Origin of the sequence: Glaciimonas immobilis (assembly GCF_011947285.1) — a bacterium.
Lineage (GTDB): Bacteria > Pseudomonadota > Gammaproteobacteria > Burkholderiales > Burkholderiaceae_D > Glaciimonas > Glaciimonas immobilis.
Genome location: NZ_JAAOZT010000012.1, coordinates 288,357 through 346,027 on the forward strand (window position 1 = coordinate 288,357; position 57,671 = coordinate 346,027).

The following is a 57,671-nucleotide window of genomic DNA, read 5'->3' on the forward strand; positions in this document are numbered from 1 at the left end:
TTTTTCTTCGCGCCACCGAAAGCCAAATTTGTGCAGCGTTCCGGCAAATGAATATGCGCGATGGGTTTTCCCTGCGGATTGAATACCATCACGCCGTCAAGATCAGCAGGATTAACGCCAAGCCTGCCATCGCTGCCCCAGCCAACCCACAAATTGCCATCCATATCGACCTTGAAGCCGTCAATACTGCCGGGGCCGTTAGCATCAATGACGAGCGTGCGCGCTCCCAACTTCTGACCGCCATCCATCACCTGATAAGCCCAGATCTTACGGCTCGGTGTTGCGCGTGATTCAACGATATAAAGTAACTTTTCATCTGGAGAAAAAGCCAGTCCATTGGGACCTGCCAATGTGTCATTGATCAACGTAAGCTTGTTGGATGGTCCATCGATACGATAGACAGAATGCGGTAATTCAGCGGTTGCCTTATCACCCTCCCATTCGGTGCCGATCCCAAACGGTGGATCGGTGAACCACACCGAACCGTCCGATTTGCAGACGATATCGTTGGGCGAATTGAAACGCTTGCCGTTATATCCGTCCGCCAGCACTGTGATACGGCCATCGTACTCGGTACGGGTCACGCGCCGCGTCAAGTGTTCGCAAGTGAGCAAACGGCCTTGGCGATCACGTGCCATGCCGTTAGAAAAATTGGAAGGATTACGGAATACGGACGTGGCGCCGGTTACCTCGTCCCAGCGCATGATACGGTTATTGGGAATATCGCTAAACAGTAGAAAACGACCATCACCGAACCATACCGGGCCTTCCATCCATCGGAAACCGGTAGCGAGCTGCTCTACAGTCGAACTGTATAAACGATACTTCAAGAAGCTGGGATCGAGCACCTGTACACTAGAGTCTGGATAACGCGAATTGATTTTAAAGTCAACGCTTTGCGCCCCGGCTGTCAGCGCGGTGGTCGCAGCGGCAAGGCCGCTAAGAAGTGCTACACGACGGCCGGCGTCAACACAATTATTCTTCTTATCATTCTTCATTATGTTCTCTGATATGGATAAATCTTAAGGGTTAAGTATGATTGGTTGCGGTTGCGGTTTCGGCTGGGGGACCGCAGACAAGAACTATCAGCATTTCGATTAGCGCAAGCTGCAATGCGCGCTAAACCGCGCTTTGAGATTGCGCAGAAATTACTGCCGGGTCCCGCGTTTTCTTGAATTCAAAGCGCTTGATATCGCCCACCATAAACAGGTAAGACAGAATCGCTACTGCGGCGTTGGCACCGACAAACACCAGCGCTCCGGCGAACGAGCCGGTCGCTTGCAAAATGATGCCGATCACGATGGGCGTGGTAATACCTGCGACGTTGCCGAAAGTGTTGAACAACGCACCACTCAGGCCGCCGGCTTCTTTTGGCGCGGTGTCGGACACCACGGCCCAGCCCAGCGCGCCGATGCCTTTGCCAAAAAAGGCCAGCGCCATGATGGCGACCACGAGCCAGTCGGCGTCCACATAATTACAAAATATCATGCTCATGGCGAGCAACATGCCGCCAACAATCGGTGTCTTGCGCGCTACCGATAGGGAATAGCCGGATCGGATCAGGCGGTCGGAAATAAAACCACCCAGGATTCCCCCAAGGAAACCAGCGATTGCCGGCAACGCGGCAACAAAGCCAACTTTGAGGATGGTCATATGACGTTCGGTCACCAAATACACAGGAAACCAGGTCAGGAAGAAATAAGTCAACGTGTTGATGCAATACTGGCCGATGTAGGTGCCCAGTAGCATGCGATTGCCTAGCATTTCTTTGATAGAAGCGAAGGTATTAATCTTGGTAACCGGTTTACCTTGAGTCGCACTTTCAATGTCAACGAGCGCACCGCCCGCTTCAATATAAGCGAGTTCTGCCGCATTAATGCGCGGGTGGTCCTTCGGTCCATAGATGGTCTTGCGCCACACGAAAGCCATCACGATACCGAGAGCGCCCATGACATAAAACACGCTCTGCCAGCCGTAGGTATGCACCAGCCATCCCATCAACGGCGCGAATAACACGGTGGCAAAATATTGCGCCGAGTTAAAGATGGCGGCAGCGGTACCGCGCTCATTTGTCGGAAACCAGGCCGAAGTGATACGACTGTTACCGGGAAAAGACGGTGCTTCGGCTGCGCCAATCAGCAGGCGCAAAATAAATAAAACAGCAATTGCGGTACCGCCGGTAAAAAAGCCGACCCAGCCCATCATCATGGTGAACACGGACCAGAGAAAAATGCTAAAGAAATAGGTGATCTTGGACCCAAAACGATCCAGCAGCCAACCGCCCGGCAATTGCGCCAGCACGTAGGACCAGGCGAAGGCGGAAAAAACGAAGCCCATTTCGACTGGCGATAAACCCAGCAATCTTTTCAATTCAGGTCCGGCGATCGCTATCGTTGCGCGGTCCGCAAAATTGATGGTCGTGACAATGAACAGCACCGCAAGGATGCTCCAGCGAACACGGCTGGCCTTGGCACTGACTGCCACGGACGGAATGACTTGCGGAATATGCATTTTGTCTCCTGAAGCATTATGAGGGGCACCGCATGAATGGGGGCAGTCTTGGACGGCCTGCGTTCATTCCTATTTTCAATACACCAACTTGTTATTGTTATCGGTTATCAGACAACTGACGTTGGAGTATAATCAGGTCACCCAAAAATAGCAATCAAGTTTTCTCCCCAATAATTTAATCGGATCAATGTCATGAACTTCCCCGCTACGCCCTCGGCACCGCCTAAAAAACATCGTAATTTGGCGCAAGGCGTGGTTGCTTATATCGCCGATGGCATCCGCGAGGGCCATATCAGCCCGGGGGATAAACTACCCACGGAGTCAGAAATCATGCGCATCCGTGGCGTCAGCCGAACTGTGGTGCGAGAGGCAATTTCGCACCTGCAGGCATCCGGTATGGTCGAAACACGGCACGGCATTGGCACCTTCGCATTAGCACCCGCTCCTGCCGCCCATTTGGGAATTGACCCAAATACCATCATCACCATGCGCGATGTGTTGGCCATCCTTGAACTGCGCATCAGCCTTGAGACGGAGTCCGCCGGATTAGCCGCCAGCCGCCGCACTGAGGGCCAGCTTCAACAACTGCGTAGTGCGCTCGACAAATTCCAAATCAGTTCCATGGGCGATGGCGAAACGGTCACGGCGGACCTGCAATTTCACCTGACCATCGCACTGGCTTCGGGTAACCGCTATTTTCATGACATCCTTACCCACCTCGGCACCAATATCATTCCGCGCGCACGGCTCAACTCCGCCAAGCTGGCACAGGACGATCCTGCTATCTATATGGAGCGCGTTAATCGTGAACACGAAGACATCTTCAACGCCATCGCGCGTCAGGACCCGGAGTCAGCCCGCGCCGCCATGCGTACGCATTTAAGCAACAGTCGTGAACGCCTGCGTCGTGCGCAGGAACTGATCGAAGCATCCTGAGTTGCCATCACTTTTCTTTTAATCCCGCGGCACCTGCTGCCGGAGAGCACGCCAACTAATTTTGTTTATTTGAAAGGGTGACCACGAGCGCTTGCATTTGGATGCCTCATGTTGTACGATGACTGATAACAAGTGGGACGTTTGATATCGACGTCATCGCTTCCCATTCATCATTAATCGGTGCCTCCATGTTTACTCCTCAAGACCTGAAACAAATTCTTTCGTCCGGCCTGCTGTCATTTCCGATCACCGACTTCGATGCGCACGGCGACTTCGTCCCAGGCACTTATGCCGACCGTTTGGAATGGCTGGCACCCTACGGCGCGACCGCGTTATTCGTCGCAGGCGGCACGGGTGAATTCTTTTCGCTGACGCCAGAAGATTACACACAGGTAGTTAAGGTCGCGGTGGAAACATGTCGGGGCAAAGTACCCATTCTGGCTGGCGCTGGCGGCCCTACCCGTACTGCCATCGCCTACGCTCAGGAAGCAGAACGCCTTGGTGCACACGGTGTTCTGCTGATGCCGCACTATTTGACCGAAGCCAGCCAGGACGGTTTGGTCGCGCACATCGCAGCGGTCTGTAAGTCGGTCAAGTTTGGCGTCGTCATCTACAACCGTAATGTCTGCAAACTGAGCGCGGAATCACTCATGCAACTGGCTGACTTGTGCCCGAACCTGATTGGCTTCAAGGATGGCGTCGGCGAAATCGAAACCATGGTCACTATTCGCCGCAAGTTGGGCGATCGCTTTACTTATTTGGGTGGCTTGCCAACTGCTGAAGTGTATGCGGCAGCCTACAAAGCGCTGGGCGTGCCGGTGTACTCGTCGGCGGTATTCAACTTCATCCCAAAAACGGCGATCGAATTTTACGAAGCGATCAGGACCGATGACTTCGCTACTACCAATCGCCTGATTGACGATTTCTTCCTGCCATATCTGGACATCCGTAACAAGAAAGCCGGTTATGCAGTCAGTATTGTAAAAGCCGGCGCGACATTGGTTGGACACGGCGCTGGCCCGGTACGCACGCCGCTGATCGATCTGAATCCGCAGGAATGTGAACAACTGGGTGCTTTGATCGCATCACTCGGCCCGCAATAGTTCTTTCTGGCCCGCCTGATCCGCAATATATCAAGACCGGGTAACGACTATTTTTTACGGCGTGCTGTGACCTTTTTTGGCTGCGCGCCGATGTGTCTCTAATTAATTCGCATCTGCTCCAAGGAGAATATTTTGACGACTCTTATAAACGGCGACATGCTGATTGGCCAAACGGCCGTGCACGGTACCGCAACCCCATTTCACGCCATCAATCCAGCTTCCGGCGCGACAATCGAGCCCTCTTTCGGCACAGGTACACTAGCTGATGTACAACAAGCCTGCGCGTTGGCGGAGCAAGCTTTCGACGTTTACCGTGACACTTCACTTGAAGAACGGGCTGCTTTTCTAGAGCAAATTGCCCAGAATATTGTTGACATCGGTCCTGCTTTGATCGAACGCGCTATGCAAGAATCCGGCTTACCACAAGCGCGGCTGGAAGGTGAGCGCGGTCGCACGGTCGGACAATTGCGCCTGTTCGCCAAAGTAATACGCGATGGCAACTGGTTGGCGACCGCACTTGACTCGGCATTGCCTGATCGCGCGCCACCGCGTCCTGATCTGCGTCTGCGCAAGATCGCCCTCGGGCCGGTCGTGGTCTTCGGTGCCAGCAACTTCCCGTTGGCGTTTTCAGTAGCTGGCGGCGATACCGCTTCCGCATTAGCAGCAGGTTGTCCTGTCATCGTCAAAGCGCACGGCGCGCATCCCGGCACATCCGAACTGGTCGCCAAAGCAGTGCAAGCGGCAGTCGCCAGTTGCAAATTGCCAGAAGGTGTATTTTCGATGTTGCATGGCGACGGCCGCACCATCGGTCAGGCACTGGTCACGCATCCTGCTATCAAGGCAGTCGGTTTTACCGGTTCCCGCCAAGGTGGTCTGGCGCTGGTACGGAGCGCCGCGCAACGTGACGAACCGATTCCGGTGTATGCGGAAATGAGCAGTATCAACCCAATGTTTCTGCTGCCGGATGCAATGGCGCAAGGTGCCGCCAAGATCGGAAGCGGGTTCATCGACTCGCTCACCATGGGCGCCGGTCAGTTTTGCACCAATCCGGGCCTGGTGATTGCGATTGACGGCACTGATCTCGACACCTTTTGCGATGCAGCGGTTACCGCCCTGCAAGGAAAAGCCGCCAGTACCATGCTGACGCCAGGTATTCACGCAGCATTTAACGATGGTGTCAGTCGGTTGGCTGGCGCTTCGGGCGTCGCGCTATTGGCACGAGGTCAAACCGGTGCGAGCGCAAGCGCTGGTCAAGCTGGACTATTCGTGACGGATGCGGCGACATTTTTAGAGAATCCCGCATTGGAGGAAGAAATTTTCGGCGCCAGTTCGCTCGTGATCAAATGCCGCGATATCGCCCAGTTCAAAGAAATCGCTGAGTATCTGGACGGACAACTGACCGCCACCTTATTTCTGACCGAAAATGACAAGACCGCAGCGCAGGCCCTGCTACCGACGCTGGAACGTAAAGTTGGCCGTATTCTGGTCAACAACTACCCAACCGGCGTGGAAGTATCGCATGCGATGGTGCATGGTGGCCCCTTCCCCGCTACCTCCGACAGTCGCGGCACTTCGGTCGGCGCTAGTGCAATTGAGCGCTTCCTGCGTCCGGTCAGCTATCAGGACTTACCGGCATGGCTATTACCGACAGCACTGCAAGATAATAATCCGCTCAATTTGTGGCGGTTGCGTGACGGTGCATTGATGCAGGCTTAATGCCGAACAAACGCATTTTCATGGCAATATAAAACGCCCTTTTTTACTGCGTTACATAACGCGGTAAAAAAGGGAGATGCTTCGTTGTACGCCTTGCGACGCTCTCGTTTACGGGAAGATTTTTTATTCCTTCACAGACTGTCCACGCTTTTCCTCCTTAATTTCCTCGCTGATTTCTTACCTGCCGGACCACGCCTTCAGGTCTCTGCTTAATAACGCCTGCGTATCTTATTGGCGGTTCTCCTGATTCGCCGCTTTGCAACCTTTAGGCGTTTCAACGCTCAGGAAGTTATAATTTCCTTACGCGACACTGAGATCGTTAACCACGTGATGAATACCAGCAATTAACTATTGGTTTGTGAAAGAAGAAAGACGGATGGCGATCATCGAATTACCTTTTCGGGCAACAACGGCGCAGGCCTGCCACTGGCTGGCGCAACACACCGGCACGCCGTGGACCTTGGCGCGCTTGATAGAGAGCGGCTTGACTCCCTACGTATGGCTAGACTATGACGCTGATTATGCAGCACTCTTTGGCGATGCCAACGGTGGTTATGCGGCGCCGATATTTTTTGAAGGCGACACCCAGCGGCTCGCTGCCGGTAGCGAAGATGTGCTCATCACGATGACTAAAGACGTCTATCGCATCGTGACCCAACTCAAGCCGCCCGGCTTTCGCAGGGCGTTGGATGAACTACGTTTTTTGAAGAAGGATCTGGAGCGCCACGCCAGCAAACTCAAACGGGAAGCCGAAGCGGAAGTTCAAGCTGAAATTCAGGCCCGGCAAGAACCAGCCGACGTTGAAGGTGCAAAAGAATCGCAGACGGGGATTAATAAAGAACAGGTATTGATAGCGTTCGCGCGCCTCGTCAAAATTGATCTGGCGCAGGCCCTTGATGCTGGCGGCGGAATATTTGGTGATGAGGGGTCGAGGGTTAAAGGCAGTACAAAAAAAGCAAAAAATAAAATCGTCTGGAATCCCGTTACGTTAGCATTGGGCTTAAATGACGTTTATCGGGTGCCATTGCCACATCTGAAACGCGCCTTTAGTTCGCATGAATTTTTGGATGCATGGGCCGCGGAATGGCACAAGACGATGGCACTGCTAGGTAAATAAGACTAATGCGTAAGATTAATGCGTAAGATTACTGCAAGATGCATTAAGCCAAAAGGTCAAGGGCATGAGGCCTTTACCGATAGGCCCACCTGTGATTGCTGCGCCCGCTTACTGGTTGTGTGTTTCCGAGCCTGGCGGTGGTAACGGTGCTGGTGTGATCAATTCTAACTTTGGCGTGGTGTCTTCTGGCAGCATTACGCGCTGTAAAATACCGCCTTTGGATAGCAGAACAAAGTTAGGATGCACTTCCTTGATAACGATCCCGGGCAGCAGTTCTTTGCCCTGCATGACCGCTTGTGCTGGCTTGCCGTCGGCGCTAAGAATGGCGACACTTTCTCCCACTTTTTTTGAAACCACTACGCCTGTCAATTGGTAATTGCTGACGACCGTTACTGCGCCCTGCGCGCCAAACAGGCCGACTGCCTGACTAATATCTACCGGTGCCACGTCAACTGGTGGAGGCGCGGCGATTGTACGTACCGGTGGTTTGAGCAGCTGCATCGTCCAGTACGCGCCGCATGCGCATAGCAGCATAAATAAGACCAGACTAACTAAACCGGGCAAACGCGTGGGATGGCGGCGTAACGCGTTGCCGACGCTGCCGTTAAAATATTTTGCCATGTGGCGATCCTTAATTGAACTAACGTAATAATTGAACTAGCGTACTAACTGGTTGATTTCAATAATCGGCATCAGCACAGCTAACACGATCAACAAAACGACGACGCCCATCGCCAGAATCAAAGCGGGCTCAAGCAGTCCAGCAATCGTCATTGCCCGTCGCTCCAGATCTTGCTCCTGCGCGCTGGCCGCACGATCGAGCATTGCTGGCAGTTCACCAGTGGCCTCCCCGGCGCGAATCATGTGAATCAGCATCGGCGGAAAATGCTTGTGGCGTGCCAGTGCCTGCGCAAGCCCAACGCCCTCGCTCACGCTGGCTGCGGCGGTGTCGACTTGCTGGCGCATGGCGACGTTGGATAACGTATCGCGACTGGTTTGCAGCGCCTTTAAAATCGGTACGCCGGAACCTGTCGTAATCGCCAGCGTGCTGGCAAAGCGCGATGTATTCAGACTGCGCTCGAATTTGCCGTACAACGGCGCGCGGAGTAGCCAGGTGTGCCAACGCATTTTAGTCGCCGGATTTTTGAGTGCTGCGCGCCAGCCGTAGAATAATGCGATGACGGCTACCAGTACCATCCAGCCGTAATGCCGCACGAAGTCGGAGGTCGCCAGCATCAGCACTGTCAGCAGCGGTAACTTTTGTTTGGTATTGGCAAAGACTGCAACAATCTGCGGCACTACATACGTCAGCAAAAAAATCACTATCACAAACGCGACCACGGTAACAATGGCCGGATAAGTAAATGCCAGCTTGACCTTTTGCACCAGCGCATTGCGGCGCTCGATGTAATCCGCCAGCCGCGACAAGACCCGCGATAGTTGCCCGATTTGCTCACCCGAGGCGACCAATGCGCGATAGATGTCGGCGAAGTCGCGGGGATGCGCAGCCAGCGCCGCCGACAGCGATGCGCCGCCAGTGACGTCGGAACGTATTGAGGCGATCAGATCGCGTTGATAGGTGCGCTCGGCCTGCTCCAGCAATGCAGTTAAGGCTTGCTCCAGGGGTAGTCCCGCCTCTAACAGACTGGCGAGCTGGCGCGTAAACAAGGCGATCTCTGTTGTGGAAAGATGTTCGGCAAACCCGCGCCGCTGAAGGTTGCCAGCGGCATCGGTTTGCTGCGCAATCGCTTCTACCAGAAGTGGTAACAAACCCTGTGCGCGCAAATCCACGCGTGCCGCCTTGGCGCTATCGGCGTTGAGCACGCCTTTGGTTGTACTGCCAACCGCATCGACTGCTTCATAACGAAATGCTGGCACGCTACCTACTCCTTGGTTACACGCAACAATTCGGCTTGTGTGGTGGTACCGTCAAGCAGCCAGCGATCACCGTCGGCGCGCATGGTATGCATGCCATCGCGCTGCGCAATTTGCTGGATCTCTGCCTCCGATGCACGATTATGAATCAACGCCTGAATCTCATCCGTGGCGAGCAGCAACTCATAGACGCCAACACGCCCCTGATAACCGGTGTGACCGCATTGCTCGCAACCAACCGCCTGCCATTGCTGACCGTCGTGATGGCGACAATGGGTACAGAGTTTGCGCACCAGTCTTTGCGCGACGACACCGAGCAAAGAGGAAGATAACAAAAACGGCTCGATCCCCATATCCAGCAGGCGCGTCACGGCGGCGGCTGAGTCGTTGGTATGCAATGTGGCCAGCACCAGATGTCCGGTTAATGATGCCTGCACTGCTATCTGAGCAGTTTCCAGATCGCGGATTTCACCGATCATGATAACGTCCGGATCTTGCCGCAGAATTGCACGCAGTGCTTTGGCAAAGCTCATGTCGATGCGTGCATTCACTTGGGTCTGACCGACGCCCGCTAACTCATACTCAATCGGATCTTCGACCGTGAGGATGTTGACGCTACTGGTATTGAGCTGTGTCAGTGCGGCATACAACGTGGTGGTTTTGCCCGAGCCGGTCGGCCCGGTCACTAATACAATGCCATGGGGTTGCGAGATCAAACGACCGAACTCTTGCTGCATTGCATGGTTCATACCGAGATGTTCAAGGTCGAGTCGACCCGCTTCCTTATCCAGCAAACGCAGTACTGCGCGCTCGCCATGGCCGGTGGGAAGCGTCGATACGCGCACATCGACTGGCTTGCCGCCAACCCGCAACGTAATTCGACCATCTTGCGGCAAACGCTTTTCTGCAATATCCAGTTGCGCCATGATCTTGATACGCGAAATCAAGGCGGCGTGGATCGCTTTTTTGGGCCGCACTACGTCGCGCAGATTGCCATCGATGCGAAAGCGTACGACTGAAATTTGTTCGAACGGCTCGATATGAATATCCGATGCGCCTTCACGCAAGGCCTGTGTCAACAAAGCGTTGATCATGCGGATCACAGGCGCGTCATCAGCCGCTTCCAGCAAGTCTTTGATCGCTGGCATATCCTGCATCAGTTTGGCGAGGTCAAGATCGGATTCAAACTCATCCACGACCTGTGCCGCATCGCCGCCAGAGCCTGCGTACGCTTTGGCAATTGCGGCTTCCAGCTGATCAAACGGCATGGTGCGTAATCGGATCGGACCAAACAAACGCCCTACTTCTGCAATCGCACTCGCCTGCGTTTTGTCGGAGACCGACAGCTCAAGCGCGCCAGCCATCCCGTCCGGGCGATGCGCTAGCAAGGAAAACTTGCGGGCAAAAGCGTAGGGCAACAGGCGCGCGTCGGAGGTGACTAGCTCGCTCATGGCGTACGGTCCATGACTGGTTCCGGGGAAGTGACAACTGGCGCAGGCTGAGGTGACTGTGGTGACTGTGGTGGAAGAGTTAAGGTCGGCACGCCTTGCGCAGAAAGACGCATGAACGGCCCGCCCTGATCCTGCGCTGGCACGACTGCTGATCCAAAATCCATCAACAGACTTTTTTCTGGCTCTGCTTCGATCTGCGCCTGTCGGATGTAATCGTAACGGTTCGCCACGACGGTACCGCTTTGTTCTTTATTGCGAACGACCGTTGGTCGCAGGAAAATCATCAGATTGGTCTTGGCTCTGGCACCGCTTTGATATTTAAAAAAATTGCCAATAAACGGTAGATCGCCCAGCAACGGCACCTTCTGCACAGAGCTCGACTTGTTGTCTCCAATCAGTCCGCCCAGCACAATGATCTCGCCATCGTCCATTACTACATTGGTGTCGAGTGAACGCTTGTTAGTCGTCAGTCCGGCAGAATTGTTCAGGCTGGCGGGATCAACGCTGGATACTTCTTGCGATATCTCCATACGCACGGTGCCACCTTCCGAAATGTGCGGTCTCACGCGCAATGCAACACCGACATCTTTACGTTCAATGGTCTGAAATGGATTCTGGGCTGCGCCGCCAGAATTTGGCACGTACGAACCCGTGATGAAAGGAACGTTTTGACCGACGATGATCTTTGCTTCTTCGTTGTCCAGGGTCAATAAGTTGGGCATCGACAGCACGCTGCTACCATCTTTTCCGTCGAGCGCATGGGCCAGCGCACCTAACCCAATTTTGCCTGCAATCTGGCGAAAGATGCCGATGGTCAAGCCGTTACCTGGTGTCTGCACGGACCCACCGGTCCTTAGTCCCAGTGCCTGATTGATGATGTTGTCACCGCCAGAACTGAAGCTGGTACCGCCGGCAACGCGATATGCGCTGGTACTGTTGCCGCTTAACCCTAGCCATTGCACGCCCAATTGCGCGCTCAGCTTGTCCGTAACTTCAACGATCAATGCTTCCACGTAGACCTGCGCACGACGGGTATCTAACTGATCGATGACGCCGCGTAAATTGCGGTACACCGGTTCGCTGGCGGTAATGATCAGCGTATTGGTTGTTTCGTCCGCCTGTATGAACCCGGCGGAGTGCCCATCCGATGACTGTGAGGATGTACCGACGCTGCCGGAATTCCCGGATGCAGACGTGGCAGCGGTACCGCCCGTTGACGTCTGTAGCATCCCGCCCGGCGGTGTCGCTGCCGTGGAAGCCGTGGCATTGGGCGCCGCTGTCGTATCCTGCGACACCATATTGCGCAGCGTCCGGGCCAGTTTTGCGGCGTCTGCATTACGCAAATAGACAACGTGCACGTTACCTACCTGCGCAGTCGGTTGGTCGAGTTTAGCGATCAGGGATTTGGCCAAATTGGCGCGCCCGTTTGACGGTGCACGCAGAATGACCGAATTAGTTCTTGAGTCAGCGAGAATAACAATCCGACCATTGTCGCTGCCGCCAGCGCTCGAGCCGCTGTCCAGCAGCTTGCTGGCCATCACGGCAATATCGCTGGCAACCGCGTAACGGATCGGGATCACGTCCAGATCGCTTACCGCAGGCACGTCCATTGCAGCGATCATTTTACCGAGACGCTGTAGATTCTCGGCATAGTCGGTAACGATCAATGTGTTGTTGCCGGGATTCGCATTGATCGTATTATTTGGTGAAATCAGCGGTCGCAGCACTGGCAAAATATTGATCGCCGATTCATAGTTCAACGTAAAAATACGGGTTGCCATCTGGTCGCCACGAATGGGACCGTTGGTGCCGGTAACGCCATTGGTGCCAGCCGCAAGTTGCAACTTGGCATCCGCCTCTGGTACCACTTTGGCAAAACCATCACCGCGCACTACCACATAACCTTGCAGGCGCAGCGTTGACGCGAGTAAATCAAACGCGTCCGATTTGGTCAACGGTTTCTCTGAAACTAGATTGACCGTTCCCTTTACGCGCGGATCAATGATGAACGTAGTGTTGGTGTATTGGCCGACAGCCTTGATCACCGATACGATGTCGGCGCCAACAAAATTCATCGCAGCTTGCTCACTATTGCCGCCCACGGCTTTGCTTGCACCCTTACTTATAGCGGTTTCGCGCGTACTACCGCTGCCGCTACCACCGGCCATCCCGGGCGCGGCCATCGCAGGTTGTGTTGTGGTAATCGCGACACAGGTCATTAGCGCAATGACCGCAGCAGTGCGCCGGCTCGGGATATCGAAGGTGGAACGTATTGCAGGACCCATTGTGTGCATTGTATTTTTCATGATGTAAATTCTAGTCCGATAACATTTTTACCATTCACCCGACGCGACTGACCCAGTAAGCTCAGTAAGCCAGCTAACCTATCCTCTTGCCCTGCCGCGGCCTCTGCTGTTCCAGAAAACTGGAAATGACCCTGACCCACAGTGCCACCACCATTTAATACAAGCGATCCACTCAAGGTCTGTAACGTCAATCCCGCCCGCTCACCTCGCCAGTCCAGTTGCATCCGATAACTTCCCAATGGATTAAGTGGCGTCAGGCGGGTTTCTATTCCCCGCATATCCAGCGTCATCGCACCAAAACAATTGATACCAGTGGTCCCATCAGTGCGGCGCTCTAACCGCATCAACACCCAGCTCAACAGCAGCTTTCCTGTCGGCTGCAAGGTATTTAACGGCGCACCCAATGCCACCAGTCGCTCGGCTGGCAATAGCAAACTACCGGGGCTGATCGTCCAGCTATACCAGTTACCGAGAACGCTGACGGGCTGCGCCAACACCTGCGTGTTTTCTATCGTTGCCTTCGTGCGTCCCAACAATATCAGTGGAGAAAGGTGCCAGCTAAAGCGTCCGGGTAATAGAGACATCACAGCGTCTTTGCCGCTCGGTGCTGCACCCAAGAATGCAGAGCCGTTCCATAATGAGCCTTGTGCATCGCCCAGAGTAATGCGGCCCCCAGTGCTACGTTCTACCAGCGGTGCCAACCACGCGGCTGGCAAAAAAGCCGATACGGTTAACAGCACGCTTAGCACCGCAGCGCTCACCCATATGCATCCAGTAGTAAATGGCCGCATTACGCTCCCATCGACTGGATTTTAGCGGCAGTGGCAATGATAGCCACTGCATGCATAAAATTGATGGCTCGCAAACTATTGCTCATGGTGTTGCTGCAACAAAGTGATCGTGGCATTTACGCTGTCCGATTGTACGTCCCGACCGCTTGACGCGTTGACGTTAGCTTCACTTACCTGCCAATGGGCGTTCTTTTGTGCATCGTTAAGCCAGTCAAATAAAGCCGCGAATGCTACGCCTGAGAACTGTACCTTGGCGGTCTCGCCATTGACGATCACACTCTGCGGATTTAGCCCTTTGCTTTTGATCGATGCTTCAAGAGTATCCTTACTTAATGGCAATATATTTGCCGAAGCCTGACGCGCAGGCAGTGCAGCGGCCTTTGCTATCAGCGCCTGTAGTTCGGCAGATTGCTGGTGCAAAGTCGGTAACTCTTTTTGTAAGCGCGTTCGTCCTTGCCGGGCGGGATCTACAAATGTCAGATAAACGAGGGCGACAACAATGAACACTATTAGAGAGGTGAGCAAGCGACGCTCACTCCGATTCCGCTGGGCCCAAAACGAACCTAGCGACGCCTGCAATTTTCCGATTGTCGGATGTTTTGAACTGGAGGTCGACATTAATTGCTACTCCCAATTTGCAATGCGTTGCCGGTTGGCTTTGACAGCGTTAATTTCCTGGCTTCAAGCATTTTTCTGAGACCTTTTTCAGCAGCGTCCGTATCGGCGGCAGTTTTAAAACGCACTAATAATTGATGGTCACCATATTCAAGAGCGGCGATTGCGCCGTGGTCGGCGCGCTGCGGTAGCGCGGATAGAATATCACCGACAGTGGTTGTCAACGCAATGAAATCGCCGGGTGCCATTTGTCCGCTATCCCGTGCCGCAGCCGTCACTTTTTGCTTCATCTGCGCAATCGGATCGATGATCACGGTTTCCTTCGGATAAGCGATGCGATAGCTTTGGATCATGCCAATACGTAAATCGGACGCCTCGTGACGCAAGCCCCACCAATCGACATTCAGGCTGATAATATTTACCAAAACTAACGCCGTCGCCAAGCCCAGCGGCCAGCGCCAGCGATACCAATTAAAGCTGGTTCCGGCGGCCTGCGTGGTGAGTCCTTGCATCAAATCAATACTGGATGCGCGAATCAATTCCTGCGCGCCAGCAATCCAGAGCGGCCAGTTATCGGCGTACACCTCGGCGCCACCGTTACCCTCTACGTTGATTTGTACGGTAGCGCGTTCCTGATAGGTCGCAACGCTGGCATCTGGCACATAAAGCGTTACAGTGCGCTGCGGCAAAATTGCCGTTAGCCCGTCCAGTACTTCCTGCGCTACCGAACGACCAGAGACCTCGGGTGACAGCCAGCCAATACCCTCTTCCATGCCGGTCCGCAAGGCGATCTCGCAGTCGCCGCCATGATCGGTAACGACAGCCACCGCAGCGTCGGTATCACCTGCGGGCAAACATAGTTGTCCGGGGAGCGCGAGCAAATTCCGGCCGCCGAGCGTTTGCACAGCGGTGACTAATAGCGCCAACCAGTCGCGTTGAACCACACCAATAAGCCGTTTATTATCAGAATCGGCGGCTTTGTCGGTGATGCCCTTGCGCTTCAGGGCAGCCACGATAACGCAGTCGAGTGGATCGACCAACAAATGCTCCTCGACCAGATTGGGCAATGCCATCTTGAGTTTGGCATCCGATAAAGGCGGCACGGGCAAGCGCAACAAATTGACGTCTACCGCGGCAAGTATCAACACTACTCTATCGGCTACGGCAAACTGTTCGGATAGCTCAGATAACTGTTTATTGCCGTGTTGCGTAATCAGGCCCTGCCTTGATTCCAGCGCATACCGGCAATCGGGCATAGGTAATGCCGCAACACCCTTATGCGTAGTTTGCACATTTAACATTGCCCTGGCTGGCACGCGGATAAATAAAATACTCACTGTATTTTGTCCATTTAATATTCTCTGACCCAGACAATGCTAGTGCCAGTCCGGTTATTGGTACGCTGTATCAAGGAAGTGGTGTTAAGTGTAGCGCGACCCATGCGCACTTTGCCAGTGACGAGAAAGTAATTACTGGAGAGGCCGATATTAGTCGTGTCCGAAAAATCCTTACCAAATAACTGTTTCATTTGGGTCGATAAATTCGGCATGTCCATAAATGGAGCGCTACGCCGAACGGCGACTAAAGTAGTTGCCTGCGCCATTGATAGTGTGGGGAAACGCGCTGCAATCAACTCCGCCGCGGCAGTATTGACATTAACTGGCGTGCCTTCTGGCAACAACACGACGTAATCAGTTAATTGATGTACGGTCTGTGGGCTAAACCCCGGTAAAGCTAACAAATCATCGATCTGCATCATTGGTAAAGTGCCATTAGCGGAAGGGGCCGACGTCCCCGCAGGTGATGATGTTGAATCGGAAGGTACCGTTGCTTGTCCGTTGGCGATGCCTTGAGCGACGACCATCGCTAAATTCGGTGGCAACCGCAAATTGATGAGCAGGCGACCAAAAATTGCCAACTCAACAGGGTTGATAACACCGTTCAGACTTAAATTATTCAGGTTATAGCGCGACTGGGCGTCGATGATACCACCCGAGAGGACCGCATCGCCGACGTTATCGCCGGTCTGACCGTCCTCAACATATTGATCAAGCCGGGTCTCGGCCAGCGGCGTTGCCCACGGCTGACCCAAGTCGTCTACTGTTGATTGCCGTCCACCTGCGCGCAAAATCATGCTGGCCCAATCCAGCGCACCGCGCAGGATCCAGCCCTTCTGCAGTTGCAAGCGTTGATTTTCAATCGACCGTACTTGTACCTGTTGCTGCCAGAACAAACTGGCAACAATCGTGACGGCGAGGGTTGCCAGCAGCAATGCAGTGACGACCGCAACGCCACATTGTTTGGAAAGACTGACGGGTAACGCTCTCATACACCACCCAGCAAGAACGTTTTCACCATATTGCCGCTGTGCCCTTGCAACTGCAGTGCAACTTCAAGCCCGGTCCAGCGATTCCCGCCAGCGCTATTACTTTGGCTACCGGTCGCGGTTGCGTCGGCCGGGCGCCAGACTAGTGCGTCGCTATCCCATACCTGCATCTGCAGGGAGGCAATATGGGATTGCAGTTGCACAGCTTGCGTAGCGCCGTTTCCAGCATCGTTCAGCGCAGATTGCCACATTGCATCAAGCGCGTTCAGATCGCGGGTTGGTGTAGATTCTTCGCGTTGAAGTTCGCCATTTATCAGTCGATAATCAACTATTTGCACGCGTGCAGGCTGTTGTTCAGCAAATACCATCCGGACCATTAGCAGACGATTTTGCAGCGCTAACACGGTGGGACGTGCCAGCAACAGACTCGCTGGGGCCAATTGTGCAGCATCACTTTGCAGTTGCGCAAAGGTCAGCTGCAGGGCGCGGGTGGCCTCCATCTCGGATGTTAAGGTCACGCGCGCGCGCACAATACCGTCCAGCCCGCGCCAGCCCAATACCGCCACCAGCGCTAATATGGCAATGGCAATTGTTAACTCGACCAAAGTAAAGCCGCGTGCGTTTATCTTTCGGCTGGCAGCTTTGATTTGAAGTGTTGCGGTAGCGTGATCCCTAATGTGCATTAGGAATCACCTGGGTGAGTTTTACGATGCGCGATTGCTGACTGTTGGCGTCAAATACCGAGACTTCTACGCGCCGAAAATAGGGATTTGGCGTGCCGAGAACATGCTCCTCACAGATAAGTTGCAGTTCGCCTTGAGCACAATTGAACGAGCGATTGCCGATGGGGGGCCACTCTTGGCCGAGGCGAATTTGCGTCAGTCGATTTTCAGCCGACCAGCTGGCCATCATTACCACACGCAGTCCACTGCTATTTTGCATCAGGCTACCCACCGCACGCAGACTGGCCCCCAGTGCGGTGCAAACAATGACCAGCGCTACCAGGACTTCCAATAGGGTAAAACCTGCCGGACAAGCACGATGGCGATGGGAAGTTACACATGACATTGCCATCTATTCCACCGAGAAATGGCCGATACCATCCGCACGAATTTTCACACTACTGTCACCATTAGACAGCGATAGCGTAAAAGGCTTGTCCACGGGCTCACGGCCAAAAATAATGCGGAGCGAATTTTGTCCGGTCGTAGCGGCGTCAGCGGCAGACTGTGGGCTCATCAATAATTGCATAGGCGAACGTTTAAATTCCCGTTGCCGCAACATGTCATCCTGCGCCAGCAATTGCCAACCGGTGTCTGCCCGGACCAAAAATCGGTAACCGGTCGAATCGGCTTCAAAAGCGGTGGGACGATTGCGCAAGATTGCCTCTTCGCGCGTCAATTGCAATAACAAAGCGATACGTTGCGCATCGTTTTGAATTAACTGGCGATCACTGCGGAATGCAGTGATGGATACGATACCCAATGTAATACCGGCGATTACTACGACTACCAGCAGTTCCAGAAGAGTAAATCCGCGCACCTTAGCTGAGTGCGCCAAATGCGTTATTTGCGCTTGTACTGATAGTGGTCGTCTGCGCCGATGCGTCCCATCATTGCGACGGCATGCGTGCACCCCGACCCAAACCATCATAATTGCCAGGAGCCGATGTCAGCATCGTTACCTTCGCCACCGGGCAAGCCGTCGGCCCCAAGTGAGAGGACGTCGATTTCACCTTTAATTCCTGGTGACAAATATTGGTAGGGATTACCCCAAGGATCTTTCGGGAGTTTGTCGATGTAACCACCGGTTTTCCAGCCGTTTGCTGCCGGCCCAGCTGCAGGTTTGGTAACCAGGGCCTGCAAACCTTGCTCTGTGGTTGGATAACGCTGGTTATCCAGTTTGTATAATTTCAACGACGACATAATGGTGGAAATATCTGCGCGTGCCGCCATCACCCGCGCATCATCGGTGCGCCCCATCAATTTGGGTACAACCAATGCCGCCAGAATTCCCATGATGACAACTACCACCATGATCTCGATCAGTGTGAAACCACGATGGTAAAAAAGGCGACGCGTTTCATTAAGGACCGGCTTACTGGCTAGCTTACTCATTTCCACCCTTTTTTGTGCTGCTGCATAACTCTTTTATAAAAATAGGACTACCGCAAAATTGTCCCAGCAACGGGTTTGCCAATCCTGCAAACGAAGGGGAAGTATATTCGTTCCGGCACGGTGGCCGGGCCAGAATGGTCGAGCTGGCTAGCAGGCTAGCAGAGCATAATGCGCTGGAGTGGTTTTGCCTAAGGCTTTATTCAGCTATTTCTAGAAAGTAACAATCAGGCCGGTACTAACGATCCCGTAACGATTGTTAAATTTGCTTGCCGTCAGCGTATTATAAGCAAATGGAATCTCTCCGGTAAATTGATTCGTCATGTATTGTCCACGCACAAAAATAGAAGTGTTGGCGAACAATTTATAGATGACATCAGCCATCAGTATGTGGTTACTTTGGTAGATTTTACCGCCGCGACTTTTTACGACATCATCGACATAATCGCGATTGATATACTGGTATTGATAACCGGCGCGTAACTGCCAATTATCACTATGCCATTTCACATTCGCACCTGCATGATAAAAGGTCGCATTGTATTGGGTCTCTTTATTGACGTAGTAGCCAGTTGCAGCGTTGGATAGGGCAAAACGGTCAATCACGATGCTGGCGTTACACATTTGCGCCAATGTGCCCACCGTTTCTGTCTCTCCGAACGCAATGTTGTAATTGCATCCAGCGAAATTAGCGGTGCCATTCACCGAATTTATTGTCACGCGACTGGCACCAACACCACCGAACAAAGTTAATTCAGTGTGTTCAAACACTTTGGAGGTACCGATCAAATCCAGCTGGTACTGAACATCCTTAGGCTTGGAAACCGTCAGAGAACTCAACGTCGCACCACTTAACGTAGTAGGCGACGTTTTGGTCAATTGATCCGCATAGTTGCCCCATGCACCCGCTCTTAGCGCAATGCTTGGTTCATAGCCGATACCATCGAATACTTTATACTGTCCCGCCAACTGCCAGGTATTGATCTTCTGGATATCGCCACTGTACTGAATATTCCGCCTCCAGAACGCGCCATCAATCCATAGTCGCGGGGTGATCGCAACACCTGCACGCAAATGTCCACCGTGGTAGTCGCCGACATTGGTGCCGCTGTAGCCCGAACTGCTATTCCTGAAGTTAAATACGTCGATCGTGCTATTTACTAAATCGTAAGCAGCCTCGACCTGCACTTCACCAGGCGTACTGCTCTGATTTGCGGACAAAAACGCATCCATCGGGGCAGCAACCGTCGGTGCCGCTATCTGCACGCCGCCAACTAACAATGCGAGAGAGTAAAACAATTTTTTCATGGGAAATATCTCATAAAGACGCTACCAGATCATGCAGAAATAACTAGCCTTACTTACGGAAAAACACAAGGCGCACGTATGTCGCCCTGTGTTTTTTATAGCACTAGATATCAGTTTTTAACGCACAGTACATGCGAAACACGCGCTTACTGGATCGTTACTACGCCCTGAAAGCCTTCACCGCTTACGGCAGGCATACCGGCACCGTTAACCAGTACTGACAATCCTGCGGCAAGCCCTTTGCTTGTGCGTATGTCTAAGGTCGACATAACAAACTTAACATTTAACGTACCCTTCAAGTATTGCAAGTTAGCCAATACTGGATTTTGGTTGTCAGTAGCAATTTTGTTGAACAACTGGCCCATATTGAAGGTAATAGCATTATTTGCACCCACTGCTATCAAGTTAGGGGACAAATTGGTCAGTGTCAGATTCGCAGTTGTACCACTGCTTGTCGCGCCGTAAACATACACCTTAGCGCTGGCAGGTACCGCAACTGAGAGCAGCCCGTTAGCGTCATTGGATAGCGTCACGCCGTCAATCACCACTTGCAGCGACCGCTTGCTAGCAACTGTATCCGACAACTCTAAGCCAAACTTAACCGTGGTTGTATTGACACCGCCGGTCGGTGGAATTGGCGTTCCGACTACCAGCGCCGAAAATGAGAAGATATCAAGGGAGGCATTTTTAGCAGTCGTTACAACCGCGCCCTGAGAGAACTGGTCAAGCGTGTAAGTACTACCGTTGATTGCGATCTGATCGTTAACTACGCCCAAATAGTTGGTTGGGGCAATAAATTTGCTCGAATCGATAGTCGCACCGGCGTTGCTAGCTTGCGTATTTAAAGCATTGGCGGCTGCAGTTTTTGATGCCGCGGTGCTTCCTGACGTGTTCGCAGCGACCAGACTAGTTAACGCAGTACCCACGCCAGAAACATCAACTGTGCTAGTAGTTACTAACAACGAGGAAAGCGCATTTAACGCATTCGCAATGGTCACATCCGATTGCGCCGCAGTGGTCACTGAAAGCAAGTTGCTTGTTGTTGATGTTGCCAATGTTTGCGCTTGCGAAACGATCGCCGCCGACGCAACGGTAGCAACTCTTGCTGGACTAAGTGTGGCGATAACGCTCTTGCTTGCCGCAAGCGCAGGATTAGCAGTTGTCGCAACATTGGTAACCGATTGCTGTACCACGCTGCTTACCAGCACGGGACTTATGTTACCGCTGCTATCGATCAGAATCGCAGTTGGATTAACGACCAGTGTCGATGCCACACTCTTGACGACCTCTAGATAAATACCTTGTAGTGTAGCGCCGCTTGAGTTTTTTCCTAAAGCCGCGAGGGTATTGGTAGTTGACTGGATGATCTGTTGCAATGCCAAGGTCCTTTTCAGCACATCCGGGGTGGACGCAACTGGATCAAGCTTGGTAACGTCGGTTCCTGCCGGCAAACCAAGGAATACCACGACTTGTGCGGTAGTTAAACCGGCATCCACCGTCAAAGTGGTCAAAGGCGTCGCTACAGTACTGCCCGCGGATGCCTTCAAAGTACCAGTGAATGGCAGTCCTGTATCAATGTTCGTTCCACCCGTTACCACGATGTTGCCTGTGCATGCTGGCGAAAATACAAAGTTACCCTGAGAATCAGTTAAAACAGACACTTCCCCAGTATCCGCCGCACCATTTTTATTGGTATCGCACAATACTGTGGCACTGCTCAAGTAACCGTCAACGGCCTTGCCTGAGCCGGTTGATGCGACCGGTGTTGGGGTCGGCGTGGTCGACGAACCCCCGCCACCGCACGCGGTTAATGCCAAAGCAACAGCAATGGACAATAGGGTAACTTTTTTATCGAGCATTTGAGACTCCAGGTAAACTTATTTTTATTAAAAGGGAAGCGAAGCACATCGAAAACACTAATTTATTTGCAGATAGTAACATTGCATGAAAGTATATCTGAGTATTTATGCAACCTTCATTGGGAGTTGCATTTACGCACAATAAGTTAACATAAAACAACAGGAAATAATGATAATTTATTAATTTAACGTTGTTCTATCGATTCCGTACAACTCCAAATTCTTTCTGCTTTCATTGCCTATTTATCAATAGACGAAGGGGCTGACCAACTTTATAATTACCGGATGGATATCTGATACTTTAAGTTTATCAACGCTCGAGTCTTCACACACTTTACGAACTTTGCGGAATAATAGGCGACGATCGATATCGTATTCGTAGAAAATGACGTGTGTATGAAATCGGGCTTATCTTCTCGCTCCAGCCTTAAACGATTGTTAATTTGCGCAGAATTTTATTAATAAAGTGAGTATTAATCTTCCTGACGTCCCCGCGCAGAAATTGCGACCCCAACAGCAAAAGGTACAGGCAGATGCGCGCCGTTTATCGATTAATATATTTACTACATGCCTTGATCTGTTTATACGCAGTTACTAATCCCACTGATGCAGTTGCTAATTCCACTTTATTAACAGGTCCCTCCGCATCTGCCAAATCCGCAGACCCAACCAAAGTGATCCATGTCGCCTTTGAAGCGGCTGACGATGGGTTTGATATGGTCCGCACCAATAACAGCCTTTATTCCTCTTGGGTGGGAGAGGCAATCTTTGAAACATTGCTGACTTATGACTACCTGGCGCGACCCGCAAAACTGGTCCCTAAGACAATTGAGGCGATGCCTGAGGTCAGCAAGGACGGACTTACTTATGTATTCCACATAAAGAAAGGGATTTTCTTTACGCCAGACCCGGTCTTCAAAGACATCCGCCGTGAACTGACCGCGCAGGATTATATCTATTCTATTGAGCGCGTCCTCGATCCCAAAAATCGTTCGCCGCAAGCCAGTTCGTTCGAAGGCAAAATTGTCGGGCTGGACGCGGCAGTGGCGGAAGCAAAAAAAACCGGTCGTTTCCGGTATGAGGCGGCAATTGCGGGCCTTAGTGCGCCGGACCGCTACACATTGCGGATCCAGTTAAACGCACTCGATCAGACCTTTCTATACCTACTGGCCAATCCGACGACCGGCGCAGTCGCGCGCGAAGTGATCGAGGCGTACGGCGCTGATTCTGGACGGCATCCGATCGGTACTGGTGCGTATTTTTTAAAAGAATATGTCCCGCGCAGCAAAATTGTGCTCGAAGCAAATCCAGATTATCGGGGCTATATCTGGGATTTCAAATCCTCCGGCGAGGCTTGGGACAATCAGTTAATCAAGGATATGCAAGGTAAGCGCATGCCGCAGATCGGGCGGGTTGAAATCAGCATTATCGAGGAAGAACAACCGCGCTGGTTAGCATTTGAGAGCGGTCAACTCGACCTAGGCGAATTGACAGGTAGTTCCGTCGCAAAAGCTTTGGACAAAAACGTCTTGCAACGGCAATATATTGCGCAGGGCGTGAAACTGTACCGTTTTGTCGGCGCGGAAATTACGCACACCATCTTTAATTTCAAGGACCCTGTTATCGGCGGCTATACCAACGAAAAAATCGCGCTGCGCCGTGCGATTGCCATGGCCTATAACCTGGATGCTGAAATCACGCTGGTGCGTTTTGGTCAGGCCACTAAAGCACAGTCGGAAGTCCCGCCCGGCGTGGCAGGTTACGATCCAAAGTATCGCAGCAGTATTACCTACGACCCCGCTCTGGCGAATAAACTACTCGACTTTTTCAAATACCGCAAAGGCGGAGACGGCTATCGCACCATGTCGGATGGCAAGCCCCTCACTCTCAAAATATTTTCTTCCGCATCGTCCGCCGATCAGGCACGAATGGAAATATGGAAACGATCGCTCAATGCGATCGGCCTCCGCGCAGAATTTCCGGTAAGTAATTTTGCCGACAACCTGAAAGCTGCATCGGAATGCAAACTCATGATGTGGGGTTTGGGTGGCACTGCTGGCATCCCGGACGGCTCTGATTTTATGGAGAGCTTTTATGGGCCGAACGCGGGACAAGGCAATCTCGGTTGCTATGCCTCTGCTGCGTTTGACGACGCCTATCGGAAAGCACGCGTGCTGCCAGATGGCCCGGCGCGGCAAGTTTTCTATACCTTAATGGAGCGCCAACTCGAAGCCGACACCGCACAAGTATTGCATCTTTCGCGGTTTCGTAACTGGGTTATACGACCTTGGGTGAAAGGTTTTAAGAAGCACCCTATTTTGCACGCGGACTGGGAATATCTGGATATTCAAAAGCATTAATGTGGCGATGCTTTGATGTAAGCAAGGCCACGCTACATCGGCGACTTTATGCAATTGGGAGACTTCAGGATAATGCGTTCATCATGGTTACATCGGACTTCTACTCAACTCAGCGTCAGTCTAGTCTGCCTGTGTGCGGCTTTGCTGTCTGGGTTGCCTATGCAGTCAGCGGGCGCCGCCCCGATCTCTCCGGCGGATCCTGACAAGGTACTACGCGCTGTCATCGTTGCGCCCGAAACCGGATTTGACCCAGCGATCACGCGCGATTTATATTCAACTTTCATCACGCAATCTATTTTCGAACCGCTGTTTACCTATGATTATCTGGCCAGACCTGCCAAGCTGGTGCCGCTGACTGCAGAGGCTTTGCCAGACGTATCAGTCGATGGCAAGACCTATACCATCCACCTGAAAAAAGGCATTTATTTTGCCGTCGATCCAGCCTTCAAAGGCAAGAAGCGCGAGTTGACCATGGCGGACTATGTGTATTCCTTTAAGCGCCTGCTTGATCCCGCATTGAGTTCTCCACAAGCCTGGTTGCTGGAAGGTAAAGTGGTGGGACTGGATGATCTGGCGGCCAAGGCCCGGCGCTCAAAACATTTTGATTACGATGCAGACATCCCCGGCTTTGAGCTGATTGATCGCTACACATTACGGATTCATCTGAATCAGCCGGATTTTGATCTCGGGATGATTCTGGCGCATCAACCGACCGGGGCAGTAGCGCGCGAAGTTGTTGAAAAATATCACGATCCGCAAGGTCAGATAATGGCCAATCCGGTGGGCACCGGGCCTTACATATTGACCGAATGGGTGCGTGGCTCCCGTATTGTTTTGACGGCGAACCCTGATTATCGCGGCTATATCTGGGATTTTAAAGCGGGCCGCGACCCGGGCGACCAGCGCATAGTCGCGCAAATGAAAGGCAAACACATGCCGCAAATCGGACGGATCGAAATCAGCGTGATGGTCGAGGATCAATCGCGCTGGCTCGCCTTTCAGAATGATGAAATCGATCTGTTCCAGCTAGAAGGCCCACTCGCACCGCAAGCACTGGTGAACGGCAAACTAAAACCAGAACTGGTAAAAAAAGGGATACAGTTATCCCGCATCGTCGATCCCGAAGTTAGCTATTTTTACTGGAATATGCGCGACCCCATTTTAGGTGGCATGCGCAAAGAAAAAATCGCACTACGCCGGGCAATCGCGATGGCCCATAACGTCCGTGAAGAAATCAAGGTGGTCTGGAACGATGAGGCAGTAGCGCTGGAATATCCGATCCCGCCCGGCGTCGTCGGCTATGATCCGACCTACAAAAGCAGTATTCAGTTTGAGCCGGAAGTTGCCAATGCGCTGCTCGACACCTTCGGCTACAAAATAGGCAAGGACGGCTGGCGCACGCTGCCCGATGGCAAATATTTACAGATTCGTTACACCGCCCGCGCCGACTCCAACGGACAACAACAGTTAGAGATGTGGAAAAAAACCTACGATCTGATTCACATCCATATGGTGGGCGATAGAAAGCCGTTCCCGGATATCTTAAAGGCAGAAAAACAGTGCCAGCTGCAAACCCGCACCGCGCCTTGGATAGCGGACTATCCGGATGGCGACAATTTCATGCAGTTGTATTACGGTCCAAATATCTTCCAGAACAATAACGGTTGCAATCAAATTCCAGAGTACGACAAGCTATATGCCGCATCGCAAAAAATGCCAGCGGGCCCGGAGCGCGACCTGCTCTATCACAAGATGGCGCGGATTCTGGAAGTGTATGCGCCGATCCGGGTCGGTTACGCCCGCTATCGCAACATGCTGGCCCAACCCCGCGTGATCGGCTACAAAAAGCATCCTATATTGCCGGTCGAATGGATGTATTTTGATATCGAGAAGCGACAATAGGTTTGCGTAACTGCCCTTTTTGCGAAAGAACCCATGAAATTGTCATCCATTTTTACATTGACTTTGCGGCCGCTTTCCATCGCAATATTTTTCCTGACGATGCATCCTGCGCTAGCGTTCCCGTCTGACAATACGCGACCATTGATTCCATTGCTGAAGGCGGAACAAGTCGCGCCTCTTTGTACCCGCACGCTGGTAACGCTACGTCAGCAAGTCTCCGCCATCGCACGCCATCCGGTGGCCCACGCAAATGATACCAAGAGCGTCATGGCAGACTGGAACGCTTTGCAAATCGCCATCGAAAATTTACAGGGACCGGCCGATATCCTCAGCAATGTATCACCTGACAAACAGATCCGCAGTGCCACCGAGGCATGTTTAACCGAACTGAACAAATTCTCTACAGAGTTGCTGCAAAACGAAAAGTTATATGCGCGCTTTAAAGCGATACGTCCGCAAGCATCAAAAGAAAAAAAACTTCGTCAGGATATCCTCGATAGCTTTGAAGATGCAGGCGTCTCATTAGCACCAGATAAACGCTCGCGCCTGAAAGATATTCTCGACAAACTGCAAACGCTGGGTCAGGGATATGCCCGCAACATCCGCGACAACACCCAAAAAGTAACCTTTACACCGGCCGAGATGCAGGGCTTGCCAGCCGCATATTTGGCCCGCATCAAACCGGATATCGACGGTAATTATCATCTGGGTTTTGACTATCCTGATTACAAGCCATTCATGGAATCTGCCGATAATAGCGAGGCCCGCCGCCGTTATCAGATGGCGCTTCAGAACCATGGCACGCCAGCCAATGTAAACGTGCTGAAGGAAGCCATCGATTTGCGGCACGAAATGGCCGGCCTGTTCGACTTGCCCAGCTACGCAAATGTGGTGCTACGCCATCGCATGGCGAAATCGCCAGAAGCGGTGTATGCCTTTCTGGATCAGGTTCAGGGTGCAGTCACCGACCTCGAAATCAAGGAGCTTGCAGAATTGCGCGCTTACAAGGCAGAAATCCAAAAAAGTACCCTAACAGAGACCACGCTGGCGCGCTGGGATTTGGACTACTGGCAGCAAAAACTCAAAATGGCACGCTATAACCTTGATCAGGAGGTGTTACGTCAATACTTTCCCACTGACGCTGCCGTGCCCTGGATATTGCAGGTGTCCGGCACATTGTATGGCGTCGAATTCAAGCGCGTTACGGTGCCCGTATGGGATCCCGAAGTCCAGTATTACGATGTCATTGATAGCAAAACGCACACGCGCATCGCTGGCATCTATCTGGACTTGTTTCCGCGCGAAGGAAAGTACGGGCATGCTGCTGCGTGGGGCACGCGCGGGACCAGCACCCTGGCCCATCGCACGCCGATTTCGGTACTGGTGACCAACCTTGATCGTCGCGGCCTGAACGGCGACGAGCTGGAGACCTTGGTGCACGAGTTCGGCCACGTGCTGCATGGCGTGCTGTCGCACACCACATACGTTAGTCAGGCGGGGACGAGCGTTGAACTGGATTTTGTGGAAGCGCCATCGCAAATGTACGAAGAATGGGCGCGCCGGAAAGAGTCGTTGATATTGCTGTCCGGCTTTTGCAAAACGCCCTGTCCGGTGGTGGATGATGCGATGGTTCAGCGGATGACAGCGGCACATAATTACGGACGCGGCATACGCTACGCACGCCAACTTCTTTACGCTAGTTATGACATGCGCCTGCACGACGCTCAGGCGGCAACCGTCGACCCGTTAGCACTTTGGCAGAAGATGGAAGGCACGACCCCGCTGGGGTACGTTCCGGGAACCGAGTTTCCTGGTCAGTTTGGGCACTTAATGGGCGGTTATGCGGCCGGTTATTACGGCTATATGTGGTCTGAGGTACTAGCGCTGGATATGCTGTCGCGCTATCACGGCAAGCTCATGAACTCGCAGGTTGGTCATTTTTATCGTCAGACGGTTTTGTCGCGCGGTAGTGAAACATCTGCGACGGAGATGGTGCACACCTTCCTTGGCCGCGACCCTGATAGCAAAGCATTCTTTGCTGAAATTTCTGGCAATCGCCTGCAATAAGGACTTCCATGACCGCTTATATCTTGCGCCGCTTGTGGCAAATGGTACCAACGATGCTAGGCGTCATCATGCTGGTATTCTTCTTATTTAATTGGGTCGGAGGCGATCCAGCCTATATTCTGGCGGGCAAGATGTCGAACCCGGCACAGATCGCCAATATTCGCACCCAACTCGGCATCGATCAGTCTTATGTCGTGCAACTATGGATCTTCATCAAACAGATTATGACATTTGACTTCGGTGCCAGCTGGAGCACCGGAGAACCGGTTTCGCACGTTATCATGACCCGCCTCGGCCCTTCATTGACGGTGTTGGTTCCCCTCACGATTCTGGAAACCCTGATCGCCATCGGACTGGCGCTGGCGATAGCGTTTATACGCGGCTCGTTCACCGATCGCATGGTAATGATCGCCTGCACGGTCGGCATGTCGGTCAGCATTCTGGTGTACATCATTTTGTTTCAATATTGGTTCGCTTACAAACTGGGCCTGTTCCCGGTACAGGGTTGGGGCAACAGTTTTAGCGAGAACCTGTTGCGCTATTCGACCCTGCCGATCCTGATCGGGCTGGCGGTCAGCATCGCGCCAAGTTTGCGCTTGTATCGCACCTTCGTTCTGGATGAAATCAATCAGGATTACGTACGCACCGCGCGTGCAAAAGGTCTTAGCGAGACGCGCATCATGTGGGTGCATGTCTTGCGCAACGCGGCAATTCCGATCATCACCAACGTCATGTCCAATTTGCCCGCCCTGCTCATTGGCGCATTCTTGATCGAACGGTTTTTTTCGATTCCGGGTATTGGGCGCGAGGTGATTCTGGCGGTAGAGCGCAGCGACTTCCCTGTAATCAAGGCAATCACGGTGTATGTTGCCGCTGCCACGATGGTGTTTAATCTGCTAACCGATCTGATGTATCAGGCGGTTGATCCACGCGTTCAGCTGCAATAGAAAGCACACACGTCATGTCCGTTCCTATCGATTTCAAAAAGCGAAAAAATCCTGTCGTGAACGTCACAGGCGCGCACGTTGCTACGCTACATGAAGCGGCGATATTGCGTGCTTCGGAACAGTCACCGGGCTTATGGGCCCTGGCATGGCGGCGCTTGCGCGCCGATTGGGTCGCTATGATTTCCCTTATTGTCATGGGATTTTATGTCGTAGTCCTGATACTTTCCGGCACGGGACTGATTACCAGCGACTGGGGTAAAGAGGTAGCGGTGAACTACGCGCCGCCAACTTTTATGGGCGCACAAAACGCCACCGCCAGCCTGAGCGGCAGCGCAGTGACAGAGCCGCCACCAGAGAATCCTCTTGATCCACTGGCAGATATTATTCGGACCTTACGCGCCAGCAAAACCGTCGCGCTCTCTACGCCGTTGATTGCCAATGATTACGGCATCGCTGACCCGCTGCAAGCAGAACTGGTCGCGATCCGGGGGCGGCTTGCGCAGGAAGGAACCAAAATGACCGCTGCCCGCAAACTGACGCTCCCGTTCGGTGCCGATAAATGGGGTCGCGACATCATCAAAAAAACGATTAAGGGAGCGGAAACTTCCATCGTGGTCGGCCTGGTTGCCGCGCTACTGGCAACGGTGTTGGGTACCGTCTTTGGGGCCATATCCGGTTATTTTGGCGGATGGATTGATGATGTTTTCAACTGGTTTTACAGCATATTTACTTCTGTACCGTATTTGCTGTTGATTCTGGCGGTGGCTGCCGTGCTCCAGCAAAAAGGCGTCCTCACGATTGTGCTGATTTTGGGGTTAACCGGTTGGACCGGCACGTTTCGGCTGATCCGCGCTGAGTATCTCAAGCATAAGACGCGCGAGTATGTGATGGCCGCGGATGCGATTGGTGCGTCACACTGGCGCAGGATGTTTTCACATATTTTCCCCAACGTGAGCCATGTGGCTTTGGTGCAATTATCGATTCTGGTCGTCGGATTTATTAAGTCCGAGGTCATCCTTAGCTTCCTTGGCTTCGGCGTGCCGGTCGGGGTCGTGTCTTGGGGCAGTATGCTCAATGAAGCTCAAAACGAGTTAATTCTTGGCAAATGGTGGCAATTGGCCGCAGCCAGTATCGCGATGGCAATACTGGTGACCGCATTTTCGCTGTTCACCGATGCGTTACGTGACGCACTTGATCCCAAGTTGAAATAGGAACCGCCATGAAATTAGCTAGCCCTGCTGTGCCAGATGTGCCGCTTGCCAATTTTGTTTCAGCGGCACCCTTGCTGCAAATACGCGATCTGCGCATCAGTTTTCGTACCGATAAAAAACAATCCGTTGATGCCGTAAAAGGTATTTCCTTTGACATTGAACGTAACACCACCGTTGCATTGGTGGGCGAATCGGGTAGTGGAAAATCGGTCAGTTCGCTGGCAGTTATGGGCTTGCTGTCGCGCGATAGCGCCATCATCAGCTCTGGCAGCAGTATTTTGTTTGAGGGCCGGGATTTGCTGACGCTTTCGATCAGCGAACGGCGTCGGTTGTGCGGCAAAGATATCTCGATGATTTTTCAGGAGCCGATGACGTCCCTGAATCCGGTGTTTTCGGTGGGTTTTCAAATTGGTGAAGTATTGCAACAGCACATGGGCATGAACGCCAACGCCGCCCGCAAGCGCGCTATCGCATTATTAACCGAGGTCGGCATACCGGACCCGGAAAGTCGGATTGATGCATTTCCTAATCAATTATCGGGCGGACAACAGCAGCGCGTAATGATCGCGATGGCTATCGCTTGCGAGCCAAAACTGTTAATCGCGGATGAACCCACCACCGCGCTAGATGTGACCATACAAAAACAGATTATCGATTTAATAGAAACGCTGCGCAACCGTCACAAAATGTCAGTCCTGTTCATTACCCACGATCTGGCGCTGGTGGGCGAAATTGCGGATCGCGTAGTGGTGATGCGCAATGGCGAAGTGCGCGAACAAGGCGCTACCCGACAAATTTTCGAAGCACCGCAAGATGCTTATACCAAGGCGCTGTTACGATGCCGACCATCATTGGATAGTCGCCCGTGGCGCTTGCCCGTGATCAGTGATTATTTGGATGACGATTCCGACGCAGCGCGGCCTGAGCCGAGCGACCGGCAACGCAGCCGCGGCCTCACGGGTACCAAAGAAATTCTGCTCGATGTCCGTAATTTAAGCAAAAGTTTTTACTCACGCGACGGTCTGTTTGGACGTAAAGAATTCAAAGCTGTGGATGACGTTTCGTTTACGCTGACCCGCGGTAAAACCCTGGGCGTAGTAGGAGAATCGGGGTCCGGCAAAACTACCGTGGGTCTCACCTTGCTACGCCTGCATCAGGCTACCAGTGGACAGGCGCTGTTTCAGGGAAAGGATATTTTAGCCATGTCAAACAAAGATTTTATGTCTTACAAGCGGCGTATTCAGATCATTTTTCAGAACCCCTACGCATCGCTCAATCCGCGCTTTACGGTCGGCCAGATTTTACTGGAACCGATGCGCATCCATCGCATTGGCCACGACGATAATGAGCGCGCAGCGGTGGCCCTGCAATTACTAAAAAAAGTGGGTATGCCCGCCGCCACTTTTCACCGCTATCCGCATGAGTTTTCCGGCGGTCAGCGCCAGCGTATCGCCATCGCGCGTTGCCTCACGCTGAAGCCGGAAATATTGGTGTGCGACGAATCGGTGTCTGCACTGGACGTCTCGGTGCAGGCTCAGGTGTTGAATCTATTACAAGATCTGCAAGAAGAATTCGGCATGAGTTATATCTTCATTTCGCACGATTTGGCAGTCGTCAAATACATCGCCGATCAGGTCATGGTGATGCATCAGGGATCGGTAGTCGAGCTGGCAAACTCGGACGAGTTATACCGCAACCCAACCCACGCCTACACGCGGTCGCTACTGAGCGCGATTCCACGGGGGTTGCAAAACTGACTGGTAAGGTAGGGAACGCACAACGCTGCCAGTGTATCGTTAGGTGAGTCCCACAAACAAAAAAAACCCCGCGGGCTTGGTAGCCGCGGGGTAAATCCAAACCTTTAGGAGGTGTTGGAGGAGACAAATGAACTATATCGCAGCGCAGCATGACTGTCTGCTTTTTTAATTGCATAGCAGATATACATAAAACATATACCAATCAACGTTGTGACCCCAGCGCTAGCCCAGGCGCTTCGTTGGGTTCTTGTTCATAATTGGCAAGCCACCGCAGTAGAGCGCCATCTGGCCTTTATCAGCAGCCTTGAACTCCCCCAGTTCAGTTCAAGCGCAACTAAACGTTTTAAGGTGGTTGTAGAATAGCAAATCGAGAAAAATTACTATATAGAAACTTTTCAGGATTGCGGTAAAGCGCGCTCACAGTTCGTTTCGTTTATTTCGATTAAAATTGTCCCAGCAGTGGCACGATCCCACTTCAAACACAGTACCTGGAGATAGCCATGACCACCGCCACCCTTGATCGCACAGTGCTTCCAGATGAAAAGGGAATTATCGCCGCTGTAGAATCAAGTCGCCAACTGGCAGCATTTCTTTCGACAAAGTGTGAGACCCAGCGCGTAGAACTAGTTAACGAGTCCGAACAGCGAGAAGTCATAGAAATGCCTACGTTTGCCCTGCGTCTACTTGGCGAAATTCTCAGCGAACTTGCTTTGGGCAATACCGTTAAAGTGGTTCCCATTCACGCTGAATTGACCAGCCAGGAAGGTGCTGACCTGCTCAACGTTTCACGGCCTCATCTGGTGAAGCTGTTAGATGAAGGTGCATTACCTTTCACCAAAACAGGCAAGCATCGTAGAATCAAGTTTGCTGATTTGATTGCTTACAAAAAACAGCGTGAGCAAGCGAGTTATTCCGCCATGGATGCGCTGGCTGCGCAAGCCCAGGAGTTTGGAATGGGGTATGAATGAGGCATTCCTCGTTCACAGCTTTCTATGACGCAAATGTGCTATATCCCGCGCCGCTTCGTGATTTTTTGATGCACCTTGCGCTGACTGGCGCGTACCGAGCGCGCTGGTCAGCTCTTGTCCATGACGAATGGAAGCGCAATCTTCTCGCAAATCGCTCCGATCTCACACAAGCACAATTGGATCGGACGTCTGCATTAATGGACAAAGCTGTGCCTGACGCCCTCGTGACTGGCTATGAAAGCCTTATTGAGGGGCTCCAGCTACCAGACGTGGACGATCGGCACGTGCTTGCGGTTGCAATCATACTCACGGAGTTCGATTTGTCCCTGATCCGCAGCGTCGCTGCGACGCCAACCGCATCGGCTTCGCCGGTTCGTTGTGCCTGCTACGCTATCGAGGCTACGCGCTGTTGAGCGACATGCCGGTACCGTCAAAAAAAAACCCGCTTACTTTTACAAGTAGCGGGATAAATCCAAACCTTTAGGAGGTGTTGTAGGAGACAAATGAACTATAACGCAGCGCAGCATAACTGTCCGCTTTTTTAATTGCATAGCAGATATACATAAAACATATACTGGTCTGCAGGTCCAATGTGATGCCTATCGCCTTCGGCCCGAACCTTCTCAGCCCTCCGTAATAAACTCGTATGAAATCAAGGCGTTACAACCTACGGCTTGTAACGCTTTTTGTGTGGCCGCCCTCCCAACGCAATGTCACCGAAGTGTAACTCGCGGGAGGAAATGGATTTTTGGCTATTCGTATGCCCGCTCTTTACTGCATTAGCATTTAAACAAAGTTTGCGCTTCCTCACAATCTCCGCTATCGTTTGTTTGTCCCTGAGAAAAAGGGGAACAGGTTTAGTCGCCTGACAACACCAGAGCGCACAAACGGCGTAATGCCGTTTTTTGTGCGTCTGCCTTCGTGCGCCCTCAATGGGCGGCGGTGGCGGGGAAGCCTTCGGGCTTGCTGGATTCTGTGTGTGCCAGTCGACTAACCCTGCTATTTGCCGCCCACCCCGTTTAGTCGCGGGGAGCGGTTTAACCGCACACAGAGAAAACACAATGCCTAACGTTTCGCTTTCCCCGCCCCGTTTACAAATAATCCAACATCTCCCGATTCCATCCAATGCCGTGACAGCAGTGGTGTCCATGGTTGATGCGCGTACTGTCGATCGTCAGAAGAATGTCCGGGTTGTTTGCCATGAACTTGCAACGGATGTTTCCATCGACCTGTTTATATTAATCGGCGGTGCAGCATGACCAAGCGGCGGTGCAGCTTGACCAAACCCACGCCTCTACAGCATGGGCCAGTTATACCAAAAGCTAATCCCCATTTTCGCAGCGTAGAACGCGCACCGTATGAGATGGGCTTTCTACTCAAAGCTATTGCTAACGATGTTTCATCCTTTGCGCTAATCACCGATGATCAGGCACTGGAAGCAGAAGCCATCGCCAGGCACGCAGACAACGCGCAGGAGGTTATATCCCGCGGACTGGAAGCGATTGGCGAGGTCCTGTCTATTGCGGCGTGCAATGCAGAATCAACGGTGAACGGCAGCACCGTTTCCGCGATAGGAGAAATTATCCGACACCTGACGGTCGAAGCCCAACTAATGCGCGACATGGGCGGTTTGATGACAGACACGGTAGCGGCCCACCAAAAAAGGCGCGCGCAATAACTGTGATCAACGCAGCAGCAACTGTCTAATTCACGGTTGCGCTGCTCAAGCAAAAAAGTAACTGGCTTTCGGGCCACTTCCGACCAGCATCCACGGAGCACTAACCGGGTCAGTAACCAAACAGTCAAACCAATTCAGCAATACCTGATAAGAAATTTAATTCATACTTCAAATATCAGCGCGCGCTAATTAAAAATCAAATTAAATCCAACAGAAACTACATTATTACGTAACCCCCCTCGCCCGAACTGGCCATCAAAGTTGGCAAACGTACTCCACTGGCGATTGATCGCCGTTGAAATACCAGCACCGCTCCATCCCGAATTACGCGACAGGCCGATTCCCTGTACCGAGAAAGTACTGCCCGGCGCGCCGGTAAAGGCGGCGGTAAAATCCAGATTTCCGTTAGAAAATGCATGCTGCCATGCCGCATAAGCCTGCAGGCTACTTCTACCGCCAAACCAATCGAGATTAGCCTGAGCGCGTACGCCTAATGCGGACGCGATTTGATGATAAGCCTGACTGTTCGCCATTAATCCAAAACTTCCTCCGGACTCAATAAAGCCGCCACGCTTTAAACGATCATAAGAAACCCCTGCAAATGGTAAGAGCGTTACTGCATGCGACACCGCTACTGCAAAACCTGACTCGACATAGGCTGAAATCATCGTATCGTCATGATTTGCGTTTAGATTCTCGACCTCCGTTCCGGCATAAGCGGTACGCGTAACTTTGCTTGTTATCAGCGCAAAGCCGGTTCGCGCGGATACATAACTACCGCCAGCATCGTCGTCAGAATGTGCGCCCCGATCACTTAGTGCGTAGCGTCCATATAGGGAAACTCCCACACTGTTACTTTTAGCGTTGCCGCCGGAATGATCGAAACTCGCCTGGCTATCCGCGTACGATAATGCAGCACCAACAATGGCCTGATCATTAAGGGGCGTATCCACGCCAAACTGACCGCCTGCCATGGAGGTTGTGGCACCTGCAAAATCGGGATCAGTGAGCTTGCCCGACGCGCCTGTAACGTTGGCCCATAAACCCGCCGTTATCCGCTTATCCTGACTGCCCAATTGCGATAGACGATTTGAAAGATTCCGATTGACAGCTTGCGATTGCTGAAAAGTCAACGCTTGAGCGGACGCATGAATTTGGCCCGACAAACTATCCAGCGATACCGCTAATGCCGCAGCGGTAGGTATCCACTGCACCGCAGCGGCACTAGCCATCATCGCCGCGCCGGTGCCGCCAGTTTGCCCCTTGGTCACCATCGCATCCATTGCTGTCATCGCCTGTTCTACATTGGCGGCGCTGTTGAGGGTGCTTTGGCGGGCGGAAGCCGATTGTACCGCTGCCGTCATAGAACCCCGGCTCAAAGTAAGATCCACCTCTTTAGGTAAATATGTGACCTGAGCATTAATCAGTGGCGGGAAAGCCCCGCCAACAGTTTGAAATCCAACGTCACTAAAAGTATTTACTACAGCTATGCCCGCAGTGATGATCTTTTGAGGCACGCCTTTAGCATGCGCGGTGACGTAAACCGCCGCATCCGGATTACCTGCCGGTACCGTTGCGACTAAATGCGATCCCCCTAAGTTCACGGTACCGCCCACGGTCATAATTGCATTAATGTCGTTAGCAAATACCGCATTGGCAAATGCAGTGTAACTACCGGAGATGGTGAGGCCGCTGCCGATGTTACTCAACCGTCCGTTGCTGGTCACATTATTGGCGATCAATCCCCCGCTTCCCGCCAGGTTGCCGCCCACATCAATCTGCACCGGCGAAGTGATCGATCCTGTGATGTTCAGGGTTCCGTTCGCTATCTTATTAGTGCCGGTGTATGTGTTGACACCAGATAAGGTCAGCGCACCCGTGCCGTCTTTGACCAAGCCCGCATCGCCACCTATCGCGTTGCTAAAGGTTGAGGAGACTGTATCGAAATTGACGATTACATTTGGGCCAAGGGCTAGGCTTTGGGTGAATAATGCAGGTCCGTTAGCGGCCTTGCTGGCGTTGAGCAACCCCCATCCGTACGTAGCCGTATCATTCATGTCAGTCGCCGTAGATAGGATAGTCTGACGCAACAGATCAGCATTCATCCATGGATAGGCTTGCTGCACCATGGCTATCGCGCCGGTCACCATTGGCGTGGAAAACGAAGTGCCATACACCCGCCCTCCCGCACTCAAAGAGACAAAATCACCCGGCGCAGCTAAACACCAATTGGCCGCAACACCGCACTTATTCGCGTAACTGGCACTCGTGCCGGGCACGGTATCGGCACTTGAATAAGCTTGAGTGCCGCCAACCGTATTTACCGCTGTGACCGCTAGCCAGCCCTTTTGCAAATCCGGATACAGCGAGGGCAAACCCGCCGTCAATGTCGGTTGTGCGTTTGAACCATTACCTGTTGCCCAAACCACTAACCCATTTTTTGCAACGACCGGTTGGTAGAGATTGTAGTAGGTGGCGCTATCGGCCGGGACGGAGATAGAACCGACGCCATTAGACTGATTGAATATCCTCACACCTTTGTTAAAAAGATAGGTGTAAATATCAGGATTCAATGCGAGTTCCCCCGTTCTGGTACCGGCAGCAACACCTTGAATTTGTACGCCAGGGGCAATGCCGACATTGGTGCCTGCCAACGCTTCAGCTACCGCTGTACCGTGTTGATCACCATTGCCGCTGGCACCGATAAAACCGCCGCTGCTGTTGGTGCCAGGAGCGGTATATACCGACTTGGTTATGCGACCGCCAAGCTCAGGATCGGAGACATTAAAGTCCGTATCCACCACACCCACCGTCACGCCGGCTCCTGTAATGCCTTGCGCCCGTGCCGGTCCCACATTGCTGGGATCGCTCGTATTGTAAGGAACGGGGTGATATACCCTTTGAGGGGCTAAGGTGCCACCAATCGGTGTAACGGTTGAGGGGGTTTGACTTCCACCGCCACCTCCCCCGCAACCCGAGACGAGGATGGATACCACAAGCGGAACGGCGGCGACCGGAAGATAAGCTCTGCGCTTAGAAAGCATTAAAACCTCGTATTGGATGTGGATGAACTCACCTCAATGAGTGTGCAAATCGTCGATCTGCACATGATGCCAGACGCGAAAATCGTTGTTTTTTGGATGAAACCGAGGAGTTGATTTTGACGGAATATTTTCCGACGCAAGGTGACAAATTGCTCCGCTTATTTTTTTGCGAAGTAACGATGCAGGGGCATCGTCGCACTTCTTATCTTAGGATAATAAAGTCAGGAGCGCGGTCATGGCAATACAATTAAATAAAAATATGTGACGAGCAATAGTTTAAGGACTGCGCCAAAGAACATAAAATTTCGTGGAGGACATTGACCGGCTTCATGAAGTTTTTACAGAGGATAGTAAACCGCTCACTAAATACATTAATTGGAAAAATAAAGGTCACCCTGTGATTTCCTACATGCAATAAAATGTGATTCATAATTTCGTTCAGAAAGCTAATGACTTGATCGCGCCGCGGCTAAGTGGGGCATAACAGGCGTGGGCCAGCCAGAAATTGGGGGATATTATTATTTTGAGTGCCTATAGCGATGATTTTTACATCACCTTCTTCAGGGGTCAATTCTTAGGCGCAATGTTGCCAGAACTAAATACAATGTTGTCAGTCGAATCCGATTGCAATCAATATTTTTTTCCTCTCGATCCCCGCCTTTGGAGGCGGCGTTAACCAATGTTGTGAAATTGCATCACTTTGGACGCCGACCGTTTTGGCAAGCGCGAATGTTTGAACCGGATGGGACAGACAGAGTGTTGGATAGGTGAGGTGAAAACGTATCAAAAGGCGATTGAAACTGCGACTAACTACAACGTTATATCCCGCCTTATATTCTTACTCTGTCGGATACATATTTTGGTTCTTGATTTTATCGTTTAGGCACTAATTTTCCCAATCTAAAAGTAGCAGCTATTCCGCCTGAGAAATAGTGGGTCCCGAAGCCGAAAATCCGGCACTTTTCCTCTCTTCGGTAAAAAATAATGATTTATAGCTTGTCACCCTCACAAATTAATGAAAAAAATATCCTCCCTTAACCGGGCGACGTTAATGTTCCCGCTGGCACTGGTGCTATTTGAATTTTCGGTCTACATCGCCAATGACATGATTCAGCCGGGCATGCTAACGGTCACCAGAGAATTCAATGCGAGCGAGGCCTGGATGGCTTCTGCCATGACCGCCTTTTTATTGGGTGGCGCATTATTCCAGTGGCTGTTTGGCCCCTTGTCCGACCGGATCGGACGGCGCCCGGTGATGCTGGGCGGCACTGTGTTTTTTATCATCGCATGCCTCGCAACTTTATTCTCCAATAGTATCGAAAGCTTCATCATTTTGCGGGTCATACAGGGAATCGGACTGTGTTTTATTTCATCGGTAGGCTACGCTGTGGTGCAAGAAGCATTTGAGGAAAAGGCGGCGGTCAAAGTTACCGCAATGATGGCCAATGTCGCGTTGATCGCCCCGCTGATCGGACCGGTGGCAGGGGCATTCATGATTGGATTGTGGCCCTGGAGAATGGTATTTGTATTCATCGCGGCGGTGTCGACCATCGCATTGATCGGACTGGCCTTGCACATGCCCGAGACCGTCCAGCCGCGTAAAGAGAAATTACCGCTAAGTCACATCTGGCATGACTACTGCGCCGTGTTTCGCAATCGTTACTTTTTGATGGGTGCCCTGTGTATTCCCCTGCTGGCTGTGCCGTTAATCGGCTGGATCGCGATGTCGCCGCTGATTTTGGTGGCAGATGGACACTTGAGCGTCATCGAATATGGGTTATGGCAAATCCCTGTTTTTGGGAGTCTGATCGCTGGCAATCTGGTTCTCGCCATGCAAGCAGATCGGTGGCGCCTTGGAACGTCGGTCGGGTATGCGCTGTATCCCATTGGGTGCGGCATTGCCGTCATGTTGCTGGGTGCTGCCCTATTCAAGACGCCTTACTTTTTGGTCTTGGGTATCAGTCTGATTTCGTTCGGCGAGGGATTGTCAGTGGCGGTAATGGTGCGCTTTACGCTAACCGAAAGCGATATATCAAAAGGCACTGTCGCTGCAGCCATGGGCATCGTGAGCATGCTAATGTACGGGATCGGCATAGAGCTTTATAAGTTACTTTACTTATTTACGGGGATGATGGGCTTTGCGTTACTGTCGACAGCGGTCGCCTTGCTATATTGGCGTCTGTCCGGCAAAGTGGTGCGACGCGCCATGGCGGCGCGCGTTACCGGTCATGGCACCGCGCAAGGATCGGCGCGATGAATCCGGTACACGATCAACATGCAAGACGCTGCGAAGAGACGGACTACAGGTATTGATAAGCTGCCCAATATTATTTATATGCTGGCACAGGCTGGCGCGGAAAGCGCACAATGTATCGAGGTGATTTCCATGCCATGCTTTGATGAGGTTACACCAATCGCCGTTGCGGCGTTGTGCTGCATCAAAGGTAGCATGGGTTTGTCATGGGTTTGTCATGGGTTTGTCACCATATCGCCATAACCTTTTCCTCACGCATTAGTGTTGGTGTTTGCCACTAATATTCCTTCGCACTTTTTAATGAAAGAGATATCATGAGCGCAAAAAAAATCCTGTTCATTGCTGGTGATTATGTCGAAGATTACGAACTAATGGTCCCGTTTCAGGCCTTGCAAATGGTCGGCCATCAGGTGGATGTAGTGTGCCCGGACAAATCCGCTGGCGGCAGTATTCGCACTGCTATTCACGACTTCGAGGGTGATCAGACCTATAGCGAAAAACCGGGTCATCGTTTTTCTTTAAATGCCACGTTTGCCGATGTCGAGGTTGAGCACTATGACGCGCTGCTTATTCCCGGCGGTCGCGCACCGGAATACCTGCGTTTGAACAAACGTGTGATCGAGATCGTGCAACAATTTAATGCCGCCAACAAACCGATTGCGGCAGTATGCCATGGCCCGCAGTTGCTGGCGGTGGCGGGCGTGCTCAAGGGAAAAACCTGCTCCGCGTATCCGGCTTGCGCACCGGAAGTGGAACTGGCCGGTGGAAAATTTGCAGAAATCGAAGTGACGGAAGCGGTCACCGACGGCAATCTGGTCACCGCACCGGCGTGGCCTGCGCATCCGGCATGGTTGGCGCAATTTTTGACGTTATTAGGAACGCGTATCGAGCTGTAGTCGGAGTACCCGCCTTAAGCATATTTGCTTGATGCTAGGGCGTGTTGATATTGAGGAATGAAATGGAATTCTATTAGGTATTGCGGATGTGGTTTGGTTGGTTGATTGTTGAGACGGTTAGTGCTCCGTGGGGAGTGGTCGGGGCGGCCCGACAGCCAGTTTTTCTTGGTTCGGTTGATCGGTAGCTAAAATGGGTAGTGCTCCGTGGATGCTGGTCAGGGGCGGCCCGACACCCGGTCACTTTCTTTTGCTTGGCTAGGCGCCCCCCACCAAAAGAAGAGTAACCAAAGAAAAGGCGACCGCAGACGCGCTGCCCTCCCTTTGGTCGGGTCCCCGATTATTTCGACTATCAGTCGGGTCGAAATACCAACTCGCCTTCGGCTCAAACATGTATTCCGACAATTCCCGACTGACAGCCGAAATAACCGGCATCACCTATGACGGGGTACGTCAACGACAACCGCAACCGCCGCAGCCTTGTTAATTGGAGGGTTGATTGTCTTGGCGATTGAGAGCGCGAATAGTTTAGTACCTTTCTCTCATTGTTTTAGTCATCAGACGGGAATGGAGCGCCGCCGACGTTGACCCATTTGGTTGGTTTGGTTGGTTCGGTTATTCGATAGCTAAAATGGTTAGTGCTCCGTGGATGCTGGCCGGGAGTGGCCCGGCGGCCAGTTACTTCTTTCTTGCTTCGCCAAGAAAAAGTAACCAAAAAGAAGGCGACCGCAGAGGTGCTGCCCTCCCTTTGGTCGGGTCCCCGATTATTTCGACTATCAGCCGGGTCGAAATACCAACTCGCTGGCGCTCAAACATGTATTCCGACAATTCCCGACTGACAGCCGAAATAACCGGCATCACCTATGACGGGGCAGGTCAACAGCAACCGCAACCGCCGCAGCCTTGTTAATTGGATGGTTGATTATCTTGGTTGCGGTCCTTGACGTTGCTGTTGCTGTTGCTGTTGCTGTTGCTGTTGCTGTTGCTGTTGCGGTTGCTGTTGAAGTGGCCCTTGACGTACCCCGTCATTGGCGCTGCCAAGTGTTTTAGTCATCAGGCGGGAATTGTCGGAATACATGTTTGAGCGCCAGCGAGTTGGTATTTCGACCCGACTGATGGCTAAAACGCTTGGGGACCCGAAGGGCAGCGTCGTTGCGGTCGCCTTTTTTTTGGTTACTTTATTTGCGGGGGGCGCCTAGCCAAGCAAAAAAAAGTAACTGGCCGCCGGGCCACTCCCGGCCAGCATCCACGGAGCACTAACCATTTTAGCTATCGACCAACCGGACCACCCAAAACGGGCCCACGTCGTCGACACTCCATTCACATCCTTAAATTTAATATTCGCCGCATCGCCGAATAAAAAGTAGGCAAATGGCTTGTAATAAACCATAAAATCTCAGACATATTACCGGGCGCCGAGCCACAATACCGGATGACTAAAACACCGATACTTTTCGCTGCACCGTTAACATCGACCAGCGCTTCCCGACACCCCAGTTTTAGCTATTTCCCGTAAAAAAAAAGGCCGCATTTCATTAGAAAAGCGGCCATTACAATCATCTTGGTTACAGGTTCTTATATCAGCAGATGCTTACACAACCAATGACAACGCCAGCGTAAACAACAAACCCAGCACTGAAATAAGCGTCTCGCACACGGTCCAGGTTTTGAATGTTTCTGTCACCGTCATGTTGAAGTATTCCTTCACTAGCCAGAATCCGCCATCATTAACGTGCGACAGGATCAGCGAACCGGCACCGGTTGCCAGCACCATGAGTTCTGGCCGGGTACCAGCCACACTTGATACGATAGGCGCAACAATTCCACAGGCAGTAATCATCGCGACCGTGGCAGAACCTGTGGCGACACGAATCAGTGCAGCAACAAACCAGCCCAAGACCAAAGGCGACAAATGCGCGCTGGTAGCAATCCCAACGATAGCGTTTGAAATGCCGCTGTCTTTCAATATCTGTCCGAAGCCTGCGCCTGCACCAACGATGAGGGTGATGCCAGCGATAGGTGCCAGACTCTCTGTCGTAAATTTGAGAATCGCTTCACGATTGAAACCACGTGCTTTACCAAAGGTATAAAAGCTGACCAGAGCGGCAATTAACAGCGCGATGACAGAGTTACCAATCAAGCGCAGAAAGTCGTTGGCGAAAGTCTTTGGAGTGAAGAAAATATCCGCCCAGCTACCCAGCAACATCAGCACGACTGGTAACAGGATCGTCGCTAAAGTAATACCCAAGCCCGGCAAATCGCGTGTGCTATCTTTTTCCACAAATTGCGCCAGCAATGGGTTATCCGGACTAGGAAACACAAACTTCGAAATCAGTCTGGCGAATAAAGGACCGGCAATAATCGCCGTGGGAATACCAACGATGAGCGCGTACACAATGGTACGACCAATGTCAGCGTTGTAAGCGGTTACGGCGTACAGCGCGGCCGGATGCGGAGGGATCAAACCGTGTACCACCGACAAACCGGCGACCATTGGAATACCCACCAGTATCATGTTGGTACCGGTGCGCTTGGCAACGTTAAAGGCAATCGGTATGAGCAACACGAAGCCGACTTCAAAAAAGACGGGTAAGCCGACGATCAATGCCACCACCATCATGGCCCAGTGAACGTTTTTTTGTCCGAAGGCACCAATCAGCGTGTTGGCGATGCGTTCCGCTGCGCCGGACTCCGCCATCATCTTGCCGAACATCGTCCCCAATCCCACCACCAACGCGATGTGACCGAGCGCCCCGCCAACACCTTTTTCATACGATTTGACGATGGTATCCATAGGCATGCCGACTGCGGCACCTAAAATCACGGACACCACGATCAGGACGATGAATGGGTTCATCTTGAATTTTGCAATAAGCACCACGAGCGTAATCACTGCAATCAGTGCGTACGCCAGCAGCATGTTTCCCTGAACCATTTCCATTACCATCTCCTAAGGGTGTGCATGTAAAAAAATCTGTCGGTTGTTTTCAACATTCAGCATCGTGCGAACAAATCTACACTTTCCAGGGTTGACACTTACGGTTTGCGTCGCGCTGGCTTTCGATGCCAGTTGCTGATTATTTCAGGCCTCGCAGGAATTAAGACCTGACATTATTCCAGGCAAATTTTTAGCCGCTCTTTATATCACATCGCTCTTTATCTATAATATTTTTTACACGTGAATGTGTTTCAACGCGCATTATTAAAGCGCGTCATTATCGCTTGAAGGCGATGCAGTCGACTTCTACTTTACAGTCAACCACCATTGACGACTGGACGCAGGCGCGCGCAGGCGGGTTGGCACCGAAGTACTCCTGGAACACCCGGTTGAATGACTGAAAGTCACGGGCGTCGTCAAGCCAAACCCCGCAACGGACGACGTGCTCGGGACCGTAACCGGCCTCGGCCAGAATCGCGAGGACGTTCTTGATCGCCTGATGCGACTGCGCCACGATGCCGCCATCGATGACTTCGCCCTTGACCATCGGCACCTGCCCCGACACATACAACCAGCCATCCGCTTCCACTGCGCGGGAAAATGGCAGATGCTGTCCACCGGTTCCAGTACCGCCTTCTACGCCGTATCGTTTAATTGTCATGTTGATCCCTTTAAAATTATAAATGTGCGGCCTTGTAACTGCAGTGTTGCTTTCCGTGCTGCCTTGACCGGCAACTTTACGGAAGGAGCCGCCATTCCCGACCTGCGAAAAAATGACGGAATTAATTAAATCCCCACTCGTGGCAGAAAGCGCCCCGCACGTTTGCCAGTAGCGCGCTTTTCTGCGCCCCCGCAATACGATAGGACGCCATTTACCCAGACCGCCTCAATCCCTTCGGCTGCTTGCATCGGATTGGTGAAGGTCGCGGCGTCGCGTATGGTTTCTGGGTCGAACAATACCAGATCGGCCCAATAACCTTCTCGCACCAGACCACGATCGATCAGACCGAAGCGCTGCGCTGACAAGCCGGTCATCTTGTTAACGGCTACGGTCAATGAGAATAATTTCTTCTCACGGCTGTAATAACCCAGCACGCGAGGAAATGCGCCCCATAAACGCGGATGCGGCAACGGGTCGTTAGGTAATCCGTCGGAACCGATAACGGTTGCCGGATGGCTCAAAATACGGTTGACGTCATCATCATGCATGCCGTGATAGACCGCGCCGGCTGGTTGTAAGCGTCGGGCGGCTTCCAGCAGATCGACGCTCCATTCGGCGGCTATCGTGGCCAGCATCTTGCCGCCCATCGCTGGATGGGGCGCAGACCACGTGACCTGAATATCAATCGTATCAGTGACTTGCTTTAAGTCGAGCGTCGATGAGCTGGCCGTGTAAGGATAGCAATCGCAACCGACAGGCTGATAGCGTTGCGCTTGCTCTAACGCGGCAAGTACTTCGCCGCTGCGGCCCCAATTGTCGACGCCCGCACACTTCAGATGTGAAATCATGACCGGGACGCGTGCGTGTTTGCCGATCTGGAAGGCCTCCTCCATTGCTTCCAGAATGTCCGCAAATTCACTGCGCAGATGGGTGGCATAAATACCGCCCGCAGCGGCCAGCGGCGCGGCTAAGGCCATTACTTCAGAAGTAGGCGCGCTGATCGCGTTGTCATACGCCAAACCCGTACTCAAACCCAAGGCACCATGCGCCAGCGCTTCGCTTAACTGCAGGCACATGGCGTTGATCTCATCGTCGCTGGCGGCGCGATCAAGGCGATCCATGTGGTTATTGCGCAATGCAGTGTGGCCGACCAGCGCTGCGACATTGAGCGATGGCTGGGCCTGATTGACCGCTGCGACGTAACTTGCAAAAGTCGGATAATTGAATGCATTAGTATCGCCCAATAAATTCATCGGGTCGGGTGGCGCGCCTTTCAGACTCACCGGTGCGGCGCTGATCCCGCAGTTACCGACAATGACCGTGGTGACGCCTTGCGACAGTTTAGGAAACATCTCCGGTTGGCGAATTACGTTGGTATCGTCATGCGTATGCACGTCGATAAATCCGGGGCTCAACACCCTTCCGTGACCATCAATTTTTTGTGTTGCTTGCCAACCGTCCAGCGCACCAACCGCTGCAATGCGCAGGATGCGCCCGTTGAGGATGAGGACGTCGGCTGCGAACGGCGCTGCGCCGCTGCCATCGATTAACGACACATTGCTAATTAATGTGTCGCAGGTGCTGTCGCCATTGCCTGTATCGGGACTGCTATTGTTCGTGGTTGTTGCGCCAGTCATATCAATCTCCTAGCGGCCCGCGATTGCCGCTTCCTAAGTGCGTATCAAGCGTGAATTTTAGCCGTCGCAATAATTCCTGACTATGATCCTTTTGCAGCAGTGCCAGTTCAGCCATCACTACATCGAGTACCATCATCATCGCGTAGCGCGACGATGATGGTTTATAAATGAAATCGGTTTCCAGCGACATGATCGGCAACACGACATCGGCGATCTGGGCCAATTGCGATCCTGCCGCCGTGATGGCAATCAGACATACGCCGTACTCTTTGGCTACCTCGCAACTGGCAAGCAGTTCGGGGACATTTCCAGACGTAGAAAACGCAAGCACTACGTCGTTTTTATCCAGCGTAGCGGCGACCATACGCTGCAACAAGGCGTCGTGATACGTGGCGGCGGGCCGCCCTAAACGTACCAGTCGATACTGCGCCTCATCAGATAACATGGTCGAACCGCCGCCCATGCCGAAGGCATAAATCATGCGTGCATTCCGCAATAAACCCGCGGCACGTTGCAGGGCATCCTGATTTAACAGGGCGCGATTGACTTCCAGGACTTTGCCTATATCCGCATAAATAACGTCTGCAATCTGAGGCACGCGCTCTCCTTCTGCCGCCGGCAGTTCTGCGCGGAGAAATCGCTCACCGATGGCAGTCGCCTGTCCCAGTTTCATCTTCATGTCGCGGACATCCCTGCATCCTATGGCACGGGCGAAGCGAGTGACACTGGCCTGACTGACGCCAGCCCGTGTTGCCAACGTGCCGATACTGGCCGCGGCAGCGAGCGGCAAATCTGCCAAAATTGTGTGCCCAACTTTTTGCTCTGCCTGCCTTAGCTGGCTGCTGCGTTCCGAAATACGGCACACGATATCGAACGTATGTAAGACGGAACGGGGCGCGGTGTGCGCGCCGATATGTAATCGGGTATGTAGGGCCGTTTTATTACTGGTATGCCCCGTAACGGCAGCCGACAAAGGTGCCATGCGCGCTCTTTTCTTATTCAAAATATGACCTATTCTCAAAAGGGCTTACAAATCTGCCCGGGCAGCATCGTGTTCTCCACGCATACTAGCGCACTGTCCCACCTGGCAGGATTCACAAACCGATTTCCGGGACACTATTCGCAGGCTCTACAAGAGCTGTAGTAGGTCAAGCTTAGGTAACCTTGTGAAGGTTACCACGCGGTGAAATTTTTTTGTGTTACTTTATATCATACGAAAAATATTCTTCATTAAGAATAAAAAACAATATTTTGGGGCATTATTTTGTCCTTTGCGGGCAAAAAACGAGCGCAAACGAGGGAATTATCTATGGATGATACAAACTATCACAGCGCTATCAAGGCACCGGTTCTGCTGCCGCTGAATAAAGGCTTAGGCGACGTTCAACAACCGTTGCCCACCGCAGCGGTCAAGGATTTGCGCTGGAACTTACTACGTGAGGACGTCAGCTTGCCTGCCGCCGTACTATATGAAGAACGCCTTCAGCATAACTTGGAATGGATGCAGCAATTTGTCTCTGAATATGGCGTCAAGTTAGCCCCGCATGGCAAAACCACGATGGCACCGGCATTATTTGCCCGGCAAATAGCGGGCGGTGCTTGGGGTATTACACTGGCGACCGCTCATCAAAGCCGCGTGGCGTATGTGCACGGGGTGCGACGTGTGATCATGGCAAATCAACTTATTGGTAAGCAGAATATGGCGATCGTCTCGGACTTGCTGACTGATCCAGCGTTCGAATATTACTGTCTGGTGGATTCTGCGCAGGGGGTGGATTTGTTAGGGGCGTTCTTCAAGGAACGTCACCAGACCTTGCACGTTTTGCTAGAACTGGGCGTTGACGGTGGCCGCACGGGTGTTCGGAACGCCGCACAACAAAGTGCTGTGCTAAACGCCATCGCAGAATGGAAGGGTCATATCGTTCTGGCTGGAATTGAGCTGTATGAAGGTGTTTTGAAAGAAGAAGCGGAAATCCGGGCGTTTTTGCAACGCGCCGTGACGTGTACCAAAGGCCTCGCGGATGCTGGTCAATTTGCCGAGCGAGCGGCGCTTCGCCCCGTCATCCTGACCGGCGCCGGTTCAGCCTGGTACGACGTAGTGGCGGAGGAGTTTTCCAGGGCTGACATTGGTTTGCCGCTGGACGTGATCCTGCGCCCCGGCTGTTATTTAACGCATGACGTCGGCGTTTATCGTGCATCGCAGGAACAAATCCAGACCCGTAATCCGGTGGCTCAAAAAATGCGTAGCAGTCTGTTGCCGGCTCTCCAGTTATGGGCTTATGTGCAATCCGTGCCGGAGCCCGGCAAAGCAATTATCGCGCTTGGTAAACGGGATGCGGCGTTCGATGCCGGGTTGCCGCAACCGGCCAAACAGTATCGACCCGGCACCCAAGCACCTTTGGCAACCCCAACCCACTGGCAATTGACGGGCATGATGGACCAGCATGCTTATATGCACATTGCTGAGGGCGACGATATCAAAGTCGGGGACATGATCGCTTTTGATATTTCACATCCCTGCCTGACTTTCGATAAATGGCGGCAAATCGCCGTAGTCAACCCTGCATTTGAGGTGATTGATGTGGTTCACACTTTCTTCTGATAAATTCTGTTGAAATTAACGCTGAAAGTATGACGCGCTGAGCGGCGCGCAAGAATATTATCGAAAAACTATGAGGTCGCTTGCACAAAAGCCGTTGCCCAGCTTATCCTGAGGTAATGAGTATAACGCGTCAGGACCTCGAACAAGACCGCTTGCGTAACGCACTGATCAACACGCCGATCGCTGGCTCGTTCCTCTCGGAAGAAACGTTAGAAGCCTCGTGGCGGGGCGCGCTGGCGTCGTTGCCGCCGCATACCGATGGCATCTGGCTGTTCGGCTATGGCTCGCTCATCTGGAATCCGATGGTCCTGTTCACCCAGCGACGGCGGGCCACATTGCACGGCTATCATCGCGGATTTTATTTATATTCAAATATCAATCGCGGGACGGTAGACAAGCCCGGATTGGTATTGGGTCTGGATCGTGGCGGTTGCTGCAACGGCGTGGCATTTTGGATTCCAGCAGCGAATATAGAAACAGAGTTACGCATGCTATGGCGCCGCGAGATGCTGACAGGTGCCTACTTGCCGCGCTGGCTATCGATTCGACTACCAGCAACCGATATCAATCCTCCACATCAAGTCAGAGCGCTGGCGTTTGTGATGAACCGTCATCATGCGGGATACGCCGGACGCCTTTCCGATGCGATTATTATTTCTCACTTGCGCGACGCGACCGGATTGTACGGACCGGCCAGAGATTATCTGCAACATACGCTGGAGGGCTTACTTAAAGAGGGGCTGAACGATTCTTATCTGGCGCGTTTATGGACGCAATTACAAAACGAGCCGCGGTAAGCTTCGGTGTAGAAACCACGATCCGCCTGACCGGCAACCGGCCTGACGCGCAGCGCGCTGCAACCTTATTCCTCGCACTATGTATGATCTAACGCCAAGGGCTAATTTACTTGGCTCCCAAAGTAAGATACACATAACAGTCAGGTAAACGCCGACCTCAGCTTTGACAATGTTGCGGCTGACGCTACACAGCTCACTCGTCAAACCTCCCCACTTGCCCTAGTGCTTATTCGACTCTGTGTTGACAAGAATACGCAGCTCTTTCGATTCCGCAACCGGCGGCATCCCGTAAGAAATAGCGCATGAAGAGCGCATGGAAGAGCACGAAAAATCATAATTGGGAAAAATCCCATTTTCAACTTTAGCTGCTGGCCTTATTCTTCGGGTCAGCAAGTCAGGAAACATTCCACCGTCCCTTAGTCACGTATCGCACCACATATTCGTTAAGTGTTTTTATATGAACGCGAGGGGCCGACTCGCAGGACAATATTCAATCAATGCGTTTAAAACGGATATCGATACAGAATTGTCTCGCCTCCCTACGACCTTTTCTTAGTCAAGTCACGCCCTTCTCTCATTCAGTTCGAGCACTTGTCGGGTGTTCAGCCTTGATCCAAAACCCCACAATGATGCTCATCAACTGGTGACCTGCAAGCCCTACAGGACTGCATACGTCATCCATTGAATCCTGGGTCGTTCTACAGAACGACTTGTTATTTACACTATCAAAAGGCTTCATCAAATGTTTACATCAGCTTCAAAGAAAAACCTGGGAAAATTATCCCTGGGATTAACACTGGTACTTGGTTCGCTTATGGCACAACAAGCATCGGCCCATGGCTACATCGAATCACCAAAAAGCCGTTCACTGCTTTGCTATCAAGGTGCCAATACCGGTTGCCGCGAGCCGTACGAGCCACAAGGCGTTGAATATAGTGCTGGCGATCCATACGGTAACTTGCAGCCTGGCCGCGAAGCCTTTCCTACCGGCGGTCCAAAGGATGGCAATATTGCCGCCGGTGGCCTTGGCGGTAAATACGGTAACCTGAACCCACAGACAGCAGATCGTTGGAAAAAAACCGACGTTCACACTGGACAAAATACATTCAAATGGCATTACACCGCCGCGCATCGTACGTCTTATTGGCAATTCTTTATCACCAAAAAAGGCTGGAACCCAAATATGCCTTTGTCGCGTGCTTCGTTTGAATGGACACCTATCGGTCAAGAAGTGCATAACGGTACCAACGCAGATAGTAAACTCGGCGGTATGAAATCGCAGCATTCACTGAACATTCCTGCTGACCGCAGTGGTTATCACGTGATTTTGGCAACATGGAAAACCTCCGATACTTCGGCTTCGTTTTACCAGGTTGTTGATGTCAACGTAAAGAATGACGGCGTCGTGCCATCGGTATGGAAAGGCGTTGGTTCAATTGCACCAAGCCAGACAGATTTGCCAGTCGACACAGTCATCAAAGCACGGGTTATGGTAGATGGATCGGAAGATGCAACTAAAGAAACTGTACTGACTATCGGCAGCGCGCAAGAAGGTAAGAGTAACCAGTGGCCACATCAGTTGGCAACCCAAATCAATGCAGAAAACCTTGGCTACAAAGCAGGCCAGTTGAATGCAAATGATCAAGTCAAGCCAGCCTACGGTCTGAACACTGCCTATGTTCAAAAGGATAGCAAAATCACTAACGTATGGGTGGATATTCAACAAGCTATTCCTGCATACTCAATCGCTGTCAGCGGCGTCAATGCAAGTTACAAAGCGGACAACGGCAAGGTCACTCTGCGTTTCAACGTTAAGACTACTGGCGATTCAAGCCACGTAACAAACGTGGTGTATAACGCGCAAAACAAAGAAGTAGCCCGTAGCGAAGGAAAAGATGTAGAAGACGGTACTGAACAGTTCACAGTAACGGTTGATCAAGCGGTAGCCGGTACTTACGATCTGGTCACCATTGGAAAACCAGCTTCTGGCGCGCTCAAACAGAAAACCACAGCTTTCAAAATTGTGGCTGCCGATATTGTTGACCCTATCGTTCCTGTTGATCCTGTTGATCCTGTTGATCCTGTTGATCCTATCGTTCCTGTTGAGCCGGTTGATCCTGTCAACCCAGGTCAAGAGTGCCAGCCATTGTGGAAGACTATGACTGCGTATCAAGACGGAGATAAGGTGCAACATAACGGCCGCATTTACCTTGCAAAATGGTACACAACACGTGAGCCAGGCAATCCAGCGTACACCGATACTGTCGGTCAAGGTTGGGGTTATGAGTGGGCGGATGTTGGAGCGTGCAATAAATAAGTAAACAATTTTAAGTAATTAACTTTTAAGCAATTAACTTTTAAATAATTAACTTTTTATTATTCAATAAACGTGTAACTTTCCTGCAGAATCATGCTGTTTAACGGTTCCGCAGGAAGTACTACCAAGTAATTTCATCGCCCGGCGCATTGCGTCGGGCTTTTTGCTGTTTACGAAGGAGTTATCCAGATGCAGAACGATTAACGCTTGCCTGTCTGGCGCGCGGCCTCCGGACCCGGCATCAGGTCGCCAACTGAGGATTCAACTTTTCTGCCCGCGAATGCAATTTGTTTAACGCACTCAGATAGGCTTTGGCCGAGGCCACCACAATATCCAGATCAGCGCCGACGCCGTTGACTATCCGCCCTGCCTTGGACAAACGCATGGTAACTTCACCTTGCGACTGCGTTCCGGTAGTGATGGCATTGACCAGAAACAACAGCAGTTCCGATCCGCTCTCCACCTTGGTTTCGATTGCATTCACGATAGCATCCACCGGACCATTTCCCTGCCCTTCGCATGTGACCTCTTGACCATCGATTGAAAAGGTCACCCTGACGCTTGGTTTTTCACCGGTTTCCGAATGCTGCGATAAGGACACGTAACGATAACGTTCGTCCTCGTGCGACTGTTGCGCGCTAGAGACTAGGGCAATAATGTCCTCGTCAAAAATATCCGATTTTTGATCTGCCAATTCTTTAAAACGGGCAAAGGCAGCATTGATTTCGGCTTCTGAATCAAGATCAATCCCAAGATCCTGCAGACGCTGTTTAAAGGCATTGCGACCGGATAATTTACCGAGAACGATCTTGTTGGCGCTCCACCCCACATCCTCCGCCCGCATGATTTCATACGTATCACGCGCCTTCAACACACCATCCTGATGAATCCCGGATGCGTGGGCAAATGCGTTGGCTCCCACTACAGCCTTATTCGGCTGGACGACAAAGCCAGTAATCTGCGATACCAGTCGCGAGGCCGCCAAAATTTGCGTCGTATCGATCGCGACATCAAGATTGAAGTAATCGCGACGGGTTTTGACCGCCATTACAATTTCTTCTAGAGCAGTATTACCCGCACGCTCACCGAGACCATTAATCGTACATTCGACCTGACGCGCCCCGCCGATCATCACGCCCGCCAATGAATTAGCGACCGCCATGCCCAAATCATTATGACAATGCACCGACCAGATAACCTTGTCCGAATTAGGAATCCGTTCGCGCAATGTCTTCAGCATGTGACCGTACAGTTCCGGTACGCCATACCCGACAGTGTCGGCAAAGTTAATGGTCGTTGCACCTTCCTTGATCACCGCTTCCAGCACACGACAAAGAAAATCCAACTCCGAACGACTGCCGTCTTCCGGGCTGAACTCCACATCGTCGGTGAAGTTGCGCGCATAACGGACGGCCATCTTGGCTTGTTCAAAGACCTGGTCCGGACTCATGCGCAACTTTTTTTCCATATGCAATGGCGAGGTGGCCAGAAACGTGTGGATACGCTTGCGCTCAGCAGGTTTCAGCGCTTCGGCGGCACGCGCGATGTCTTTATCATTAGCGCGGGACAACGAACAAACCGTCGATTCCCTGATGATTCCGGCAATCGCTTTGATGGCTTCGAAGTCACCGGGTGAAGCAGCGGCAAAACCCGCCTCGATCACGTCGACCTTCATCCGCTCCAACTGTTTGGCAATACGGATTTTTTCGTCCTTGGTCATGGACGCGCCGGGAGATTGCTCGCCATCACGTAAAGTGGTGTCGAATATGATGAGTTTTTCGGGTGAGTTGGCTGCCATGCTGTGCTCCTGAATGTGCTATTAAATAATCATAGAACTTACGCAAAATCGCCCCAGCGCGTTGTGCCTTCCTTGCCGCCAACGTGGCCCGGCCCTCACATGCTGTCTGCGTTGGCAGAGTTGGTAAGCCCGTTGCTAGGACGGTTTTGCGTAAGTCCTCAAGCATTTTAAGGCTCTATGACTATACTCCAGCTGACTCTTCACGATCCATGTATACCGCTTTAAAATACTGCAACGCGCCTTTTGTCAGGGTCAGATGTGATCCCGGGGGCAAGCTTAAGGGCCGTGGCCGTATAGGTCACGGGAATATCACCTGAAGGTATGGTGTGAGTCTTGGGGAAGTGAGTCGAGGGCGGAAGTGAGCATGGCGGACCATGCATTCAGGGCGAGCCTTTGCGCTGCTTTACGACTGAGTAAGTACGAATTATCTGCATGATTTCTGATGAAAATCTGCAGATTACGTAATTGAGCGAGCCATAACGGAGCCCTTAGGATAGTGCCAATGCAAAATAAGTACTTCAAAAGGTATTAGAGTACCTATTTTGCAATTTTGACAATAGACTGCAAGCCTATCTATTTTTCTTCGCGCTCATGTTCGTGTTCAGTTTGCAATATGCTAACCGGCTTGCCCTTAAAGAGACGCCAGAAATATACCCCTAAACCCGACAATCCATACAGCACAAACAGGCCGAACAATACCTTGGATGGGGCGCTGGAAATAACGACCAATATCAGCACCACTACAAACGCTGCGATAAATGGCACCGGTTTGCGCAGGTTGATATCCTTAAAACTGTAGAAAGGCACGTTGGTCACCATCGTCAAACCCGCATAAAGGGTGATAACCCATGCAACCCAGTTTAAATCCGCACCCACAAAACCGAGGTCATCCATAATCCAGACGAAACCGGCAACTAACGCTGCCGCCGCAGGACTGGGCAAACCCTGAAAATAACGCTTATCGACTACCGTAATATTAGTATTGAATCGGGCAAGCCTTAAAGCAGCACCGGCGCAATACACAAACGCGGCCAGCCAGCCTAATTTGCCCATGCCGCGCAACGACCACTCATACACGACCAGCGCCGGAGCGGCACCAAAGGACACCATATCGGACAAGCTATCGTATTGAGCGCCAAATTCGCTCTGGGTATTGGTCATTCGCGCGACGCGACCGTCTAAACTATCGAGCACCATCGCGGCAAAGATTGCAATCGAGGCATAATCGAACTTCAAATTCATCGCCATCACAATTGCATAAAAGCCACAAAAAAGGGCCGCAGTTGTAAAGGCATTCGGCAACAAATAAACGCCCCGGCGCCGTAAACTCGGCCGTCTTGGACCTTCATCCTCATCGTCCTCCTGATATGGCGTACGCAGAGAATTTTTTGTGCGCAATGTCTTGGGGAACTGTGCAACGTTACTCTTCGCCTTGCGGCGGGGGAAAGTAGCCATGTGAATTCCGTTTCGATCTATAAAAACAAATTTATGGCGCCACTAAGAAAATCGGCACCATTCAGACTAATAGGACTAACGCAAAATCGCTTGGTGGCCTTGGTCTCCACTAGCCATCCACGCAACCAGGCGCTTACGCGCATCTTCCTTGGCGATACGAGTTAGACGCCAGTCGCTCAGACTATCGGCTGTAGGTCCGGCTGATACTGGCAGTTGCCCGGAAAAGCAAATGTGTTTTACGTGATGGCTACCGGTGCGTTGACATTGCCGATCTCTCGCTAAACAGGTGATAACACATCGTTATTGATCTGTTATGGCTCCGTTATCGACCAAATGGGTTTAAAACTCGGCCAATATGGTCTCAGTGGCAGAGACTTTATCTCCTACGGCCACTTTAGGTGTAGCCGTCAAAGGTAAATAGACATCCACCCGCGAACCAAAACGGATGAAACCATACCGCTGACCGCGCGCAAGGGTATCGCCGACCTTGACGTAACACAGAATTCGACGGGCAATTAATCCTGCCACCTGCACGCAAGTGACGGTTTGACCGTTTTTGGCAGTAATGACCAATGCGTTACGTTCGTTTTCTATCGATGCTTTGTCCAGGTCGGCATTAACGAACTTACCGGGGAAGTATTGCATCGTTTCGATCTTGCCATCCACTGGCGCGCGATTGGAGTGCACATTGAAAACATTCATGAACACGCTAATCTTTAATGCTTCACGGTTAGCGTACGGGTCATGCGCTTTTTCAACGACGACAATGCGCCCATCTGCAGGAGAAATCACTGCGCCGGGATTTTGCGGAATAACACGTGGAGGATCGCGGAAAAATTGTAATACGAATAAGGCAATAATCCAAAAAGGAATGGACCAGCCAATCGACAAAAAGCTGACCAACAGCGCCACGGCAAATGCGATGGCGAGAAATGGCCAACCTTCGCGGGCGATAATAGGATGTGGATAATTATTCAACTGCGCTCCGGAGTGTCTTAAGATGATGGAAATTTGATAGCGTGGCTATTCTAGTCGAGCGGGGGCAAAATGTAACCTTTTGCGTTGCAATCAACGATTAATTCGTTCATTGAGTCAGTCACTGACGCAATCAATTAGTCAATCACGGAATAATCATAAGCCGAAATTATCTAGCCCGCAGCACTAAACTTTCCGTCTTTAAGCGCCCCAAAAATACATCTCTTAACATTCAGCCATGCTCCGGGTATAACCAGCCCCTATTTTTGCTGGTCATCAATGGCTTTCTGTCGCTCCTTGTACTGCTGTTGCATTTGACCATCTAGCGCCTTTGTTTGCTCCAACGCGTCGCGCTGCGGTTTTAAAATATCTCCTGGCGACGCGGCAGGCTTGCAGGCTACCAAAGTCAAGCTGGCTAATAGTCCGGCGGCCAAAGCTCTCATTTGAAGCGCACCTTGCCGACCACGCGCATAGTTAAGGTAGTTTCCCCGGGTTCAAAACTTGGCTCTTCGACCTGCGTGCTGTCCATAGGCGCTGCCGAACGCATCATCATCGCTGCCTTTGGCATGGCACCTTCCGGCGCGTAATTGCCAGAACCTTCAAAATCGATGGTGTCCAGTACCGCATCCGACTCACTACGGCCCATCGCACGCGCAATGGAACCAATACGTTGGTTCAAATTGAGATAAGTCGCGGCGATCCGCTGATCGTCCAGCTTCTTGCTGGTTGCATCCGACAGACCGAAATTCAAACCATTGAGGCCAAGTAGGCTCTGAACGGCGGCCACAGTCTTCGGCAAACTAGTGAGATTGGTGGTCGTTGCATCTAGATACTGACCGACCCGCCAACCGGTCGGCAGGCGCGGTTTGCTGGTGCTGGCTCGCGGCTGGGTTTCTTCTGGATATACTGGATAGGTGTAATAACCACGGGTCTGCAAAATTGCCTGCGGATCCTGGCGTTTTAAAATGTCGGTGCCTTGTTTCATTTTCAGATTTACGCGCGATGCAGCGGCAGCTTTGTCTTTATCCTGCTCTTCGATATTGAACGTAACGCGGACCTGATCATTGGCGTGTCGGACCTCGCCGTAGGCGGGGACAACTACCAAAGCACCGGTTGTCTGCACCTTGTTTTGTGCGTGTGCGCTCAAACTTGCTACGGTCAAGAAAGATAAGAGTACCAACTTGCGATATCGCGACATAATATTTCCCAGGAAAAAGGAGGCAGGATCCAGCCCCATAAGTTGCATTAACACTTAACAGATTGGCATTTGGACGCGCTCAAGGCGAATTAGTTCTAATTTGTAACTAATTTTCTCTTTCCGCCCTCCAGTTAATCTTGCAAAACAAAAGGACCGGAGAGCTACGTGGCTGCTGAATCGAATT

At 52.0% G+C, this 57,671-nt stretch carries 48 protein-coding genes and 1 pseudogene (2 of these 49 cut by a window edge); 21 read left to right on the forward strand and 28 right to left on the reverse strand.

Features of this window, described 5'->3' with window-relative positions:
- On the reverse strand, positions 1–998 hold the 5' portion of the coding sequence (locus tag HAV38_RS18395; RefSeq protein WP_168056831.1) for an SMP-30/gluconolactonase/LRE family protein. Its footprint begins 67 nt before the window's first position; 998 of the gene's 1,065 nt are visible here — the first part of the coding sequence; the start codon lies at positions 996–998; its stop codon lies beyond the left edge, outside the window.
- Between the two features lie 121 nt (positions 999–1,119).
- Positions 1,120–2,511 (reverse strand): MFS transporter, encoded by a 1,392-nt coding sequence (locus HAV38_RS18400; protein ID WP_168056832.1) that lies wholly within the window; start codon positions 2,509–2,511, stop codon positions 1,120–1,122.
- A gap of 192 nt (positions 2,512–2,703) precedes the next feature.
- Here HAV38_RS18400 and HAV38_RS18405 point away from each other — a divergent pair, with 192 nt between their 5' ends.
- The 4 genes from HAV38_RS18405 to HAV38_RS18420 all read left to right on the forward strand — a co-directional run bounded on the left by HAV38_RS18405 (position 2,704) and on the right by HAV38_RS18420 (position 7,383).
- On the forward strand, positions 2,704–3,447 hold the full coding sequence (locus HAV38_RS18405; RefSeq protein WP_168056833.1) for a FadR/GntR family transcriptional regulator: 744 nt from the start codon (positions 2,704–2,706) through the stop codon (positions 3,445–3,447).
- A gap of 188 nt (positions 3,448–3,635) precedes the next feature.
- Positions 3,636–4,550 (forward strand): 5-dehydro-4-deoxyglucarate dehydratase, encoded by a 915-nt coding sequence (gene kdgD / locus HAV38_RS18410; RefSeq protein WP_168056834.1) that lies wholly within the window; start codon positions 3,636–3,638, stop codon positions 4,548–4,550.
- A 156-nt stretch (positions 4,551–4,706) separates the two neighbouring features.
- Positions 4,707–6,266, forward strand: a complete 1,560-nt coding sequence (locus HAV38_RS18415; protein ID WP_168056961.1) for an aldehyde dehydrogenase (NADP(+)) — start codon at positions 4,707–4,709, stop codon at positions 6,264–6,266.
- A gap of 376 nt (positions 6,267–6,642) precedes the next feature.
- On the forward strand, positions 6,643–7,383 hold the full coding sequence (locus HAV38_RS18420) for a hypothetical protein (protein WP_168056835.1): 741 nt from the start codon (positions 6,643–6,645) through the stop codon (positions 7,381–7,383).
- 108 nt (positions 7,384–7,491) lie between these two features.
- Here the strand turns inward: HAV38_RS18420 and HAV38_RS18425 are convergent, their stop codons facing one another.
- From HAV38_RS18425 to HAV38_RS18490, 14 genes are all read right to left on the reverse strand, one after another.
- Positions 7,492–8,004, reverse strand: a complete 513-nt coding sequence (locus HAV38_RS18425; protein ID WP_168056836.1) for a type II secretion system protein N — start codon at positions 8,002–8,004, stop codon at positions 7,492–7,494.
- Between the two features lie 36 nt (positions 8,005–8,040).
- Positions 8,041–9,261, reverse strand: a complete 1,221-nt coding sequence (gene gspF, locus HAV38_RS18430) for a type II secretion system inner membrane protein GspF (RefSeq protein ID WP_168056837.1) — start codon at positions 9,259–9,261, stop codon at positions 8,041–8,043.
- A gap of 5 nt (positions 9,262–9,266) precedes the next feature.
- Positions 9,267–10,709 carry a type II secretion system ATPase GspE gene (gspE, locus tag HAV38_RS18435; RefSeq protein ID WP_168056838.1) on the reverse strand — a complete coding sequence of 481 codons (1,443 nt, stop codon included), beginning with the start codon at positions 10,707–10,709 and terminating at the stop codon, positions 9,267–9,269.
- A complete protein-coding gene (gspD, locus tag HAV38_RS18440) occupies positions 10,706–13,015 on the reverse strand; it encodes a type II secretion system secretin GspD (protein WP_168056839.1) in 2,310 nt (769 codons plus the stop codon). Before gspD ends, gspE begins: the two co-directional genes overlap by 4 nt.
- Positions 13,012–13,806, reverse strand: a complete 795-nt coding sequence (gspN, locus tag HAV38_RS18445; protein WP_168056840.1) for a type II secretion system protein N — start codon at positions 13,804–13,806, stop codon at positions 13,012–13,014. The genes gspD and gspN overlap by 4 nt, the downstream gene beginning before the upstream one ends.
- 75 nt (positions 13,807–13,881) lie before the next feature.
- Positions 13,882–14,424 (reverse strand): type II secretion system protein GspM, encoded by a 543-nt coding sequence (gene gspM, locus HAV38_RS18450; RefSeq protein WP_168056841.1) that lies wholly within the window; start codon positions 14,422–14,424, stop codon positions 13,882–13,884.
- Positions 14,424–15,758, reverse strand: a complete 1,335-nt coding sequence (gspL, locus tag HAV38_RS18455; RefSeq protein WP_168056842.1) for a type II secretion system protein GspL — start codon at positions 15,756–15,758, stop codon at positions 14,424–14,426. The genes gspM and gspL overlap by 1 nt, the downstream gene beginning before the upstream one ends.
- Positions 15,759–15,772: 14 nt before the next feature.
- Positions 15,773–16,750, reverse strand: coding sequence for a type II secretion system minor pseudopilin GspK (gene gspK, locus HAV38_RS18460; RefSeq protein WP_168056843.1), 978 nt, complete (start codon positions 16,748–16,750; stop codon positions 15,773–15,775).
- Positions 16,747–17,430 (reverse strand): PulJ/GspJ family protein, encoded by a 684-nt coding sequence (locus HAV38_RS18465; RefSeq protein ID WP_168056844.1) that lies wholly within the window; start codon positions 17,428–17,430, stop codon positions 16,747–16,749. Before HAV38_RS18465 ends, gspK begins: the two co-directional genes overlap by 4 nt.
- The gene (gene gspI, locus HAV38_RS18470) at positions 17,420–17,815 is read right to left on the reverse strand and encodes a type II secretion system minor pseudopilin GspI (RefSeq protein WP_168056845.1); all 396 of its coding nucleotides are present in this window, start codon (positions 17,813–17,815) and stop codon (positions 17,420–17,422) included. The genes HAV38_RS18465 and gspI overlap by 11 nt, the downstream gene beginning before the upstream one ends.
- A 6-nt stretch (positions 17,816–17,821) precedes the next feature.
- Positions 17,822–18,400 (reverse strand): GspH/FimT family pseudopilin, encoded by a 579-nt coding sequence (locus HAV38_RS18475; protein WP_245182442.1) that lies wholly within the window; start codon positions 18,398–18,400, stop codon positions 17,822–17,824.
- Positions 18,397–18,864 carry a type II secretion system major pseudopilin GspG gene (gene gspG, locus HAV38_RS18480; protein ID WP_168056846.1) on the reverse strand — a complete coding sequence of 156 codons (468 nt, stop codon included), beginning with the start codon at positions 18,862–18,864 and terminating at the stop codon, positions 18,397–18,399. The genes HAV38_RS18475 and gspG overlap by 4 nt, the downstream gene beginning before the upstream one ends.
- Before the next feature lie 210 nt (positions 18,865–19,074).
- On the reverse strand, positions 19,075–20,169 hold the full coding sequence (locus tag HAV38_RS18485) for a hypothetical protein (RefSeq protein ID WP_168056847.1): 1,095 nt from the start codon (positions 20,167–20,169) through the stop codon (positions 19,075–19,077).
- 146 nt (positions 20,170–20,315) lie between these two features.
- Entirely contained in the window at positions 20,316–22,028 is a 1,713-nt protein-coding gene (locus HAV38_RS18490; RefSeq protein WP_168056848.1) for a hypothetical protein, read from the reverse strand.
- A gap of 533 nt (positions 22,029–22,561) precedes the next feature.
- Here HAV38_RS18490 and HAV38_RS18495 point away from each other — a divergent pair.
- The 10 genes and pseudogenes from HAV38_RS18495 (at position 22,562) to HAV38_RS18540 (ending at position 34,918) form a co-directional block, all read left to right on the forward strand.
- Positions 22,562–24,388, forward strand: a complete 1,827-nt coding sequence (locus HAV38_RS18495; protein ID WP_168056849.1) for an ABC transporter substrate-binding protein — start codon at positions 22,562–22,564, stop codon at positions 24,386–24,388.
- Positions 24,389–24,547: 159 nt separating this feature from the next.
- Positions 24,548–26,290: an ABC transporter substrate-binding protein gene (locus HAV38_RS18500; protein WP_209216805.1), complete on the forward strand. Its 1,743-nt coding sequence runs from the start codon at positions 24,548–24,550 to the stop codon at positions 26,288–26,290.
- A gap of 33 nt (positions 26,291–26,323) precedes the next feature.
- Positions 26,324–28,357, forward strand: coding sequence for a M3 family metallopeptidase (locus HAV38_RS18505; protein ID WP_168056851.1), 2,034 nt, complete (start codon positions 26,324–26,326; stop codon positions 28,355–28,357).
- Positions 28,358–28,365: 8 nt separating this feature from the next.
- Complete coding sequence (locus tag HAV38_RS18510) at positions 28,366–29,304, forward strand: ABC transporter permease (RefSeq protein WP_168056852.1); 939 nt, start codon at positions 28,366–28,368, stop codon at positions 29,302–29,304.
- A gap of 101 nt (positions 29,305–29,405) precedes the next feature.
- Positions 29,406–30,515: an ABC transporter permease gene (locus HAV38_RS18515; protein ID WP_375791688.1), complete on the forward strand. Its 1,110-nt coding sequence runs from the start codon at positions 29,406–29,408 to the stop codon at positions 30,513–30,515.
- Between the two features lie 8 nt (positions 30,516–30,523).
- Positions 30,524–32,272: an ABC transporter ATP-binding protein gene (locus tag HAV38_RS18520; protein WP_168056854.1), complete on the forward strand. Its 1,749-nt coding sequence runs from the start codon at positions 30,524–30,526 to the stop codon at positions 32,270–32,272.
- Positions 32,273–32,772: 500 nt separating this feature from the next.
- A complete protein-coding gene (locus HAV38_RS18525) occupies positions 32,773–33,240 on the forward strand; it encodes a helix-turn-helix domain-containing protein (RefSeq protein ID WP_168056855.1) in 468 nt (155 codons plus the stop codon).
- Positions 33,237–33,542 (forward strand): annotated as a pseudogene (locus HAV38_RS18530) (PIN domain-containing protein); the annotation flags it as partial. The gene HAV38_RS18525 and the pseudogene HAV38_RS18530, both read left to right, overlap by 4 nt.
- A 759-nt stretch (positions 33,543–34,301) precedes the next feature.
- A complete protein-coding gene (locus HAV38_RS18535) occupies positions 34,302–34,499 on the forward strand; it encodes a hypothetical protein (RefSeq protein WP_168056857.1) in 198 nt (65 codons plus the stop codon).
- A 17-nt stretch (positions 34,500–34,516) separates the two neighbouring features.
- On the forward strand, positions 34,517–34,918 hold the full coding sequence (locus HAV38_RS18540; protein WP_168056858.1) for a hypothetical protein: 402 nt from the start codon (positions 34,517–34,519) through the stop codon (positions 34,916–34,918).
- 185 nt (positions 34,919–35,103) lie between these two features.
- Here the strand turns inward: HAV38_RS18540 and HAV38_RS18545 are convergent, their stop codons facing one another.
- The gene (locus HAV38_RS18545; protein WP_168056859.1) at positions 35,104–37,962 is read right to left on the reverse strand and encodes an autotransporter domain-containing protein; all 2,859 of its coding nucleotides are present in this window, start codon (positions 37,960–37,962) and stop codon (positions 35,104–35,106) included.
- Between the two features lie 1,015 nt (positions 37,963–38,977).
- Here HAV38_RS18545 and HAV38_RS18550 point away from each other — a divergent pair.
- The 4 genes from HAV38_RS18550 to HAV38_RS18565 all read left to right on the forward strand — a co-directional run bounded on the left by HAV38_RS18550 (position 38,978) and on the right by HAV38_RS18565 (position 42,019).
- Entirely contained in the window at positions 38,978–40,219 is a 1,242-nt protein-coding gene (locus tag HAV38_RS18550) for an MFS transporter (RefSeq protein ID WP_168056860.1), read from the forward strand.
- 18 nt (positions 40,220–40,237) lie between these two features.
- The gene (locus HAV38_RS18555) at positions 40,238–40,459 is read left to right on the forward strand and encodes a hypothetical protein (protein WP_168056861.1); all 222 of its coding nucleotides are present in this window, start codon (positions 40,238–40,240) and stop codon (positions 40,457–40,459) included.
- Positions 40,460–40,530: 71 nt separating this feature from the next.
- Positions 40,531–41,112: a DJ-1/PfpI family protein gene (locus tag HAV38_RS18560; protein ID WP_168056862.1), complete on the forward strand. Its 582-nt coding sequence runs from the start codon at positions 40,531–40,533 to the stop codon at positions 41,110–41,112.
- Between the two features lie 628 nt (positions 41,113–41,740).
- Positions 41,741–42,019 carry a hypothetical protein gene (locus HAV38_RS18565; protein WP_168056863.1) on the forward strand — a complete coding sequence of 93 codons (279 nt, stop codon included), beginning with the start codon at positions 41,741–41,743 and terminating at the stop codon, positions 42,017–42,019.
- 12 nt (positions 42,020–42,031) lie between these two features.
- On the opposite strand, the gene HAV38_RS21690 is transcribed toward HAV38_RS18565, so the two are convergent.
- The 5 genes from HAV38_RS21690 to HAV38_RS18590 all read right to left on the reverse strand — a co-directional run bounded on the left by HAV38_RS21690 (position 42,032) and on the right by HAV38_RS18590 (position 47,327).
- Positions 42,032–42,187 carry a hypothetical protein gene (locus HAV38_RS21690; protein ID WP_209216807.1) on the reverse strand — a complete coding sequence of 52 codons (156 nt, stop codon included), beginning with the start codon at positions 42,185–42,187 and terminating at the stop codon, positions 42,032–42,034.
- 513 nt (positions 42,188–42,700) lie between these two features.
- A complete protein-coding gene (locus HAV38_RS18575; RefSeq protein WP_168056864.1) occupies positions 42,701–44,050 on the reverse strand; it encodes a GntP family permease in 1,350 nt (449 codons plus the stop codon).
- A 274-nt stretch (positions 44,051–44,324) separates the two neighbouring features.
- Positions 44,325–44,708 (reverse strand): RidA family protein, encoded by a 384-nt coding sequence (locus HAV38_RS18580; RefSeq protein WP_168056865.1) that lies wholly within the window; start codon positions 44,706–44,708, stop codon positions 44,325–44,327.
- A 125-nt stretch (positions 44,709–44,833) separates the two neighbouring features.
- Entirely contained in the window at positions 44,834–46,345 is a 1,512-nt protein-coding gene (locus HAV38_RS18585) for an N-acyl-D-amino-acid deacylase family protein (RefSeq protein WP_168056866.1), read from the reverse strand.
- 1 nt (position 46,346) lies between these two features.
- Positions 46,347–47,327, reverse strand: a complete 981-nt coding sequence (locus HAV38_RS18590) for a MurR/RpiR family transcriptional regulator (RefSeq protein WP_168056867.1) — start codon at positions 47,325–47,327, stop codon at positions 46,347–46,349.
- Between the two features lie 327 nt (positions 47,328–47,654).
- Here HAV38_RS18590 and HAV38_RS18595 point away from each other — a divergent pair, with 327 nt between their 5' ends.
- The 3 genes from HAV38_RS18595 (at position 47,655) to HAV38_RS18605 (ending at position 52,061) form a co-directional block, all read left to right on the forward strand.
- Complete coding sequence (locus HAV38_RS18595; RefSeq protein WP_168056868.1) at positions 47,655–48,947, forward strand: amino acid deaminase; 1,293 nt, start codon at positions 47,655–47,657, stop codon at positions 48,945–48,947.
- Positions 48,948–49,063: 116 nt separating this feature from the next.
- Positions 49,064–49,744 carry a gamma-glutamylcyclotransferase gene (locus HAV38_RS18600; RefSeq protein ID WP_168056869.1) on the forward strand — a complete coding sequence of 227 codons (681 nt, stop codon included), beginning with the start codon at positions 49,064–49,066 and terminating at the stop codon, positions 49,742–49,744.
- Between the two features lie 742 nt (positions 49,745–50,486).
- A complete protein-coding gene (locus tag HAV38_RS18605) occupies positions 50,487–52,061 on the forward strand; it encodes a lytic polysaccharide monooxygenase (RefSeq protein ID WP_168056870.1) in 1,575 nt (524 codons plus the stop codon).
- 241 nt (positions 52,062–52,302) lie between these two features.
- Here HAV38_RS18605 and HAV38_RS18610 read toward each other — a convergent pair whose 3' ends face one another.
- The 6 genes from HAV38_RS18610 to HAV38_RS18635 form a co-directional block, all read right to left on the reverse strand.
- A complete protein-coding gene (locus tag HAV38_RS18610) occupies positions 52,303–53,859 on the reverse strand; it encodes a 2-isopropylmalate synthase (RefSeq protein WP_168056871.1) in 1,557 nt (518 codons plus the stop codon).
- A 573-nt stretch (positions 53,860–54,432) separates the two neighbouring features.
- Entirely contained in the window at positions 54,433–55,314 is an 882-nt protein-coding gene (pssA, locus tag HAV38_RS18615) for a CDP-diacylglycerol--serine O-phosphatidyltransferase (protein ID WP_168056872.1), read from the reverse strand.
- 339 nt (positions 55,315–55,653) lie between these two features.
- Entirely contained in the window at positions 55,654–56,292 is a 639-nt protein-coding gene (locus HAV38_RS18620; RefSeq protein WP_168056873.1) for a phosphatidylserine decarboxylase, read from the reverse strand.
- Between the two features lie 257 nt (positions 56,293–56,549).
- Positions 56,550–56,732, reverse strand: a complete 183-nt coding sequence (locus HAV38_RS18625) for a hypothetical protein (RefSeq protein WP_168056874.1) — start codon at positions 56,730–56,732, stop codon at positions 56,550–56,552.
- Positions 56,729–57,487 carry an SIMPL domain-containing protein gene (locus HAV38_RS18630; protein WP_168056875.1) on the reverse strand — a complete coding sequence of 253 codons (759 nt, stop codon included), beginning with the start codon at positions 57,485–57,487 and terminating at the stop codon, positions 56,729–56,731. Before HAV38_RS18630 ends, HAV38_RS18625 begins: the two co-directional genes overlap by 4 nt.
- Positions 57,488–57,648: 161 nt before the next feature.
- Positions 57,649–57,671 carry the 3' portion of an ion transporter gene (locus HAV38_RS18635; RefSeq protein ID WP_168056876.1) on the reverse strand. Its footprint extends 853 nt past the window's final position, so only the last 23 of its 876 coding nucleotides appear in the window; its start codon lies off the right edge, out of view; its stop codon occupies positions 57,649–57,651.

Coding starts and splice junctions, on each gene's coding strand:
- HAV38_RS18400 (WP_168056832.1), bottom strand. CDS start 2,511: ATGCATATTCCGCAAGTCATTCCGTCCGTGGCAGTCAGTGCCAAGGCC.
- HAV38_RS18405 (WP_168056833.1), top strand. CDS start 2,704: ATGAACTTCCCCGCTACGCCCTCGGCACCGCCTAAAAAACATCGTAAT.
- kdgD (WP_168056834.1), top strand. CDS start 3,636: ATGTTTACTCCTCAAGACCTGAAACAAATTCTTTCGTCCGGCCTGCTG.
- HAV38_RS18415 (WP_168056961.1), top strand. CDS start 4,707: ATGCTGATTGGCCAAACGGCCGTGCACGGTACCGCAACCCCATTTCAC.
- HAV38_RS18420 (WP_168056835.1), top strand. CDS start 6,643: ATGGCGATCATCGAATTACCTTTTCGGGCAACAACGGCGCAGGCCTGC.
- HAV38_RS18425 (WP_168056836.1), bottom strand. CDS start 8,004: ATGGCAAAATATTTTAACGGCAGCGTCGGCAACGCGTTACGCCGCCAT.
- gspE (WP_168056838.1), bottom strand. CDS start 10,709: ATGAGCGAGCTAGTCACCTCCGACGCGCGCCTGTTGCCCTACGCTTTT.
- gspD (WP_168056839.1), bottom strand. CDS start 13,015: ATGAAAAATACAATGCACACAATGGGTCCTGCAATACGTTCCACCTTC.
- gspN (WP_168056840.1), bottom strand. CDS start 13,806: ATGCGGCCATTTACTACTGGATGCATATGGGTGAGCGCTGCGGTGCTA.
- gspM (WP_168056841.1), bottom strand. CDS start 14,424: ATGTCGACCTCCAGTTCAAAACATCCGACAATCGGAAAATTGCAGGCG.
- gspK (WP_168056843.1), bottom strand. CDS start 16,750: ATGAGAGCGTTACCCGTCAGTCTTTCCAAACAATGTGGCGTTGCGGTC.
- HAV38_RS18465 (WP_168056844.1), bottom strand. CDS start 17,430: ATGCACATTAGGGATCACGCTACCGCAACACTTCAAATCAAAGCTGCC.
- gspI (WP_168056845.1), bottom strand. CDS start 17,815: ATGTCATGTGTAACTTCCCATCGCCATCGTGCTTGTCCGGCAGGTTTT.
- HAV38_RS18475 (WP_245182442.1), bottom strand. CDS start 18,400: ATGATGGTTTGGGTCGGGGTGCACGCATGCCGTCGCAATGATGGGACG.
- gspG (WP_168056846.1), bottom strand. CDS start 18,864: ATGAGTAAGCTAGCCAGTAAGCCGGTCCTTAATGAAACGCGTCGCCTT.
- HAV38_RS18485 (WP_168056847.1), bottom strand. CDS start 20,169: ATGAAAAAATTGTTTTACTCTCTCGCATTGTTAGTTGGCGGCGTGCAG.
- HAV38_RS18490 (WP_168056848.1), bottom strand. CDS start 22,028: ATGCTCGATAAAAAAGTTACCCTATTGTCCATTGCTGTTGCTTTGGCA.
- HAV38_RS18495 (WP_168056849.1), top strand. CDS start 22,562: ATGCGCGCCGTTTATCGATTAATATATTTACTACATGCCTTGATCTGT.
- HAV38_RS18500 (WP_209216805.1), top strand. CDS start 24,548: ATGCAGTCAGCGGGCGCCGCCCCGATCTCTCCGGCGGATCCTGACAAG.
- HAV38_RS18505 (WP_168056851.1), top strand. CDS start 26,324: ATGAAATTGTCATCCATTTTTACATTGACTTTGCGGCCGCTTTCCATC.
- HAV38_RS18510 (WP_168056852.1), top strand. CDS start 28,366: ATGACCGCTTATATCTTGCGCCGCTTGTGGCAAATGGTACCAACGATG.
- HAV38_RS18520 (WP_168056854.1), top strand. CDS start 30,524: ATGAAATTAGCTAGCCCTGCTGTGCCAGATGTGCCGCTTGCCAATTTT.
- HAV38_RS18525 (WP_168056855.1), top strand. CDS start 32,773: ATGACCACCGCCACCCTTGATCGCACAGTGCTTCCAGATGAAAAGGGA.
- HAV38_RS18535 (WP_168056857.1), top strand. CDS start 34,302: ATGCCTAACGTTTCGCTTTCCCCGCCCCGTTTACAAATAATCCAACAT.
- HAV38_RS18545 (WP_168056859.1), bottom strand. CDS start 37,962: ATGCTTTCTAAGCGCAGAGCTTATCTTCCGGTCGCCGCCGTTCCGCTT.
- HAV38_RS18550 (WP_168056860.1), top strand. CDS start 38,978: ATGAAAAAAATATCCTCCCTTAACCGGGCGACGTTAATGTTCCCGCTG.
- HAV38_RS18555 (WP_168056861.1), top strand. CDS start 40,238: ATGCAAGACGCTGCGAAGAGACGGACTACAGGTATTGATAAGCTGCCC.
- HAV38_RS18560 (WP_168056862.1), top strand. CDS start 40,531: ATGAGCGCAAAAAAAATCCTGTTCATTGCTGGTGATTATGTCGAAGAT.
- HAV38_RS18565 (WP_168056863.1), top strand. CDS start 41,741: ATGGTTAGTGCTCCGTGGATGCTGGCCGGGAGTGGCCCGGCGGCCAGT.
- HAV38_RS21690 (WP_209216807.1), bottom strand. CDS start 42,187: ATGTATTCCGACAATTCCCGCCTGATGACTAAAACACTTGGCAGCGCC.
- HAV38_RS18575 (WP_168056864.1), bottom strand. CDS start 44,050: ATGGAAATGGTTCAGGGAAACATGCTGCTGGCGTACGCACTGATTGCA.
- HAV38_RS18580 (WP_168056865.1), bottom strand. CDS start 44,708: ATGACAATTAAACGATACGGCGTAGAAGGCGGTACTGGAACCGGTGGA.
- HAV38_RS18585 (WP_168056866.1), bottom strand. CDS start 46,345: ATGACTGGCGCAACAACCACGAACAATAGCAGTCCCGATACAGGCAAT.
- HAV38_RS18590 (WP_168056867.1), bottom strand. CDS start 47,327: ATGGCACCTTTGTCGGCTGCCGTTACGGGGCATACCAGTAATAAAACG.
- HAV38_RS18595 (WP_168056868.1), top strand. CDS start 47,655: ATGGATGATACAAACTATCACAGCGCTATCAAGGCACCGGTTCTGCTG.
- HAV38_RS18600 (WP_168056869.1), top strand. CDS start 49,064: ATGAGTATAACGCGTCAGGACCTCGAACAAGACCGCTTGCGTAACGCA.
- HAV38_RS18605 (WP_168056870.1), top strand. CDS start 50,487: ATGTTTACATCAGCTTCAAAGAAAAACCTGGGAAAATTATCCCTGGGA.
- HAV38_RS18610 (WP_168056871.1), bottom strand. CDS start 53,859: ATGGCAGCCAACTCACCCGAAAAACTCATCATATTCGACACCACTTTA.
- pssA (WP_168056872.1), bottom strand. CDS start 55,314: ATGGCTACTTTCCCCCGCCGCAAGGCGAAGAGTAACGTTGCACAGTTC.
- HAV38_RS18625 (WP_168056874.1), bottom strand. CDS start 56,732: ATGAGAGCTTTGGCCGCCGGACTATTAGCCAGCTTGACTTTGGTAGCC.
- HAV38_RS18630 (WP_168056875.1), bottom strand. CDS start 57,487: ATGTCGCGATATCGCAAGTTGGTACTCTTATCTTTCTTGACCGTAGCA.